Origin of the sequence: Escherichia albertii NBRC 107761 = DSM 17582 (assembly GCF_000759775.1) — a bacterium.
In the GTDB taxonomy this organism is placed as follows: Bacteria; Pseudomonadota; Gammaproteobacteria; order Enterobacterales; family Enterobacteriaceae; genus Escherichia; species Escherichia albertii.
The window spans coordinates 1-57,671 of record NZ_BBMY01000009.1 but is presented as its reverse complement, the minus strand read 5'-3'; the positions used below and the strand labels follow the sequence as shown (position 1 = coordinate 57,671).

Here is a 57,671-nt window from a genome sequence, read left to right as displayed (position 1 = left end):
ATCCCTGCGTTCACTTGGTTAATGGAGTTAAACATGGCTTATAAACATATTGGCGTGGCAATTTCCGGGAATGAAGAAGATGCCTTACTGGTGAACAAAGCTCTGGAGCTCGCCAGACATAATGACGCTCACCTGACGTTAATTCATATTGATGATGACTTAAGTGAGTTTTATCCGGGCATCTATTTCCCTGCGACAGAAGATATTCTTCAACTGTTGAAAGATAAGTCTGATAACAAACTGTATAAGCTGACTAAGAATATTCAGTGGCCGAAGACGAAACTGCGTATTGAGCGTGGGGAAATGCCGGAAACACTGCTGGATATCATGCAAAAAGAGCAGTGTGACCTCCTTGTTTGTGGTCATCACCACTCATTTATCAATCGCCTGATGCCTGCTTATCGCGGCGTTATCAACAAGTCGACGGCAGATTTGCTAATCGTGCCGTTTATCGACAAGTAACTGCTTACCAATAATGCTCCGCTGTCATGTGACCCGGTCGACGACGTAAATGCTTCGTCATCTGCCGGGTCTCTTTCAGCAGTTGCTGGGTGTCCCGCACCATCTGTGGATTACCGCACAGCATTACATGGCTGGTCTCTTTGTTCATCGGCAGGCCAACGGCATTTTCCAGTGCGCCGCTTTCAATCAACGTCGGTATCCGCCCGGTAAGCGACCCTTCTGCGGTTTCCCGACTGACTACCGTTTGAATACGTAGTTTCCCTTCATAACGTTTTTCCAGTTCCCGCATTAGCGGCAGATAGCTTAAGTCCGCGGCATAACGCGTAGCGTGAACCAGTACCAGATTTTTGAAGCGATCTAAATCTTTGCCCAGTTGCAGAATAGACAAATAGGGGCCAATCGCCGTCCCCGTCGCCAGCATCCACAGTGTTTCACTATTCGGCACTTCATCCAGTACAAAGAATCCTGCCGCTTCGCTAACAACGTGTACTTCGTCACCCGGTTTTAGCGCCGCCAGTCGTGGACTTAATTTGCCATCGGGAACGGTTACCAGGTAAAACTCCAGATCGGGATTGTCTGGCGAGTTAACATAGGAGTAGGCGCGCTGAATACGCTCGCCGTCAATATCAAGGCCAAGTTTGGTGAATTGCCCGGCAGTAAACGGATGCACGGGGGCGTGAACGGTGAGACTAAACAGGGCGTCGGTCCAGTTCTGCACTTTAGTAACTTTGCCTGTTACCCAATCAGCCATGTTTTTCTCCTGTTTTGATTGACTGACCTTATCTTCGTTCTCCGAACAAAAAAATTCCAGTCCCGAAGGACTGGAAGGCTCAATCGATCAAATCGGTCAGAGGATGTGCACCTGCATTTCCGGGTCTTTGCGATCCAGATAGTGAATCGACTGAATGCGGCGAATAGTGCGTGACTTACCGCGAATCAGCAGCGTCTCAGTGGTGGCGATATTGCCTTTACGGCTAATACCTTCCAGCAGATCACCCTTGGTGATGCCGGTTGCGGAGAAAATAACGTTATCGCTGCGCGCCATATCACCCAGACGCAGCACTTTACCGGCTTCGATACCCATTGCTGTACAACGCGCCAGCTCTCCCTCGCCAATACGGCGATTCTCTTCGTTGTCGCCTTTGACGTCATGACGCGCCAGCAGACGACCATTCATATCGCCATCTAACGCGCGGATCACTGCCGCGGAAACTACGCCTTCCGGCGCGCCGCCAATACCGTACAGCATATCTACTTCACTATCCGGCATACAGGTGAGAATTGAGGCGGCAACGTCACCATCAGGAATAGCAAACACACGCACGCCAAGTTGTTGCATTTGGGCGATTACCGCGTCATGACGTGGTTTCGCCAGAATCGTTACCGTCAGTTCGCTTAATGGTTTGCCGAGCGCTGTCGCAACGTTGCGCAGGTTATCTGCCAGCGGCAGATTCAGGTCAATGGCGCCTTTCGCTCCTGGCCCGACGATCAGCTTTTCCATATACATATCCGGCGCATTGAGGAAGCAGCCTTTATCCCCCACCGCCAGCACCGCCAGCGCATTTGCCTGGCCCATCGCCGTCATGCGCGTGCCTTCAATCGGATCAACGGCAATATCTACCGCATCGCCGTGGCCTGTCCCGACCTTTTCACCAATGTAGAGCATTGGCGCTTCGTCGATTTCACCTTCGCCAATGACGATAGTACCGTCAATGTTGACCTGGTTGAGCATAATACGCATGGCGTTAACCGCCGCGCCGTCAGCGGTGTTTTTATCGCCGCGTCCTAACCATTTGTAGCCGGCCAGCGCCGCAGATTCGGTGACGCGGGAAAATTCGATGGCAAGTTCTCGTCTCATAGCAAACTCTAAGCAGTAAGGAATGGCGCGAAGTGTAGCACAGGGGAAAGGAGGGATTATTGATGTGTGCGGGGTTGCCCCCGCACGGTTTCAGCGCCTGCATGATGCCGGATATGTATCCGCCTCGTAGGCCAGGTAAGACGCGTCAGCGTCGCATCAGGCGATCTGCATCAGGCAATCAGCTCTGGTGCCTGACATTACTCGTCGTGTTCTTCCCACGCCATCGCGCGTTTAACTGCTTTTTTCCAGCCAGCGTAACGGTAATTACGTTCGGTGGTTTCGATGCCAGGACGGAACTCGCGCTCAATCACCGCTTTCTCGTGCAGTTCGTCGAGATTCTGCCAGAAGCCGACGGCCAGACCCGCGAGGTATGCCGCACCTAATGCAGTCACTTCGCGGACTTCCGGGCGCTCTACGCGAGCGCCGAGGATATCGGACTGGAACTGCATCAGGAAGTTGTTCGCCACCGCGCCGCCATCTACGCGTAATGCGTGCAGACGAATGCCGGAGTCAGCCTGCATCGCTTCCAGCACGTCACGTGTCTGATAAGCGATAGATTCCAGCGTTGCACGAATAATGTGGTTAGAGTTCACCCCGCGAGTTAAACCGAAAATCGCCCCGCGCGCATACGGATCCCAATATGGCGCGCCCAGCCCGGTAAAGGCCGGAACCACATATACGCCGTTGGTATTTTGCACTTTAGTGGCAAAGTATTCGGAATCGTAGGCGTCATTGATCAGCTTCATTTCATCGCGCAGCCACTGAATGGATGCGCCCGCCATAAATACGGCGCCTTCCAGAGCATAATTTACTTCTCCGCCTGGGCCGCAAGCGATGGTCGTCAGCAGTCCGTTTTCCGATTTTACGGCCTTCTTGCCAGTGTTCATCAGCATAAAGCAGCCGGTGCCGTAGGTATTTTTTGCCATCCCTTCTTTAACGCACAATTGACCGAACAGCGCCGCTTGCTGATCGCCTGCGATCCCGGCGATCGGAATACGTGTGCCGCCTTTGCCGCCAATGTTGGTCTGACCATACACTTCGGAAGAACGACGCACTTCCGGCAGCATCTCGCGCGGGATATCCAGCGCATCAAGCATTTTGTCGTCCCAGTCCAGAGTATGGATGTTGAACAACATGGTACGAGACGCGTTGGTGTAATCGGTGACGTGAACGCGACCCTGGGTCATTTTCCAGATAAGCCAGGTATCAACTGTACCAAACAACAGTTCGCCACGACGCGCACGCTCGCGGGAACCCTCTACATGGTCGAGGATCCACTTCACTTTAGTGCCGGAAAAGTACGGGTCAACGACCAGGCCGGTGTTGTTACGAATGTACTCTTCCATGCCATCGCGTTTTAGATGCTCGCAGATGTCGGCAGTACGGCGACACTGCCAGACAATGGCGTTATAAATGGGCTTGCCGGTTTCTTTTTCCCAGACGATGGTGGTTTCACGCTGGTTGGTAATACCGATAGCCGCAATTTGATCGGAACTGATGTCTGCTTTCGCCAGCACCTCAACCAGCGTGGAGCTTTGGGTGGCCCAGATTTCCATTGGGTCGTGTTCTACCCAACCTGCTTTCGGGTAGATTTGCTCGAATTCGCGTTGCGACACGCTAATGATATTGGCATCGTGATCCATCACGACCGCGCGGGAACTGGTGGTGCCCTGGTCGAGCGCGACGATATATTTTTTTTCAGTCATGATTATTTGTCCCGTAGTCACATTACAGCGAAGCTTTTTGTTGTGAAGGTGTAGTGGTCTCTTTCTCTTCCACAACACAGGTATCGCACGGCAAATGGCGTCCAATCAGTTTGCGATAGGCAAATGCGCCTATAATTGCGCCAACGATGGGGCCGAAAAGCGGTACCAGGAAGTAAGGAATGTCTCTGCCGCCGGTAAAGGCGACGTTGCCCCAGCCAGCAAGCCAGGCAAAGGCTTTCGGACCGATGTCACGCGCTGGGTTCATGGCAAAGCCCGTCAATGGGCCCATAGATGCGCCAATGACTGCAATCAGCAAACCAATCAACAACGGAGCCAGAGGCCCACGCGGTACGCCGTTGCCATCGTCGGTTAACGCCAGGATCAGCCCCATCAGAATAGCGGTAATCACCATCTCAACTGCGAAAGCCTGCACAAAATTGATATGAGGATTAGGGTAAGTAGAGAAAGTACCTGCCAGATCAACACTTTCGACGCTTCCGCGCACAATGTGATGAGTCTGCTCGAAGTCGAGGAATAAATTGTAGTAAAGCCCGTAAACTAATGCCGCGGCGCAGAAAGCACCGGCAAATTGTGAAACGATAAAAGGGATAACCTTGCGCTTGTCGAAACAGGCAAATAGCCACAATGCGATGGTGACTGCTGGATTAAGATGTGCGCCGGAAACCCCTGCGGTTAGGTAGATGGCCATCGCCACCCCCAGTCCCCAAATGACACTGGTTTCCCACTGACCAAAAGTCGCCCCAGCGACTTTAAGTGCAGCTACGCAACCCACACCGAAAAAAATCAACAACCCGGTACCGAGGAATTCAGCAATGCACTGGCCTTTCAAGGTTGATGTTTGACTCATAATCGGATCCTGAAGAGTTAATGTTTGTTGTATGCGTGAAAGTCACGGACCCTCACGATGCTTGTAGGTTCGCTGTGAATTTATCGTTAACGAGCAAAAACGAGAAATATCGAACTTAAAATGTGTGTGCTTCGTCATAAAATGAGCGTTATCGCGCCATCTATTTCTTATGTTTGTACATGATGCACGCTTGTAAGATCATTTGTGTAACAAATATATTAACATTTGCAATTCGCGTGGGGTATGTAACCAGGAGAAGGACGAAAAGTGTAGCAAACCGTAATCTGCAAGGCGTGTCGCTGGACAGCGATGTCGCGGCTTCATACAATCGGAGCTAACTAAAGTGCGCTCGTATTTATTAAGGCGTCACCGATAATCGGGACGAGGATTTTTATCCATCAACGCCTTGCAATTCAGGAGAGGTATGACGATGTCATTAGAAGTGTTTGAGAAACTGGAAGCAAAAGTACAGCAGGCGATTGATACCATCACCCTGTTGCAGATGGAAATCGAAGAGCTGAAAGAAAAAAACAACTCATTGTCGCAAGAAGTTCAGAATGCCCAGCATCAGCGTGAGGAGCTGGAGCGTGAGAACAATCATCTGAAAGAACAGCAAAACGGCTGGCAGGAACGTCTGCAGGCTCTGCTGGGTCGCATGGAAGAGGTTTAATCTCTTTCACACTGAGGCGCCGCAAGGCGCCTTATTTTTTACTTCCGGGTATTTTGGGCAGACAGCATAATCTCCATTGCTTGCTGGCGATATTTCTCTGACGTGTCTGGCTCCATTAATGCAATGAGCCCCACAGCCCTGGGGGTATCTTCAAGATAAATGCTGATAGTTCTCTTCTGCTGACCATCAAAAGTTATTAGCACATCCTGATATTTGCAGGTGAAATGTTTGGCATTACAATCATGAAACTGGAAGGTTTTTTCATTGTATTGATCCTTGAGATTGTCTCTCTGCATATTCTTTAACTCTTCCAGCGAGTCATCGGCGCTACGCCCTGCGGGCAGGCGGAAAGCAGAGATAAAGACGCTATTATCTTCACTTCTTATATCAATGGTCTTATCAGTACTAATGGAAACCGTATTCCAGTGTCTGTTCGGGACAGTCACGGAAATTGCAGCATTCTGAAATGTATATTGCCACGGGGTGAACATACGAAACATATTGCCGATATTGGATAAAAGCAGCACTCCCAATACCCAGCAGCACCCGCGAGTAAAACTGGCGAAGTTACGCGTTTTTTTAGTGAATGCGCACAGGATCCCAGATACAAGCACCGGGAGTAATAGCGGCCCAAGAACGACTGAACCGATATACTCTCCAACCATGCCAGGATCTCCAGACAGTAGGTTGCTGTGCTGAAGATGACTAAGAAAAACAGTTATTATCCATAGTATTAATAAGATAACGTATCTCATATCAATCCCTTATTATATAATGTGCTCTCTACTACCGATAATTCATATCGATATTCCCGGAATAGTTAATTTACCATATAACTTAATTTCCGATGTTATATTGTTTTTTGGGGATTGGGTGTCGATAATTAATTTATATTGTTAGATGTGAAACATTGATGTTTAAAATGAATCGAACAAAGGAACATAATAGTTGTTATAAGTATTTAGTATATAAAAAAGGGGGAATTTAATTCCCCCTTTTAACGCATGGCAGAGAGTTATTCAATATCCAGCAGATCTTCGGAAAGAATAATTCCGGTATTGTCGGCATAGAGATGGTCGCCGGAGAAGAAAGTGACGCCGCCAAAGTTGACGCGGACATCGCTTTCGCCAACGCCTTCACCTGCGGCGCCGACCGGAATTGCGGCCATCGCCTGGATGCCGATGTCCAGCTCTTCCAGATCATCAACCTGACGTACCGCGCCGTAGATGACCATTCCTTCCCATTCATTTTGTACTGCCAGACGTGCCAGCTCAGCATCGACCAGTGCGCGACGAACAGAACCACCGCCATCGACGACGAGGACATGACCACGGCCATTCTGTTCGAGCAGATCGTACAGCAACCCGTTGTCCTCGAAACATTTTACCGTGATGATTTGTCCGCCAAACGACGCCCGTCCGCCAAAGTTGGAGAACAGCGGTTCCACGACGTTGACATCTTCCTGATAGATGTCACAAAGCTCGGAAGTATCGTATTTCATAGGCTTAACATTCAGTTGCTGCGAGAATTTTCAGTATATCGCGCTATGTGGGTTGTTGGCAAAATCATCAATTGTTAATTGATATTTGTCAGTTATGCTACCCACTGGCTTAAGAATATTCCCAAAACAAACAGCAAGTTAGTCAGTAACGCGCCTTTGACAGTGCGTTCCAGCATTGGGCGCATTGCCACCGGATTCATTTCACGCATCACATAGCGAGTTTGTTTCACCAGCAACGGCGCCGCCAGCAGGAACAGCCAACCCCACAGGCTATGCAGAGAAAAGAGATTAAACAGCGCCAGACAAACCAGAGAGCCCATCAACAGGCAGGCATGGTAACGTCGGGCGTTAATTTCACCTAAGCGTACTGCCAGCGTGTTTTTGCCGTTTTCACGGTCACTATTGATGTCGCGCAGGTTGTTAATGTTCAGTACTGCCGTGGCCAGCAGACCACAAGCCGTTGCCGGAAGGAAAAGCGCCGGAATCAGAGTATGGGCTTGTAAGTACCAGCTACCCATTACACTTAGCCAACCAAAAAATACCAGTACGGAAATATCACCTAAACCTATGTATCCGTAAGGACGATTGCCTACGGTATAGGTGATTGCGGCGATGATCGACAGTCCACCCAGAATCAGGAAGCCGACAAAATCGGTTAACGTGTGACATGCCACCACCACCAGCGCCAGCCCTGAGAGGCAGATCAGCGCCACGGTGATAATGAGCGCACGTTTCATTTGCTGTTGAGTAATGACGCCTTTTTGCATGCCGCGTAACGGCCCAATACGGTCAGGTTTGTCGCTGCCTTTAACGGCATCGCCGTAATCATTGGCGAGGTTAGAGAGAATTTGCAGCAATCCTGCGGTGATTAACGCCAGAAGAGCGACCAGCGGATCGAAGTGACCTTGCCACCATGCCAGTGTCGTCCCGACGATAATTGCAGCAAAGGCGAGAGGGAGGGTTTTAGGTCGTAAACTTTCCAGCCACGCCTGAGTTCGGCTAATTTGTTGTTCAGTCATATTACGCGCCAATAAAAATGGGGCCTTTCAGCCCCATCAAACAATGATGAAAATGATTGAACGCGATTATAGGATAAAACGGCTCAGATCTTCATCTGCCACCAACGCATCCAGATGTTTGCTCACATAATCTGCGTCAATAGTGATGGTTTGACCGCTTAAATCACTGGCGTCGTAGGAAATCTCTTCCATCAAACGCTCCAGAACGGTATGTAAACGACGTGCACCGATGTTTTCGGTGGATTCGTTCACCTGCCATGCGGCTTCGGCAATGCGCTTAATACCCGACTCAGTGAACTCGATGTTCACGCCTTCGGTCGCCATCAGCGCTTTGTACTGCACGGTGATGGACGCATTCGGCTCGGTCAGAATACGTTCGAAGTCGCTGGTGGTCAGTGCCTGCAATTCAACGCGGATCGGCAGACGACCTTGCAGTTCCGGGATCAGGTCAGACGGCTTCGCAATCTGGAATGCGCCAGAAGCGATAAACAGAATGTGGTCGGTTTTGACCATCCCGTGTTTGGTGGAAACGGTACAACCTTCTACCAGCGGTAGCAGGTCGCGCTGAACGCCTTCACGGGAAACATCCGGGCCGGAGGATTCGCCGCGCTTACAGATTTTGTCGATTTCGTCGATAAACACGATCCCGTGCTGCTCAACAGCGTCGATAGCATCTTGTTTCAGCTCTTCCGGGTTCACCAGTTTCGCTGCTTCTTCTTCAATCAGCAGCTTCATGGCGTCTTTGATTTTTAGCTTACGCGCTTTTTGCTTCTGACCGCCCAGGTTCTGGAACATGGACTGTAACTGGCTGGTCATCTCTTCCATTCCCGGAGGCGCCATAATTTCAACGCCCATCGGTGCGGCGGCAAGATCGATTTCGATTTCTTTGTCATCGAGCTGGCCTTCGCGCAGTTTTTTGCGGAATGCCTGACGGGCAGCGGAAGGTTCCTGCTGCTGTTCGGTCTGCCCCCAGTTATTTTTAGCTGGCGGGATCAGCACGTCGAGAATACGTTCTTCTGCCAGTTCTTCAGCGCGATAGCGGTTTTTCTCGATGGCTTGTACACGCACCATTTTCACTGCGGCGTCAGTCAGATCGCGGATAATAGAATCCACTTCCTTACCGACATAACCTACTTCGGTGAATTTGGTTGCTTCGACTTTGATGAATGGCGCATTAGCCAGTTTCGCCAGACGACGGGCGATTTCGGTTTTACCGACGCCGGTCGGGCCGATCATCAGGATATTTTTCGGGGTGACTTCATGGCGCAACTCTTCGTTGAGCTGCATGCGGCGCCAGCGGTTACGCAGTGCAATCGCCACAGAACGCTTGGCGTTGTCCTGGCCGATGATGTGCTTATCCAGTTCGCTGACGATTTCGCGTGGGGTCATTTCAGACATGGGAGATCCTTACGCTTTGTAGCTTAATTCTTCGATGGTGTGGAAATGGTTGGTATAGATGCAAATATCGCCTGCAATATCCAACGCCTTTTCAGCAATTTCACGAGCGCTAAGTTCTGTGTTTTCTAACAACGCACGCGCCGCAGCCTGGGCGTAAGGACCGCCGGAGCCGATAGCAATAAGATCGTTTTCTGGCTGCACTACGTCACCGTTACCGGTGATGATGAGCGAAGCGGTTTCGTCCGCGACCGCCAGTAATGCTTCAAGTTTGCGTAACATGCGATCGGTGCGCCAGTCTTTCGCCAGCTCAACGGCGGCTTTGACCAGATGGCCCTGATGCATTTCCAGCTTACGTTCAAACAGTTCGAACAACGTGAAGGCATCCGCCGTGCCGCCGGCAAAGCCTGCGATTACTTTATCGTTATACAGGCGGCGAACTTTTTTTACGTTGCCTTTCATTACGGTGTTACCCAGTGTGGCCTGACCATCACCGGCGATTACCACGTGGCCATTACGGCGTACGCTTACTATAGTTGTCACGAGCAGACCCCTTGGTTAGGAATACAGAATCCAAACCCCGCACAATAGTGCGGGGCATAATGAGAGTATAGATGGGGGAGATTTTGAGGGTTTCAACCCCCGGCGGCGAGCCGAATGCAGTTTGTATGACCCGCCATCTTCAAACGGTTGAGGGTGCTATCTGCGTTCTCTTTGCCTTTCACCGGGCCAATGACCACACGATTCCAGCCATTGTTGGTGGTAATTTTTGAATCAAAGCCTTCAAACGCTAGCTGAGCACGTACCGTCTCTGCCTGTTCTGCGCCTCTGAACGAACCGCACTGTACCATCCAGCGGCGTTCGTCTTTTTTCTCTGCCGTTGGTTTTGGCGCGTCCGCGGCGCGGGCAACAGGCGCAGCTTGCTGTTGTTTCGGCTGCGAGGCGGTGGTGTGCGCAGGCGTTTGCAGCAGATCTTGATACGGCTGCTGAGTGGAAGCCGGTTTAGATTGACGCGGTTGCGACTGTACCTGCGCGGTTTGCGATGTACGCGTCTGCTGCTGCCAGCTTTGCTCTGTCGTACGCGGCTGTTGGGCCAGACGTTGTTGTTCCGCAAACTGCTGCGTCTGACGCTGGCGTTGCAGCGTTTGCTGACGCTGTGCCGGCGTTTGTTCGTTCCACGGGACCTCAACCAACTGAGTCGGCTGCTGACGCATATCTGCCTGCATTTGCTCAAGAAGCTGGCGTTGTTCCGGGGTCAGTTGTTCCGGGTTTTTTACTTCTCCGCCTGCAGAAGGTTCCGTTGGCGCGCGTACACCAGGCTGGCGACTTTCCAGCTCTTTAATGTAGCGCCAGCGCTCTTCCGGCTTCGGCGGTAACCCGTTTCCGGTCACTTTCTGGCTTTGCAGCGTCTCGGACTCTTCTTTCTTGTGATGCGTAATGAAGTACAGACCACCGATAAAGGTCACAAGGACGGCGGCAGCAATAGCGACCATTGCGGGAGAAACCGCAGGCATGTTTCGTTGCTTTTTCCGTGAGGTGCTCTTTTTTCGCCGCGAAGGTGCCTGTTGGCTGCGGCGTACATAATCTCGTTGTGCCACTATCGTTTCGCTGTATTTATTCGTTCGTCAGCCCGCCATGTTACTTAAGCGGCGGGCCTTTGACCAGTCGCGTAGGCCTTAAAGGTTTACTTTAAGTTAACGCGCGTGTTGATCCCCGGATAATAAGTTCGCAGTCCATTAAACGTGATCCACTGCCGACTATTTGTCCTTGCATTTGATCAAGCAATAACAGCATAGCCTCCCGACCAATTTCATAACGTGGTTGCGCGATGGTTGTTAGCGGAGGATCGCTAAATTGCGTCAGGTCTATGTTATCGAAACCAATTATAGAAAGGTCTTCGGGGACTTTCAGCCCCTGACGCTTGGCCTGCGAAAGTGCGCCGAGTGCCATTACATCGCTATGACAGAAGACTGCGGTAGGCGGTTGTGGAAGGTCGAGTAATTGCTGCATAGCTTTGCTTCCGGCTTCGAAGGAGAAGTCACCCCGGGCAATATAATGCGGGTCAACCATAATGCCGCAACGCCGCAGCGCCTGAACGTAGCCTTGCAGGCGGTAATGACACAGCGGCATTTCTTCGGGACCAGCAATACAACCAATCCGTTTATGTCCCTGTTCATACAGATAATTTACTGCATTAAAAGCAGCGGTCAGATTGTCGATATGAACCGTAGGCAGTTCCAGCTCCGGTGCGAATTCGTTCGCCATCACCATCGGCGGCAGATTACGTTGTTCCTCAATGCTGGCATCAAACGGTAGCCTTGAACCCAGCAGCAACATGCCATCAATTTGCTTGGTGATGATCAAATCGATAAAGGTTTTTTCCTGCTGATTCTGATGGGCGCAGTCGCCAATCAGCACCAGATATCCATGGCTTGCCGCTGTGACTTCGATACCGCGAATAATTTCGCTAAAGAAGGGATCGCAGATATCCGGGACAATCACCAGAATGGTTCGGGATTCATTACGTTTGATGTTGCGCCCCATTGGCTGCGGAAAATAACCCACTTCCCGGGCCGCTTTTTCTACCCGATTACGGGTGGCCTGAGAGACTTTGTCGGGGTTCATTAACGCTCGGGAGACGGTGGCCGTTGAGACTTTTGCCTTCAGAGCAACATCTTTCATCGTCGCTGCAGTTTCCTGCTTCTTCGCTTTCACTCTCACTCCTCGCCTGGCATATCAGGCGCAGTACTTCCATGTTGCTTTCACATCGGCAACATTTTTAGCAGATAGCGCGTGAAAACGGTTACAGAATTTTCATGAAAAGTGTGATGAATATTAAATTTTTCGATCCGCCTCGCATCGTGAGCGATTTAACCCTCAATAGGATCGACATCCAGCACCCATTTCACTTTTCGTGAATCGGGTATTGTATTGATAAGCGCTAATGTGCCGTTGATGATGTGCTGCAAGCGCACGCGGGAAGGGTGCTGCAACAAGATTTGCCAGCGCCAGCGACCGCCTCGTTTAGGGGCCAGTGTCGGAACCGGACCGAGAACCCACAGTTTGTCATCCGCCAGCGGGCTGGAGAGGATCAGATTACGCAGTTGCTGCAAGAACAGCGGCGCGTGCTGATTGTTATGATCTTCCGCGCGTACAATCACATGGCTGGTCCACGGCGGTAGTTGCATCATCCGTCGCTCAGCAAGCGCCTGTTCAGCGAAAGCGTCGTAGCCTTTATACAGCAACGTTTGCAACAGAGGATGTTCAGGATGGTGTGTTTGCAGCACCACTTCACCCTGTTTACCCGCACGCCCGGCACGCCCGGCGACCTGAGTGTAAAGCTGGGCAAAACGTTCCGCCGAGCGGAAATCCGCAGAAAACAGCGCACCGTCCACGTCCAGTAATGCCACCAGCGTCACATCCGGGAAGTGGTGGCCTTTCGCCAACATTTGCGTGCCAATCAAAATCCGTGCACCACCGCGGTGTACTTCCGCCAGTTGCTGTTCCAGCGCGCCTTTGCGGCTGGTGGTGTCGCGGTCGATACGTGAAATGGGTACGCCAGGGAACAGTGGCGCTAACGTCTGTTCAAGTTGTTCGGTGCCCAGTCCCACCGGCACCAGATGCGTGGAGCCGCAGGAGGGGCACTGGCGCGGCACCGGACGCTGACTATCGCAATGATGACAGCGCAGATGCTGTTGTGCCTGATGCAACGTGTAGTAGTGATCGCAGCGCGGACATTCGGCAATCCAGCCACAATCATGGCACAGCAACGCAGGCGCAAAACCCCGACGATTAAGAAAAAGAATGACCTGATTGTCGGCTTGTAAATGTTGGCGCATACGGGTGATCAACGCCGGAGCCAGCCCCGCCTGTACCTTCTGACCTTTTAAATCCAGAACGTGTTGAATTGCCGGACGCGCATTCCCCGCCCGACGGGTCAGGCGCAGCAGACGGTATTTTTTCTGCTGTACATTACATAACGTTTCCAGTGCGGGCGTTGCGGAGCCAAGAATAATCGGGATTTGCTCGCTGTGCGCACGATACACCGCCAGGTCGCGGGCATGATAGCGCCAGCCTTCCTGTTGTTTGTAGGAACTGTCGTGCTCTTCATCGATAACAATCACGCCGAGATTTTTAAATGGCGTAAACAGCGCGGAGCGGGTGCCGATAACAATCGCCGCCTCGCCATTTTTCGCTTTCAGCCACGCCGAAAGGCGCTCGCTGTCGTTCAGGCCGGAATGCAGAACTTCTACTGGCGCATTAAACCGTTCACGAAAACGGGCGATAGTTTGCGGCGTCAGGCCGATTTCCGGCACCATCACCAGCGCCTGTTTGCCCTGAGCGAGCACATTTTCCAGGACGCTCAGATAAACCTCTGTTTTACCGGAGCCGGTAACGCCCGCCAGCAGCCAGGCAGAGAAGGTATCCGCCGTGCTATGGATGGCGCCAACGGCGGTGGCCTGTTCGGTATTCAATCGCAATCGCTCACCAGAAACGGCATAGTTTGTGCGCCAGTCGCTAAACTCTGGTGTTTCACTTGCTAAATCACACAGACCTTTTTTGCGCAGCGCCTGCAACGCGGCATCATTAAGTTCAAGTTCCGCAACCTGGTCGCGCCAGATTTTCCCTTGTCGCAATGCTGCCAGTGCCTGTTGCTGCTTTGGCGAGCGTTTCAGGCTGTTAATATCCACCGCCTGACCTTGTTCAGTAGCAAACCAGTACCACATCGGCGCGTTCGCCGCAGGCCGCCCCTGGCGCAATAAAATCGGCAAGGCATGAAACAATACATCGCCAATTGGATGATGATAGTAATCCGCAGCCCACATCAGTAATCGCCAGACGGAGTGAGTAAACACCGGTTCAACGTCCAGCACGTCTACCACCGCTTTCAGTTCATTGAGCGGCAACTCGCTGACATCGCTAACTGACACCACAATCCCGATGCGCGCCTGCTGTTTGCCAAACGGCACGCGTACGCGACACCCGGCTTTAACTGTCATGCCTTCTGGTAGCAGATAGTCAAAGGTACGAGGAAGCGGAACGGGCAAGGCAACGTGGGCAACGGGCATAGCATCATCCTGGCTTGAAATTCGGTGGAACAGTATACACATTGCCGCAGAGGAGTGCGGATCAGTTTGCATACGCTGGTTAATTTCTGTATGATTCGGCGCCTTTGATGCGAAATGATCGTGTCAAACTATACTTTAAACATCGCGTGGTGTCTGGCGTTAGGGCTGGAAGAGCGACGCGGCCTTAAACCGAGGTTTTCCCATGAAAAAAGATATTCACCCGAAATACGAAGAAATTACTGCAACCTGCTCTTGCGGTAATGTGATGAAAATCCGCTCCACCGTTGGTCATGACCTGAACCTCGACGTGTGCAGCAAGTGCCACCCGTTCTTCACTGGCAAACAGCGTGATGTTGCTACCGGTGGCCGTGTTGACCGCTTCAACAAGCGTTTCAACATCCCGGGCAGCAAATAAGACCGGATTTCCGAAAAAAGCGCCGTATGGCGCTTTTTTTGTGCCTGAAATTTCGTCATATCACCAGGAAAACAGCGGCCACTCTTTGGCGACTGTGGTGAGTTGTGGCGCATCGAAAACGGCCTGTGGCGAGACCACCGTTTCCTCAAGCGGAATATTTTTACCGTAGCGTTCTTTGAGTTTTGCCTGAACCTGCGGGTTGCTAAGGTTGAACTCTTTCAGCTTTTGCTGTTCGCCCACACGCATTCCCAGTGCATTCTGATAAACCTTCCACACCACTTCCGAACAGTACTGGCGATCGTCGCTCCACGAGAAACTGAAATCATAAGGTTTACCGAGATAACGTTTTGTCGTTTGCGCTAGTTTTTGCTGTTGTTCGGCATTTAGCCCGCCTTTAACGCGACGCACGATGTACTTGCTATCTTCACCGTGGGCGATCCACTGTTTCAGCGGGGTATATTTTACCGGGCCGACGGCTTCAAAGACGTAGGGCTGTTTGTTGCGTATCACCAGCATACCGGTGTGGCTGTAATCGGAATGGGTAGCCAGTTGGATCGCTTTACTTTGCGACGAGCGAGAAATTTGAAAGATGATGTCGCCGGTTTGCGGTTGCTAGGCAAGGGCTGGTGCGGAAACCAGCAGGCTGAGAATGAGTAGCCTGTATTTCATAGTTAAACGTCCATGTATAAAAAAGCGGTGGGTTAGAGCAGAGCCGCTGACAACGTGCTCGTTGTTTATGCCGGATGCGGCGTGAACGCCTTATCCGGGATACAAAATCAATAAATTCAACAGGTTTTGTAGGCCTGATAAGCGTAGCGCATCAGGCGATTTTGCCTTTGTCAGCAGATGCAGCGGCTGGTTAACCCCACGCCGCTCTTTTCAGCTTTAGTATTCCCACGTCTCCGGGTTAATCCCCATCTCACGCATGATCTCTTTTGCTGCTTCCGGGATTTCGTCGTTGCGCTCTTTACGCAGGTCGGCATCATCCGGCAGAGGTTGCCCGGTAAAGGCATGCAGAAACGCTTCACACAGCAGCTCGCTGTTGGTCGCGTGACGCAGGTTGTTCACCTGACGACGCGTGCGTTCATCGGTGAGGATTTTTAACACCTTCAGAGGAATGGAAACCGTAATTTTTTTGACTTGTTCACTCTTCTTGCCGTGCTCAGCGTATGGGCTGATATATTCGCCGCTCCATTCAGCCATGAGATACTTAATCCTCTTCGTCAATAAATTGAGACCAGACCACACAATTAATGTGGGTACTGACCATAAACCCGCATAGTTTACCGTACAGGCGCCACAGTGACATCGTGTAATGCACCTGTCGGCGTGATAATGCATATAATTTTAACGGCTATTTGGGATTTGCTCAATCTATACGCAAAGAAGTTTAGATGTCCAGATGTGTTGACGTCTATTTGCGCAGTGTTTACTCTGGTGGCTGACTTTTCACCGACAAAGCCCAGGGAACTTCATCACATGACGCGTAAACAGGCCACCATTGCAGTGCGTAGTGGGTTAAATGACGACGAGCAGTATGGTTGTGTTGTCCCGCCAATCCATCTTTCCAGCACCTATAACTTTACCGGATTTAATGAACCGCGCGTGCATGATTACTCGCGTCGCGGCAACCCGACGCGCGATGTGGTCCAGCGTGCGCTGGCAGAACTGGAAGGCGGAGCTGGCGCGGTGCTGACGAATACCGGCATGTCAGCCATTCACCTGGTGACCACTGTCTTTTTGAAGCCGGGCGATCTGCTGGTTGCGCCGCACGACTGCTATGGCGGCAGCTATCGCCTGTTTGACAGCCTGGCGAAGCGCGGGTGTTACCGTGTGTTGTTTGTTGATCAAAGTGATGAGCAGGCATTGCAGGCAGCACTGGCGGAAAAACCGAAACTGGTACTGGTAGAAAGCCCAAGTAATCCGTTGTTACGCGTCGTGGATATTGCGAAAATCTGTCATCTGGCAAGGGAAGTCGGGGCGGTGAGCGTGGTGGATAACACCTTCTTAAGCCCGGCATTACAAAATCCACTGGCATTGGGCGCCGATCTGGTGTTGCATTCATGCACTAAATATTTGAACGGTCACTCTGATGTAGTGGCTGGCGTGGTGATTGCCAAAGAGCCGGATGTGGTCGCCGAACTGGCTTGGTGGGCAAACAATATTGGCGTGACGGGCGGCGCGTTTGATAGCTATTTGCTGCTGCGTGGTCTACGAACGCTGGTGCCGCGTATGGAACTGGCCCAGCGTAATGCGCAGGCGATTGTGAACTATCTGCAAACCCAGTCGCTGGTGAAAAAACTGTATCATCCGTCGCTGCCGGAAAATCAGGGGCATGAAATTGCCGTGCGCCAGCAAAAAGGCTTTGGCGCAATGTTGAGTTTTGAACTGGATGGCGATGAGCAGACGCTGCGTCGTTTCCTGAGCGGGCTGTCGTTATTTACGCTGGCGGAATCATTAGGGGGAGTGGAAAGTTTAATCTCTCACGCCGCAACCATGACACATGCGGGCATGGCGCCAGAAGCGCGTGCTGCCGCCGGGATCTCCGAGACGCTACTGCGTATCTCCACCGGTATTGAAGATGGCGAAGATTTAATTGCCGACCTGGAAAATGGCTTCCGGGCTGCAAACAAGGGGTAAAAATGAGTGTGATTGCGCAGGCAGGGGCGAAAGGTCGTCAACTGCATAAATTTGGTGGCAGTAGTCTGGCTGATGTGAAGTGTTATTTACGCGTCGCGGGCATTATGGCGGAGTACTCTCAGCCCGACGATATGATGGTGGTTTCTGCCGCCGGTAGCACCACTAACCAGTTGATTAACTGGTTGAAACTCAGCCAGACCGATCGTCTCTCTGCGCATCAGGTTCAACAAACATTACGTCGTTATCAGTGCGATCTGATTAGCGGCCTGTTACCCGCCGAAGAAGCCGATAGCCTCATTAGCGCCTTTGTCAGCGATCTTGAGCGCCTGGCGGCGCTGCTCGACAGCGGTATCACTGACGCGGTATATGCAGAAGTGGTGGGGCACGGTGAAGTGTGGTCGGCGCGCCTGATGTCTGCGGTACTTAACCAACAAGGACTGCCTGCGACCTGGCTTGATGCCCGCGAATTTTTACGCGCTGAACGCGCCGCGCAACCACAGGTTGATGAAGGGCTTTCTTATCCGTTGCTGCAACAATTATTGGTGCAACATCCGGGCAAACGTCTGGTGGTGACCGGGTTTATCAGCCGCAACAATGCGGGGGAAACGGTGCTGCTGGGGCGCAACGGTTCCGACTATTCGGCAACGCAAATCGGTGCGCTGGCGGGCGTTTCCCGCGTAACCATCTGGAGCGATGTTGCCGGGGTATATAGTGCCGACCCGCGTAAAGTGAAAGATGCTTGCCTGCTGCCGTTGCTGCGTCTTGATGAAGCCAGCGAACTGGCGCGTCTGGCGGCCCCCGTTCTTCATGCCCGTACCTTACAGCCCGTTTCTGGCAGCGAAATCGATCTGCAACTGCGCTGTAGCTACACGCCGGATCAAGGCTCCACGCGCATTGAACGTGTGCTGGCCTCCGGTACTGGCGCGCGTATTGTTACCAGTCATGATGATGTCTGTTTGATTGAGTTTCAGGTGCCAGCCAGCCAGGATTTCAAACTGGCGCATAAAGAAATCGACCAGATCCTGAAACGCGCGCAGGTACGTCCACTGGCAGTGGGCGTACACAACGACCGCCAGTTGCTGCAATTTTGCTACACCTCAGAAGTCGCCGACAGTGCACTGAAAATCCTCGACGAAGCAGGATTACCTGGCGAACTGCGTTTGCGTCAGGGGCTGGCGTTGGTGGCGATGGTTGGGGCAGGGGTCACCCGTAATCCGCTGCATTGCCACCGTTTCTGGCAGCAACTGAAAGGTCAGCCGGTCGAATTTACCTGGCAGTCGGATGACGGTATCAGTCTGGTGGCGGTACTGCGCACCGGTCCGACCGCAAGTCTGATTCAGGGGCTACATCAGTCCGTCTTCCGCGCGGAAAAACGCATCGGTCTGGTGCTGTTCGGCAAAGGCAATATCGGTTCCCGCTGGCTGGAGCTGTTCGCTCGTGAACAGAGCACGCTCTCTGCGCGTACCGGATTTGAATTTGTGCTGGCAGGTGTGGTGGACAGCCGCCGTAGTCTGCTGAGCTATGAAGGACTGGACGCCAGCCGCGCGTTAGCCTTCTTCAATGATGAGGCTGTTGAGCAGGATGAAGAGTCACTGTTCCTGTGGATGTGTGCCCATCCGTATGATGATTTAGTGGTGCTGGATGTTACTGCCAGTCAGCAATTGGCAGATCAATACCTCGATTTCGCCAGCCACGGTTTCCACGTCATCAGTGCCAACAAGCTGGCGGGAGCGAGCGACAGCAACAAATATCGCCAGATCCACGACGCGTTCGAAAAAACCGGGCGTCACTGGTTGTATAACGCCACCGTCGGTGCAGGTTTACCGATCAACCACACCGTGCGCGATCTGATCGACAGTGGCGATACTATTTTGTCGATCAGCGGGATCTTCTCCGGCACGCTCTCCTGGCTGTTCCTGCAATTCGACGGCAGCGTACCGTTTACCGAACTGGTGGATCAGGCATGGCAGCAGGGCTTAACCGAGCCTGACCCGCGTGATGACCTTTCCGGCAAAGACGTGATGCGCAAGCTGGTGATTCTGGCGCGTGAAGCAGGTTACGATATCGAACCGGACCAGGTGCGCGTGGAGTCGCTTGTGCCAGCCCATTGCGAAGGCGGTAGCATCGATCACTTCTTTGAGAACGGCGATGAACTGAACGAGCAGATGGTGCAACGACTGGAAGCGGCCCGCGAAATGGGGCTGGTGCTGCGCTACGTGGCGCGTTTTGATGCCAACGGCAAAGCGCGTGTTGGTGTGGAAGCCGTGCGTGAAGACCATCCGCTGGCATCACTGCTGCCATGCGATAACGTCTTCGCCATCGAAAGCCGCTGGTATCGCGATAATCCGTTGGTGATCCGCGGACCTGGCGCAGGGCGCGACGTCACCGCCGGGGCGATTCAGTCGGATATTAATCGTCTGGCGCAGTTGCTTTAAAATCTTTAATAAGGAGTTAGCGGAAGTTAGCTCCTTATTTTATTTGTTTATTATGTTCCCATTTACAACCGAATTATCCGGCGATAAGACGTATAATTTCCGCCAATGTCGTTTATATAATCTAATTCATCTGTATGTTTGTTGTATCCTTTATAATACGTCGCTACCGGTAAGAAACCTAATGCAATATTGGCTCCCCCGCAGAGATTACATCCACCATCGCCACCTTTCAAAAGAGTATCTTTGTCATTAATGATTTCCTGAATATAGGGGTTGAACGCGATCTTCAATCCAAATTGATTCGGCCATTCTATATCCCAGGTTGTAGGTTCTTCTGATGTTATAAAAGGGATTTTCATTTTATAATCGAAGCTATTTCCCCAACGCCAGAGTGTTCTGGAGCCGCCTCCACATAAATATTCCCACTCATCTTCTCCAGGAAGATCAAAGCCTGATTTTTGTATTTCTTGAATCAACTCCTGATAACTGATTATTTCATAGATATGTACCAATAATCTTTCATCTTTATATTGTAATTTCAACGTGTCATTTAATTCGTGAATCCCAGGGTTAGTTTTCTTCATGTAATCAGATAGAAATTCTTGTAACATATGATTTTCTGTGATGCGAGAGTCAGTCAGAGAAACCTCTTTCCAGCTTAGTTTAGCGTGCACGTTTCTTTCAACGAGCATTGGAGAAATAATGACTTTTCTGACAGGTGTGCAAGAATCAGTGAGATAATTATTCAAATTTAATTTTTCTGGTTCGAACATCTCCTCAAATTCTTGTTTTGTTTGGTCATCCATATCATTAAGGCTGGCGTCCCAACCTAATATTGCTATATCTCCGGGGACAACAACAAACTCACTGCCATCTTTATACTTAAAAATACCCGTTTCAGTAGATTGCCCAAATGCGGAGAATGTCTCTATTCTGTCAAAAGTAAAGTCTGTTAGAGATGCCAGCTTTTGCAGTAATAAATTTTTCTTTTCATCTTTATTTAACTTATTGTACTGAGTTTGAGTATTAAGGTACATGGGTTATTCTTCCAGAAAATAGTTTGACGCTATCAAGCTATCATTATCCATATGAGAGTGACTATTGATATAATCTTAAAATCTCACGGTTTAACATACGTTGTGCCTATGAATAGGGGAGTAATTAGATAAATAATTATCTTAATAAAAGAACATATCCTGGCGTTTCTATTACGAGGGATTTTGGCCTGCATCCTGAATTTTTCTCATCTTCTCTGATTTTTCCTCACCATCATTGCCCATTTTTTGGTTGACGCTCCTCGGCTTTTCCTTCATCTTTACATCTGGACGTCTAAATGGATAGATGTTCGCAACACAACATATAACGACAAGCGATTGATGAGGTAAGGTATGAGCTTTTTTCACGCCAGCCAGCGGGATGCCCTGAATCAGAGCCTGGCAGAAGTCCAGGGACAGATTAACGTTTCGTTCGAGTTTTTCCCGCCGCGTACCAGTGAAATGGAGCAAACCCTGTGGAACTCCATCGATCGTCTTAGCAGTCTGAAGCCGAAGTTTGTATCGGTGACCTATGGCGCGAACTCCGGTGAACGTGACCGTACGCACAGTATTATTAAAGGTATTAAAGAGCGCACAGGTCTGGAAGCTGCGCCGCATCTCACCTGCATTGATGCGACGCCCGACGAGCTGCGCACCATCGCCCGTGACTACTGGAATAACGGCATTCGCCATATTGTGGCGCTGCGTGGCGACTTGCCGCCAGAAAGCGGTAAGCCAGAAATGTACGCCGCAGACCTGGTGACGCTGTTAAAAGAAGTGGCAGATTTCGATATCTCGGTGGCGGCGTATCCTGAAGTACATCCAGAGGCGAAAAGTGCTCAGGCGGATCTGCTCAATCTGAAGCGTAAAGTGGATGCCGGAGCTAACCGCGCTATCACCCAGTTCTTCTTTGATGTCGAGAGTTACCTGCGTTTTCGCGACCGTTGTGTCTCTGCGGGTATTGATGTGGAAATTATTCCGGGCATTTTGCCGGTTTCTAACTTTAAACAGGCGAAGAAGTTTGCCGATATGACCAACGTGCGCATTCCTGCGTGGATGGCGCAAATGTTTGATGGTCTGGATGACGACGCAGAAACCCGCAAGCTGGTGGGCGCGAATATTGCCATGGATATGGTGAAGATTTTAAGCCGTGAAGGAGTGAAAGATTTCCACTTCTATACGCTTAACCGTGCGGAAATGAGTTATGCGATTTGCCATACGCTGGGTGTGCGTCCGGGGGTATAGGTATTTTGGCTTTTGTAAAAATCACACTGCGATCACAAAATTTAAACAGAGCACAAATTAGCTCCTCGTATTGAGGACAGGAAATTCAAAATCATTGACCCGCTTTTCCTCCCGTTATCCTTGAAGGACAAGGGAGAATAAAGCGGGAAAATCCCTTTTTATAAAGCATTTGTCCGTATTCGGATATATTGCAAAAAACTTATTCACGATCAATTTGATCTACATCTCTTTAACTAATGGTATGTAAGATCCCAACTATCGCATCCGTGGATTAATTCAATTATAACTTCTCTCTAACGCTGTGTATCGTAACGGTAACACTGTAGAGGGGAGCACATTGATGAGTACGTCAGACGACATCCATAACACAACAGCCACTGGCAAATGCCCGTTCCATCAGGGCGGCCATGATCAGAGCGCAGGTGCGGGAACAACCACTCATGACTGGTGGCCAAAACAACTCCGTGTTGACCTGTTAAACCAACATTCAAACCGTTCTAACCCATTGGGCGAGGACTTTGACTACCGCAAAGAATTCAGCAAGTTAGATTACTATGGTCTGAAAAAAGATCTGAAAGCATTGCTGACAGAATCTCAACCGTGGTGGCCGGCAGACTGGGGCAGCTATGCGGGTCTGTTTATTCGTATGGCATGGCACGGCGCAGGTACTTACCGTTCCATCGACGGACGCGGCGGCGCCGGGCGTGGTCAGCAACGTTTTGCTCCGCTCAACTCCTGGCCTGATAACGTCAGCCTGGATAAAGCGCGTCGCCTGCTGTGGCCAATCAAACAGAAATATGGTCAGAAAATCTCCTGGGCCGACCTGTTTATCCTTGCGGGTAACGTCGCACTGGAAAACTCCGGTTTCCGTACCTTTGGTTTCGGTGCTGGTCGTGAAGATGTCTGGGAACCGGATCTCGATGTGAACTGGGGTGATGAAAAAACCTGGCTTGCTCACCGTAACCCGGAAGAACTGGCAAAACGCCCGTTAGCAGCAACTGAAATGGGGCTTATTTACGTCAACCCGGAAGGACCAAATGCCAGCGGCGAACCGCTTTCAGCGGCATCAGCTATTCGTGCAACCTTTGGCAACATGGGGATGGACGATGAAGAGACCGTGGCGCTGATCGCCGGTGGTCATACGCTGGGTAAAACTCACGGCGCAGGTCCGGCAACACACGTTGGCCCGGATCCAGAAGCTGCGCCGATTGAAAACCAGGGCTTAGGCTGGAAAAGTGATTTTGGCAGCGGCGTTGGCGCAGACGCCATCACCTCGGGTCTGGAAGTCGTCTGGACGCAAACGCCGACCCAGTGGAGCAACTATTTCTTCGAAAACTTGTTCAAGTATGAGTGGGTACAGACCCGCAGCCCGGCTGGCGCAATCCAGTTCGAAGCGGTAGACGCACCGGAAATCATCCCGGATCCGTTCGATCCGTCGAAGAAACGTAAACCGACAATGCTGGTAACCGACCTGACGCTGCGTTTTGATCCTGAGTTCGAGAAGATCTCTCGTCGCTTCCTTAATGATCCGCAAGCGTTTAACGAAGCCTTTGCCCGTGCGTGGTTCAAACTGACGCACAGAGATATGGGGCCGAAATCTCGTTACATCGGACCGGAAGTACCGAAAGAAGATCTGATCTGGCAGGATCCGCTGCCGCAGCCGACCTACAATCCGACCGAGCAAGACATTATCAATCTGAAATTCGCTATTGCGGATTCTGGTCTGTCGGTCAGTGAGCTGGTGTCGGTCGCCTGGGCGTCTGCTTCTACCTTCCGTGGTGGCGACAAACGCGGTGGCGCCAACGGTGCACGTCTGGCATTAGCGCCGCAGCGCGACTGGGATGTTAACGCCGCAGCGGTTCGTGCACTGCCAATTCTGGAGAAAATCCAGAAATCAACGAATACCGCTTCTCTGGCCGACGTTATCGTACTGGCAGGTGTGGTTGGCGTTGAGAAAGCGGCAAGTGCGGCAGGCGTCAGCATCCATGTGCCATTTACGCCGGGTCGTGTAGATGCACGCCAGGATCAAACTGATATTGAAATGTTTGAGTTGCTCAAACCTGTCGCTGATGGTTTCCGTAACTATCGTGCTGGTGCGAGTGAAGCTACAACAGAATCTTTGCTGATCGATAAAGCACAGCAACTGACGCTGACCGCGCCGGAAATGACCGCGCTGGTGGGCGGGATGCGCGTACTGGGCGCCAACTTCGATGGCAGCAAAAACGGCGTCTTCACTGACCGCGTGGGCGTATTGAGCAATGACTTCTTTGTGAACTTGCTGGATATGCGTTATGAGTGGAAAGCGACCGACGAATCGAAAGAGCTGTTCGAAGGCCGTGACCGTGAAACTGGCGAAGTGAAGTTCACTGCCAGCCGTGCGGATCTGGTCTTTGGTTCTAACTCCGTCCTGCGCGCTGTGGCAGAAGTTTACGCCAGCAGCGATGCCCACGAGAAGTTTGTGAAAGACTTCGTTGCGGCATGGGTGAAAGTGATGAACCTTGACCGTTTCGACCTGCTGTAATCTGATCTCCTTCAGCGACTGCTTGATGGCAGTCGCTGAAGTTTCTTTACCAGCGTATAGTGTCCGCAGGAAAACTACACACTGGATCTCTCATGTCTGCCGCAGGAAAGAGCAACCCACTGGCAATTAGTGGCCTGGTTGTGCTCACGCTTATCTGGAGTTATAGCTGGATTTTCATGAAGCAAGTCACCAGCTATATCGGTGCCTTTGACTTTACGGCCTTACGCTGCATTTTCGGCGCTCTCGTTCTATTCATCGTTCTTTTGTTACGTGGACGCGGAATGCGCCCAACACCATTTAAATACACCTTAGCCATTGCTCTGTTACAAACCTGTGGGATGGTTGGTCTGGCGCAATGGGCGCTGGTGAGCGGCGGAGCGGGGAAGGTGGCTATTCTTAGCTATACCATGCCGTTCTGGGTAGTGATTTTCGCGGCGTTGTTTCTCGGTGAACGACTGCGACGTGGGCAATATTTGGCGATTTTGATTGCTGCTGTTGGATTATTGCTGGTGTTACAACCGTGGCAACTTGATTTCTCTTCGATGAAAAGCGCTATCCTGGCGATCCTCTCCGGCGTCAGTTGGGGCGCGAGCGCCATTGTCGCGAAACGCCTTTACGCCCGCCATCCACGTGTGGATTTATTATCCTTAACCGCCTGGCAGATGCTTTATGCGGCACTGGTGATGAGCGTAGTGGCATTGATGGTGCCGCAACGTGAAATTGACTGGCAACCGACCGTATTCTGGGCGCTGGCTTACAGTGCGATTCTGGCGACGGCGCTGGCCTGGAGTTTATGGCTGTTTGTTTTGAAAAACTTACCTGCCAGTATCGCCAGCTTAAGTACGCTGGCGGTTCCCGTTTGCGGCGTGCTTTTTTCCTGGTGGCTGCTCGGCGAGAATCCCGGCACAGTTGAAGGCAGCGGTATTGTGCTGATTGTGTTGGCACTGGCGCTGGTGAGTCGGAAGAGAAAAGAATCCACCAACGTAAAAAGAATCTGAAGAGGCCATCCATTGGGTGCTATTGCTTAGCGAGCAAAATAGCGATAGTGCCCGACAATTCGCCAGCTAAACAGCACGTCTTCTTCTTGCGCGCCTGCACCAATGTTATGTATCACCAGCGGCGTGCCGTCACGGGCAAAACCATCTGAAATCACGCCAATGTGCGCCAGTCCGTTGTCTAATCGCCAGGAGACGATATCGCCTGGTTGATAGTCGCCGACATTTTTACTGATGGGGCGTGTTTTGTTGTGGCGGGTAAACCAGGTTTCCAGGTTAGGAACCCGACGGTGATCGATGTTGCTGTCCGGGCGCTTTAACTGCCACTTGTGCGGATAATCGGCAAAATTCTTTGCCATATCTTCATGAACCAGTTTCTGCAAATCCACCTTCTGGTTGCGTAGGGCGCGGATCACCACATCGGAACATACGCCGCGCTCCTGCGGGACATCACCGCCAGGATAGGTAAGCTGCACATATGTGGGGTCGTAAAATAGCGTGCTGCCAATTTGCTGTCTGGCACCGTCTGCGATGGCAAGGTTGGTGTTGGCCTGGATTTGTACCACCGCTGGTGGAACAGCGGGGGATTTTAAGGAGTGGCTGGTAAATGCCATCAGAAGGCTGACCAACGCCAGTGAAACTTTCATCTGTTTCGTCCGTGAAAATAATACTCACAGATTCGACCTTCCGGGCTAACGATTGTTCTGTAGATAAAATGTCCAGAAGCGGATAAAAAACTCCCGAACAACGTGGGCGTTTCAGATTACCTGGATAGGGTGCCAAATGCGGTGTGAACGCCTTATCTTGCCTACAAAAGCATGCAAATTCAATATATTGCAGAGATTACGTAGGCCTGATAAGCGTAGCGCATCAGGCAGTTTTGCGTTCAAACTCCCGGACAAGCCGGGAGTTTGGCGTAGGTTATTCCCACTCTTGCAGGAAACGTTGGCCGTACTGGTCAGCCACCAGCAATGCTGCATACACTTCATCTGGCGTTGCGCCGCCAGGCATGTTGTGGATAGTCTCACCTTCTGCGCATGCTGCTTCTGCCACAATCCGCATTTTCGCCGGGACGTTTTCTTTAATATCCAGTTGTGCCAGCGTAATAGGCAGGCCAACAGCGTGGCTAAGTGCAGCGACGGTTTCAATTTCTTCAACCGGCGCGTTTTCCAGAACCAGTTGCGTCAGCGTACCGAACGCCACTTTTTCACCGTGATAATAGTGATGTGCATCTGGAATTGCAGTCAGGCCATTGTGCACCGCGTGTGCCGCAGCCAGACCACCGCTTTCAAAGCCAACGCCGCTCAAATAGGTGTTGGCTTCAATCACGCGTTCCAGTGCAGGGGTTACCACATGCTGTTCGGCGGCGAGCATCGCTTTTTCGGCCTCTTCCAGCAGAGTGTTGTAGCATAGTTCAGCCAGTGCCAGCGCCGCCTGAGTACATTTACCGCCCGCCATGGTGGTTGCGCCGCTACGGGAACAGGCACGCGCTTCAAACCAGGTTGCCAGCGCGTCGCCAATACCCGCTGCTAACAGACGTGCAGGCGCGCCCGCGACGATTTTAGTATCGACAATAACCATATTCGGGTTGTTTGGCAGCATCAGATAGCGGTCAAACTCGCCTTCATCAGTGTAGATAACGGAAAGTGCGCTACAAGGCGCGTCGGTTGAAGCAATGGTCGGGGCAATGGCTACCGGAACGCCCATAAAGTGTGCCAGCGCTTTAGCGGTATCGAGGGTTTTACCGCCACCGATACCGAGAATGGCGCCACACTGAGCCGTTTCCGCGATGCCGCGCAGACGATCAATTTCATTTTGCGAACATTCGCCGCCAAACGGCGCGATTTCTACCGCCAGTCCGGCATCTTTAAAGCTTTTTTCAACGGTGAATTGAGCAAAACCTAACACGAATTTGTCACCCACCACTAACCAGCGTTCTGCCAGTGGTTTCAGGTATTCGCCCAGACGATTAATCACATCAGCGCCCTGGATATATTTACCTGGGGATTGAATAATGCGGTCCATAATTGCTCCTTTAAAGATGAGTTGTGCCAAATGCGGCATTCCAGTCGTGCTCGAACTTCTCTATCGCTGACTCTACCGCAGGGGGGTTGAGCATTTGTTGCGCTACATCTAAAGGCAGGGTGATGGATTCACATCCAGCCAGCAAACAATCCAGCGCCTGACGCGGCGTTTTAAAGCTAGCCGCCAGTACCATGCTTTCTGGCGCGTGCATTTCCAGTAATGCTTGCAGTTCTTGCACGGTGCGAATGCCGTCGCCGCCCTGAGCGTCTACGCGGTTAACATATGGAGCAACGTATTTGGCGCCTGCCAGCGCGGCCAGTAACCCCTGCGCGGCGCTATATACAGCGGTGCCAAGTGTAGTAATACCCTCTTTTTTCAGCATCTTAATGGCGGCCAGACCTTCGGAAGTCACCGGGATTTTTACCACAATACCCGGAATGGCGTCGCGCAGGCGCTTCGCTTCTTCCACCATGCCCTGTGCGTCGCGGCTCATGGTCTGAGCAAACAGAATGCCCTCATCACCGATCGCTTTTTGCAGGCGCGGCAGCACTTCCCAGATGGACTCCTTGCTGGCAGCGATAATGCTCGGGTTAGTTGTCATCCCGGCAATCGGGAATATACGTGCCAGACGTTCGACTTCTGCGACGTTAGCGGTGTCCAGATACAGTTCCATGATGTTTCCTTTTACAGTTCCAGTTCATGTTGCAGCAGGCTGGCGATAGCGTCGGCAGAGGCGGCGTTAACCAGCGCGTTACGGAATTCTTCGTGCATGATACGACGAGCGAGGCGCGAGAAAATGCGCATATGTTGATCGCCAGCGGCGTGTTTGTTCAGGGTTAACATAATGATGAATTGCGCTTCATCATCGCCCCAGCGCACTGGCGCTTGCAGACGTGCTACGCTGATGGTGGATTGCTCAATATGTTCCGATTTGCTGTGTGGAATGGCAAAACTAAAGCCCAGTCCGGTAGAGAAAACGGCCTCGCGCGCCCACAAGTCGGCTTCCAGTTTACGCGGATAGCGGCAGCGCCCTGCCAGCAGCAGGTTATCGGTCATGCCTTTGAGCACTTCTTCTTTGCTGCGCCAGTCGCTTTCCAGCGTGATGCACTCGGCAGTGACCAGCGGTGCGTCCTGTTGTGTCATGCGGAACTGCGCCAGCAGGTGTTCCACTTCCAGTGAAGTACGGCAGGCCATCGCCTGGTTGAGCAACTGGCGGCACTCGCTGCTATCAAGTTGCGCCATCCGCGCTTTCGCCGCCGGAATCGACGGCGCGCTCATGCTGAGTTCATCCAGACCTAAACCAATCAGCAGTGGCAGCACGGAACCCTTTGCTCCCAGTTCACCGCACAGGCCAATCCATTTGCCCTGGCGATGCACCGCCTGCACGGCGTAATCGAGCGCCCGTAAGAATGCTGGATTCAGGCTGTTGTAGTGACGAGTTACCTTAGCATTATCGCGATCTACTGCCAGCAGATATTGCGTCAGGTCGTTACTGCCGATACTAAAGAAATCAATCTCTTCACAGCACTGATCGATGATGAACATTACCGATGGCACTTCCAGCATGATGCCAAGAGGGATCTTCTCATCAAACGGAATGTGTTCATTGCGCAGCTGCTGTTTGGCTTCCGCCAGTTTCTCTTTCACCCATAAGATCTCTTCCATTGAGGAGATCATCGGGATCATGATCTTTAAGCTGCCGTGGGCAGATGCTCGCAGGATCGACCGTAATTGTGTGGTGAACAGCGACGCATATTCTTCATAAATACGTACTGCGCGATAACCGAGGAACGGGTTCGCTTCCGCAGGAATATTTAGATAATCAACAGGTTTGTCACCGCCAATGTCCATAGTGCGGACAATAATGCTGCGACCGTTGGCGGATTCCAGCGCCTGACAAAAAATGTTGTACAGCTCGCTCTCGCCAGGAGCGCTGGCGCGATCCATATAGAGCATTTCAGTACGGAACAAACCGACGCCTTCCGCACCATTGCCGAATGCGGCCTGCGCTTCCACGGAGTGAGCGATGTTCGCGGCAATTTCAATGCGGATACCGTCAGCGGTACGGGCTTGCTGGGTTAGCCAGACACGCTGTTGCTTACGCAGGGCGTCCTGCACGCGGGCTTCTTGCTGATAATAACGGGCTACCGCGTCTGTCGGTTCGACTACAATCGCCCCGGCGTTGCCGTCGATATAAATCGTTTGATGTTGCCACGGAGTAAGCGTGTCGATATCCACGCCAACCAGCGTCGGAATATTGAACGAACGGGCAAGGATCACTGTGTGTGAGGTAGTGCCGCCGCTTTTCAGCAACAGACCTTTCAGATGATTTTTATCCAGTTCGAGGAACTGGCTGGGAGTCAGCTCATCCGCCATACAAATGGCGGGTTGCGTCAGTTTTCCGGGGGCAGGGAAGCGTTGTTCGCCATAAATTTGCTGGAGTAACTGGAAGCAGACGTCGCGTACATCCAGTGCACGCTCTTGCAGGTAGCTGCTGCTGGAACGGGCAAACTCGTCACAAAAGTGATTCGCGCTGGCGATAATTGCTTCGGCACAGCTTAATCCGGCGCTGACGCCAGCCAGTAAGTGCTGACGTAAAGAGGTATCGCTCGCTAATGATCGGTGAGCTTCCAGAATCGCGCTGGTAGCACCGTCGCTATCCAGCAGACGGAACTCAATATTTTTCAGTACCAGTGTCAGGCCGTTTTCCAGCGCGGATTGCTCGGCGTCAACGCCTTCGGCAGCGGGAAGATTACCCAGCGCGTTGAGATCTAAAGAAGAGATCGGCGTCAGAATGCCGCCTGCACTGCCACTGCACACGGAGCGAGCGCGAATAATTCGCGGCTTCAGGTTAGTCAGTGAAATCGGTAGCGGCTCCAGCTCGTCAGATTTTACTTCCGCCAGCGGTGCATCGCAGTGGGGAAATTCATCGCGCAACCATTGGCTTAAACGCTGGTGTGCTGTTTGTTCGTCTGCCCCGGAAATCAGTAACTGACAGCTATCGCCCATCAGAGTATCGGTACCAATCAGCGCCAGAGCGCTTTTGGCGTTACCCTTGCGGTCAGTGCGTAGGTTGTGCCACTCAATCTGTGATGAAAAAGTATTACACAGCGTTTCAACGTGGCTTGCCGGGCGTGCATGTACGCCATTTGGCAGCTCACAAGTAAATTCCACAATCAGGGCCATTGCCTCTCTCCCATTACGCTTTTCTGCTTACAGGATAAGAGCGCTCGGCGACGGCCTGCCATGTGACAAATCTGCCAAAAACTGGACAAATGTAATGTAACCGTCAAAGTGAGACACGCCTCACAAGACGCGACGCCTCGTTTGAATTCCGAGTTAACGCAAGTTATGAGGCTGATCGCATTTTTGTACTGATATTACAAAAGTCCAGTAAATGGCCTTTTTATCCACTGTTTGCCCTGCTTGCGATTGCCTATTGTTTCTCCCATCAAAAATATGGACATGGGCTTTCGCAAGCCCGGGAGCAGCTTATGAATGAGTTGGTACAGATCCTGAAAAATACCCGTCAGCACTTAATGACGGGCGTTTCACACATGATTCCTTTCGTGGTATCGGGCGGTATTTTGCTGGCGGTTTCCGTCATGCTGTATGGCAAAGGCGCGGTACCGGATGCCGTAGCCGATCCGAATCTGAAAAAATTGTTTGATATTGGCGTGGCTGGTTTGACGCTGATGGTGCCTTTCCTTGCGGCTTACATCGGTTATTCCATTGCAGAGCGCTCTGCGCTGGCCCCGTGCGCCATCGGCGCCTGGGTGGGTAACAGCTTTGGCGCAGGCTTCTTCGGTGCGCTAATTGCCGGGATTATCGGCGGCATCGTCGTGCATTACCTGAAGAAAATTCCGGTGCATAAAGTTCTGCGCTCGGTGATGCCCATCTTCATTATTCCCATTGTCGGCACACTGATTACCGCAGGCGTCATGATGTGGGGGCTTGGCGAGCCGGTAGGGGCATTGACCAGCAGCCTGACCCAGTGGCTACAGGGGATGCAGCAAGGCAGCGTGGTGATGTTGGCGGTGATCATGGGCCTGATGCTGGCCTTCGATATGGGCGGCCCGGTCAACAAAGTGGCCTATGCGTTCATGCTGATTTGCGTCGCTCAGGGTGTTTATACCGTGGTGGCCATTGCTGCTGTAGGGATTTGTGTTCCGCCGCTGGGCATGGGGCTGGCGACGTTGATTGGGCGCAAAAATTTCTCTTCTGAAGAGCGTGAAGCAGGTAAAGCGGCGCTGGTGATGGGCTGTGTTGGCGTCACCGAAGGGGCGATACCTTTTGCTGCTGCCGATCCGTTGCGTGTTATTCCTTCCATCATGATCGGTTCTGTGTGTGGAGCGGTTACCGCAGCGCTGGTGGGGGCGCAGTGTTATGCCGGTTGGGGGGGCCTGATTGTGTTGCCAGTGGTTGAAGGCAAGCTGGGTTACATCGCGGCTGTCGCAGTTGGCGCCGTTGTAACCGCGGTTTGCGTAAACGTGCTGAAAAGTCTGGCGCGTAAAAATGGGTCTTCAATTGATGAAAAAGAAGACGACCTGGATCTGGATTTTGAAATTAATTAATTGAGGAACGAGCCATGACGAAAATTATTGCAGTAACCGCGTGTCCTTCCGGTGTTGCCCATACTTATATGGCGGCGGAAGCGCTGGAAAGCGCCGCGAAAGCCAAAGGCTGGGAAGTGAAAGTAGAAACTCAGGGGTCGATTGGTCTGGAAAATGAGCTGACTGCGGAAGACGTGGCGAGCGCCGATATGGTGATTCTGACTAAGGATATCGGCATTAAGTTTGAAGAGCGTTTTGCCGGAAAAACCATCGTGCGCGTCAACATCAGCGACGCAGTAAAACGCGCTGACGCCATCATGAGCAAAATTGAAGCTCACCTGGCACAAACCGCTTAAGTTCTTATCCCGCCCGTAAGGGCGGGTTCGCTTTCCTGGAGGAGTTCTTCATGACGAATCGTATCTCTCGCCTTAAAACTGCGCTGTTTGCCAATACCCGTGAAATCTCACTGGAGCGGGCGCTGCTTTATACTGCCAGCCATCGGCAAACCGAAGGCGAACCGGTGATATTGCGCCGGGCGAAAGCAACAGCGTATATCCTTGAACACGTTGAAATTTCGATTCGTGATGAAGAACTGATTGCCGGTAACCGCACGGTGAAACCGCGCGCCGGGATTATGTCGCCGGAAATGGACCCTTACTGGCTGCTCAAAGAGCTGGACCAGTTCCCGACGCGCCCGCAGGACCGTTTCGCTATTAGCGAAGAAGATAAACGTACCTACCGCGAAGAGTTGTTCCCGTACTGGGAAAAACGCTCGATGAAAGATTTCATCAACGGTCAGATGACGGATGAAGTAAAAGCCGCGACCAGCACGCAGATTTTCAGCATCAACCAGACGGATAAAGGCCAGGGGCACATCATTATTGATTACCCGCGCTTGCTGAATCACGGGCTGGGTGAGCTGGTGGCACAGATGCAGCAACATTGCCAGCAACAGCCGGAGAATCACTTTTATCAGGCGGCGCTGTTATTGCTCAAAGCCTCGCAGAAACACATTTTGCGTTACGCCGGGCTGGCGGAAACGCTGGCGGCAAACTGCCCGGATGCTCAGCGTCGCGAAGAGTTACTGACCATTGCGGAGATCTCCCGCCATAACGCCGAACATAAGCCGCAGACCTTCTGGCAGGCGTGCCAGTTATTCTGGTACATGAACATCATTTTGCAATACGAATCTAACGCCAGCTCGCTGTCGTTGGGGCGCTTCGACCAGTATATGTTGCCGTTCTATCAGGCATCATTAACCCAGGGCGAAGATCCGGCGTTCCTGAAAGAACTGCTCGAATCTTTATGGGTGAAATGCAACGACATCGTGCTGTTGCGCTCCACCAGCAGCGCGCGTTATTTCGCAGGATTCCCGACCGGCTATACCGCACTGCTCGGCGGTTTAACCGAGAACGGACGTAGCGCGGTGAACGTGCTTTCGTTCCTTTGCCTCGATGCCTATCAGAGCGTGCAATTACCGCAACCGAACCTCGGCGTGCGCACTAATGCTTTGATAGACACACCGTTCCTGATGAAAACCGCAGAAACCATTCGCCTCGGCACCGGTATTCCGCAAATCTTCAACGATGAAGTGGTGGTGCCCGCGTTCCTCAACCGTGGCGTTTCGCTGGAAGATGCGCGCGACTATTCCGTAGTGGGTTGCGTGGAATTATCTATTCCCGGCAGAACCTACGGTTTGCACGATATTGCGATGTTTAACTTGCTGAAAGTGATGGAAATCTGCCTGCATGAAAATGAAGGCAATGCTGCGCTGACTTATGAAGATTTGCTGGAGCAGATTCGTACCAAGATTAGTCACTACATTACCCTGATGGTTGAGGGCAGCAATATTTGCGATATCGGTCACAGTGACTGGGCGCCGGTGCCGCTGCTCTCGTCGTTTATCAGCGATTGCCTGGAAAAAGGCCGTGATATTACCGACGGTGGCGCGCGTTATAACTTCTCCGGCGTACAGGGGATCGGTATCGCTAACCTGAGTGATTCTCTCCATGCGTTGAAAGGGATGGTTTTTGAACAACAGCGTTTAAGTTTTGACGAGTTGTTGTCGGTATTAAAAGCCAACTTCGCCACGCCAGAGGGCGAAAAAATCCGTGCTCGCTTAATTAACCGCTTCGAGAAATACGGTAACGATATCGATGAGGTGGATAACATCAGCGCCGAGCTGTTGCGCCATTACTGCAAAGAAGTGGAAAAATATCAGAACCCGCGTGGTGGTTACTTCACGCCGGGGTCGTATACCGTTTCTGCTCACGTCCCGTTGGGAGCGGTGGTTGGCGCGACACCAGACGGGCGTTTTGCCGGGGAGCAACTGGCAGACGGTGGTTTGTCACCCATGCTGGGCCAGGACGCACAAGGGCCAACGGCAGTACTGAAGTCAGTCAGTAAACTGGATAACACGCTGCTTTCTAACGGGACGTTGCTGAACGTGAAATTCACTCCGGCAACCCTGGAAGGTGAAGCGGGATTACGCAAACTGGCCGACTTCTTACGGGCATTTACCCAGCTTAAGTTGCAACATATTCAATTTAACGTGGTGAATGCCGACACGTTGCGGGAAGCGCAGCAACGCCCGCAAGATTATGCCGGGCTGGTGGTGAGAGTTGCCGGATACAGCGCCTTCTTTGTCGAATTGTCAAAGGAGATCCAGGATGACATCATCCGCCGGACAGCGCATCAGTTGTAATGTTGTGGAAACGCGCCGCGATGACGTGGCGCGTATTTTCAACATTCAGCGCTATTCGCTGAATGACGGCGAAGGCATCCGCACGGTGGTCTTTTTTAAAGGCTGCCCGCATCTTTGTCCGTGGTGTGCTAACCCAGAATCGATCTCCGGCAAAATCCAGACGGTGCGCAGAGAGTCGAAATGTCTGCATTGCGCGAAATGTTTGCGTGATGCGGATGAATGCCCTTCTGGAGCATTTGAGCGGATTGGTCGTGATATCAGTCTTGATGCGCTGGAGAGGGAAGTGATGAAAGATGACATTTTCTTTCGCACCTCCGGCGGCGGCGTCACGCTTTCTGGCGGCGAAGTGTTAATGCAGGCGGAGTTTGCCACCCGTTTTTTGCAACGACTGCGGCTATGGGGTGTGTCATGCGCCATCGAAACTGCCGGAGACGCGCCAGCCAGCAAGCTGTTACCGCTGGCGAAATTGTGCGATGAAGTGTTATTTGATTTAAAGATTATGGACCCAAACCAGGCGCGGCAGGTAGTGAAGATGAACCTGCCACGCGTGCTGGAGAACCTGCGTTTGCTGGTGAGCGAAGGCGTCAACGTAATTCCTCGTTTGCCGCTGATTCCCGGTTACACACTCACTAAAGAAAATATGCAGCAAGCGCTGGATGTGTTGATTCCGCTGAATATCAGGCAGATCCACCTGTTGCCGTTTCACCAGTACGGCGAGCCGAAATACCGCCTGCTGGGGAAAACATGGTCGATGAAAGAGGTTGCTGCGCCGTCGTCAGCCGATGTGGCAACGATGCGTGAAATGGCAGAACGGGCCGGGTTTCAGGTTACCGTGGGAGGTTAAAAATGGCATACCTGGTAGCAGTAACCGCCTGCGTGAGCGGCGTGGCGCATACTTATATGGCGGCAGAACGGCTGGAAAAGTTGTGCCAGCAAGAAAAGTGGGGCGTCAGCATCGAAACGCAGGGCGCGCTGGGAACTGAAAATCGTTTATCGGAAGAAGATATTCGTCGGGCTGATGTGGCGCTGCTGATTACCGATATCGAGCTTTCTGGTGCGGAGCGATTCGAGCATTGTCGCTATGTGCAATGCGGTATTAGTGCGTTTTTACGGGAACCACAGCGAGTAATGAGCGCAGTGCGCAAAGTGCTTTCTGCACCGCAACAAACCCATCTTATTCTGGAGTAGTTGGTTTTTCTGTCAGTTGGCTGTGGTATTGCCGACGATACTCCGACGGTGAGCGTTCGGTATTTTTGCGAAACAGACGGCAAAAGTAGTTGCTGTCGACAAACCCGCAGGCGTGCGCCACTTCTTTTACCTTCAGGTCATAGCCTTTCAATAACGTTTTTGCATGTTCCAGCCGCGTGTGGTTCAGATATTCGTTAAAGCCAATAGCGCCTGTTTTTTGAAACAGGTGAGAGAGATAGTTTGGTGAAATGTAGAACGCCTGCGCGACAGATTCACGAGTCAGCGCGGAGGCATAACGTTCGTCGATATAATCGCGGATAGCCTCGAACAGCGCCTGGCTACGCGAAGCGGTCTGGATTTGGCTGCCGAGTAAGTCGCGGCAGTGGCTAAGCAGACTGGTGACGATAAGTCTGGCCGTTTGCTGTTCCTGCGGCTGCATTTGCATTTCATTGAGTGTTTGCAGCAAGAATGAACCAATACGTGGGCCGCGTCGGGCGACGTGCTGTTTCGCCAGGTTTTGAGATTGCTTGCCATTCCATTGCACGACGCTGAAGCCGAGTTGCTGTTTGCCAAACAGCACGCTAAAAGTCGTGGTGGGTGTTTGCCATTGCGGGAAATTCCAGCCGCCAGCGGGGACGTACAGTACATCGCCCGGAACTAACGCCGCACCCGCGCCGGTATCGACAAATTCACCCTCCAGCACAATTTCCAGTCGTGGGAAATCAACCTGATACGCAAGATCGGGGACCGGACCATTAGTGCTGGCAAAGTAAATCTGACGGAGCGGCAGCGGGCCGTTTATCAGGCGGGAGAGCAAATAGCTGACGTCGTGATACATGTTATTCCCTTCGATATGCAGACGGGAAAACAGTAACTGGCATTAGGAAAAAAGGCCACCTGAAAAGCGTGGCCTGATGGGAGTTCGATGTAAACATTGCGGCAGTTGTATTGCCGGATGCGGCGTAAACGCCTAATCCGGCTTACCGCCGCGATCTGTCGACCGGGTAAGACGCGTCAAGCGTCGCATCCGGCAAAGAGCACCTGGCTGATAATTACTGATTACCCACCTGATCGCCATACGGCAGAGTATCGTAATCGATCAGCGCATTTTTCTTATACGGGTTACCAATCCAGCGAGTGGTTTCTTTGAACTGCGGGTTCACCACTGAACGGGTTGGGTCGTAACCGTCGTAAGATAAACCAGCCAAATCTGACCAGGTGTGGATCAGTTCTGCCAGGCTGTATTTACGATTAACATCCTGCGAGAAATCACGCGGATGAGTCGCCTGCCATTTGTCCGACGTCCACAGCAGGAACGGAATGGTGTACATGTGGCGTGTCGGGTTGTCTTCGTTGCGCCCCTGAGTTTTGTGCGGAGGCGTGTCGTAAACCTCTTCACCGTGGTCAGAGAAATAAACCAGGAAACCGTTCGGGTCGGTCGCTTTAAAGTCTTTAATCAGGCTGGCAACCACGTGATCGTTGTACAGGTTAGCGTTGTCGTAATCGTTATACGACTCCAGCTCTTCCGCGTTCAATCCCGGCGGGACATGATCGGTATTGCCATCAAACTTGCCCTGATCTTCCGGGTAACGGTACTTGTACTTGATATGTGTGCCCAGCAGATGAACGATGATCAGTTTCTTCGGCGCAGGGTCCTTCAGCACTTCCTGGAATGGCTTCAGTACGTTGGTGTCGTATTCACGGGCACTCTGCGTGCGTTGTTGATTCATGTAGTACTGCTTGTCGGTCTGGCGCGAAAATACCGTCAGCATGGTGTTGCGGGCGGTCATCGTTTGCTGGTTGGTGATCCAGAAGGTTTTATAACCTGCCTGTTTCATCATGTTCATCAGCGACGGTTGTGTCAGATACAGATCCGGGTTCTTTTCGTTGGCGAAAGTCAGCGCCTGTTGCAGGATTTCAATGGTGTACGGACGTGAAGTGACCACGTTATTAAACACAGTCAGATTCGGATCGGTTTTATGCAGCATATCCAGTTCCGGCGTGGTTTCACGCGGATAACCGTACAGACTCATACGCCCACGCTGGGTAGATTCACCAATCACCAGTACTAAAGTACGCGGCGCATCGCCGGAATTATCTTTAAAGTTTGCCAGTGGCGGTAATGCATCGTTTTCGTTAAGCAACCGGGTCAGTGAAGAGAGTTGCTGACGATATTGATAATAGCCGGAAATAAACTGCCACGGAGCCGCAGGTTCCATGCGTGAAGCCAGGTTATTTAGCGTTTTCGCGAAAGGTTTATGGTTGATGACGGAATTGACCACCATCGGATGCAAAATCAAACCGTACAGCAGTGCAAACGACACCAGATAGCGCCACGGAGATGGAATATAGACCGGGCGCAGGCGTGTCCACAGAAGAACAGCTACCGCTGTATAGGCCAGCGCGATAAGCACAATCTTCAGGCTGAAATACTGGCTTAAATACTCACTGGCTTCGTTGGTGTTGGTTTCAAACATCACGAACAGAACGCTTTGCGAGAACTCCTGACCATATATGACGTAGTAGCACAACGCGGCCAGTGAGGCCGCCCAGAGCACCACGCCGACTACTGCCGCGATAATTTTAATCCTCCTTGGGAAGAGGAATACCGGGATCAACCACAGCGAACTAAACAACAGCGAGTCGCGAACGCCGTTGGTACCGCTGTAGCCGCTGATGTAAATAATGGCCTGTAGCAGGGTGGAGAAAAACCAAAAATAGAGCAGTGCCCAACCCAGGGCTTTCCAGCTAAAAAGGGGTTTAGCCTGGACTTCTGTGGAATGCATAGTAAAAACCTGTCTCGAAAAAAATAGCGCTGAATGTAACGACAAAACCTTAAAGATATCTGAAGGGATATCCGGGATTTGAATAAAATGCAGACAGAAATATATTGAAAACGAGGGTATTAGAACAGCAGTATTTCAGAAAACCCTCGCACAAAAGCACGAGGGTTTTCAGGAGAGGAGGATTAACCGGTATTACGCATACCTGCCGCGATCCCGGCAATAGTGACCATTAACGCTTGTTCAACGCGAGGATCTGGTTCGTGGCCTTCTTTTTCCGCCTGACGGGAACGGTGCAACAATTCTGCTTGCAGTACGTTTAGCGGGTCGGTGTAAATATTTCGTAGCTGAATAGACTCGGCAATCCACGGTAGATCCGCCATCAGATGGGAGTCATTGGCAATCGCCAGCACGACTTTGATGTCTTCTTCTTGTAGATTGCGTAACTCTTTACCCAGCGACCAAAGCTCTTTTGCGACCAGCCGCTGATCGTAGTATTCCGCCAGCCACAGATCCGCTTTGGCGAAAACCATCTCCAGCATTCCAAGGCGCGTTGAGAAGAAAGGCCAGTCGCGACACATGGTTTCCAGCTCGTTCTGTTTGCCATCTTCCACCACTTTTTGCAGCGCCGTACCTGCGCCCAGCCAGGCTGGCAGCATCAGGCGGTTTTGCGTCCAGGCAAAAATCCACGGAATGGCGCGCAATGATTCGACACCGCCGGTCGGGCGACGTTTCGCCGGACGTGATCCCAACGGCAGTTTGCCGAGTTCCTGCTCTGGCGTGGCAGAGCGGAAGTAAGGTACAAAATCTTTGTTTTCACGCACGTAGCCGCGGTAGACATCGCAAGAGATGACAGACAGTTCATCCATAATGCGACGCCAGCTCTCTTTCGGCTCCGGTGGCGGCAGCAGGTTGGCTTCCAGAATCGCCCCGGTATACAGCGAAAGGCTGCTAACAGTGATTTCTGGCAGACCGTACTTGAAGCGGATCATCTCGCCCTGTTCGGTCACACGCAGGCCGCCTTTCAGGCTTCCCGGCGGTTGCGACAGCAGTGCCGCATGGGCCGGTGCGCCGCCGCGACCAATGGAACCGCCGCGGCCGTGGAACAGCGTCAGTTCAATGCCCGCTTTTTCGCAGGTTTTGATTAACGCATCTTGTGCCTGATATTGCGCCCAGGATGCCGCCATCACGCCCGCATCTTTTGCTGAGTCGGAATAGCCAATCATCACCATCTGTTTGCCCTGAATCAGGCCGCGATACCAGTCGATATTCAGCAACTGGGTCATGACATCGTTAGCGTTGTTCAGGTCATCCAGGGTTTCAAAAAGCGGTGCGACTGGCATCGCAAATCCAATACCTGCTTCTTTCAGTAACAGGTGGACGGCCAGTACGTCGGACGGCGTTTTCGCCATTGAGATCACATAGGCGGCAATCGAACCTTGTGGCGCTTCGGCAATGACCTGACAGGTATCAAGCACTTCACGTGTTTCGGCGCTTGGCTGCCAGTTGCGCGGCAGCAATGGACGTTTAGAGTTCAGTTCACGGATCAGGAATGCTTGTTTGTCGGCTTCTGACCAGCTTTCGTAATCGCCAATGCCGAGGTAGCGGGTCAGCTCGCCCAATGCTTCGGTATGACGGGTGCTCTCCTGGCGGATATCAATACGTACCAGCGGTACGCCGAAACATTTCACACGACGCAGGGTATCGAGCAGATCGCCGTTGGCGATAATTCCCATGCCACATGCCTGAAGTGACTGATAACAAGCGTAGAGCGGCTCCCAAAGTTCTTCGTTTTGCGTCAGCAGACCTTCTGGCTTCGGCAGTTCTTCGCCTTTCAGACGTGCTTCCAGCCAGGCCTGTGTCGCCATCAGACGGGAGCGCAGGTTTTTCATCAGATAGCGATACGGTTCTGCGGCGCCTTCTTCGCCGACCAGCGCCAGCAGTTCAGGCGTCGCGTCAACCATCGACAGTTCAGAAACCAGAACCTGAATATCTTTCAGGAACAGATCGGTCGCTTTCCAGCGGCTGAGCAACAAAACGTGTCGGGTGATATCCGCGGTAACGTTCGGGTTACCGTCACGGTCGCCGCCCATCCACGAAGTAAAACGGACCGGAACAAATTCCACTGGCAGTTTGTAGCCGAGATTCTCTTCCAGTTGTTCGTTCAGTTCGCGCAGATAATTCGGCACGCCTTGCCACAGGCTGTTTTCCACCACGGCAAAGCCCCATTTGGCTTCATCTACCGGGCTTGGGCGCTGTTTACGGATTTCATCGGTATGCCAGGACTGAGCGATCAACTGACGCAGGCGGCGCATCAGTTGGTTTCGCTCGTAGTCAGCGATGTCTTTGTTATCGAGCTGTTTCAAACAAGTGTTCACTTCCACCATTTTGTGGATCAGCGTACGACGGGTAATTTCGGTCGGGTGCGCGGTCAGAACCAGTTCCAGCGACAGCGATTCCACCGCTTTTTTGATCGTAGCAGCGTCAAGGTCTGGCTGGTTTTTCAGTTTACGCAGGGTGCGGGCAATGACTTCCGGGTTGCTGGCAGCCTCGCCTTTCGGCGAAATGCTATGATATTGCTCAGCGGTGTTGGCCAGATTCAGAAACTGACTAAACGCACGTGCAACGGGCAGCAGCTCGTCGTTCGACAAATTTTGTAAGGTGGTGAGTAACTCCTGGCGGTTAGCATCATTGCCAGCGCGTGAAGATTTGGACAACTTACGGATAGTTTCTACGCGTTCAAGAATGTGTTCGCCCAACGCATCCTTGATGGTTTCTCCCAGCACTTTGCCGAGCATACTGACATTACTACGCAATGCGGAATATTGTTCGTTCATATGACCCCAGACACCCCATCTTATCGTTTGATAGCCCTGTATCCTTCACGTCGCACTGGCGCGAATATGCTCGGGCTTTGCTTTTCGTCGTCTTTTATAAAGCCACGTAAACGCGGTGACGTCAAATGCTGCGAAATCGCTTCAGCAAACGAATAAATAGCCGGAATTTACGCCATTAAATTCACAACGAATAAAATAAGCGTAACTTATGGAAATGTTAAAAAATCGCCATACATAACACCAAAGGTGTAGGTCAGATAAGTTTGGGCATCATTTGAGTCACTGTAGGCCGGATAAGATGCGCAAGCATCGCATCCGACATGATTTGTAGCACCGGAGCTTCGCAACAGTGCCGGATGCGGCGTGACCGCCTTATCCGGTCTGCGTTCGGGCATCATTTGAGTCACTGTAGGTCGGATAAGATGCGCAAGCATCGCATCCGACATGATTTGTAGCGCCGGAGCTTCGCAACAGTGCCGGATGCGGCGTGACCGCCTTATCCGGCCCGAGTTTTAATGCCAGCAGAAATGATGAATTACCTGAGTGATCAGCTCACGGGTGGGCTTGATAAAACGTGTTTCCAGATATTCATCAGGCTGATGAGCTTGATTGATTGAGCCGGGGCCTAATACCAGCGTCGGGCATAACGTCTGAATAAAAGGCGCTTCGGTACAATAGTTCACCACTTCGGTCTGCGCGCCGAGCAATTTCTCAACCACTTCAACCAGTTGATGGTTCGGCGGGCATTCATAGCCAGGGATTGGCGGATGTAACTCTTCGACCGTCAGACGACCCGGCCAGCGTTCGCTCACTGGCGCCAGCGCGTCGTTGAGTAATCCATTCAGCTCATTGAGTGTCATGCCCGGCAGCGGACGAATATCCATATGTAACTCACAGCAGGCACAGATACGGTTAGACGCGTCGCCACCATGAATATGCCCGAGGTTGAGTGTGGGATATGGCACGGTAAACGCTTCGTAGTGATAGCGTTCTTTCAGATTATCGCGCAATTGCAAAATATGACCGATGGCGTCGTGCATCAGTTCGATAGCATTAACTCCGCGCGACGGATCGCTGGAGTGCCCAGACTGGCCCATGATTCGGATGGCATTGGAGATGTGACCTTTATGTGCGCGTACCGGTTGTAGCGATGTTGGTTCGCCAATGATGGCGCAGTCAGGACGCAGGGCGGTGGTTTCGGCAAAATAGCGCGCCCCAGCCATGCTGGTTTCTTCATCGGCGGTTGCCAGAATATAGAGCGGTTTTTTCAGTTTTGTGACGTCGACATCGCGTAATGCATCAAGGATAAACGCAAAGAACCCTTTCATATCGGCGGTGCCTAAGCCGTAAAGTTTGCCCTCATGCTCTGTCAGCGTAAACGGATCGCGCGTCCAGCGCCCATCATCAAACGGCACGGTATCGGTATGGCCTGCCAACAGTAAGCCGCCAGCGCCCTGCCCGCAACTGGCCAGCATATTAAACTTATTGCGCGTCTCTGGCACGGGCTGGACTTCCACATTGAAGCCCAAATCTTTAAACCAACCCGCCAGCAGAGTGATTAAATCTGCATTGCTTTGATCGAGCGCCTCTTCCGTAGCGCTTATTGAAGGTGTGGCAATCAGGGCGCGGTAAATCTCGATAAATGGCGGTAATTTGTTTTTCATTGTTGACACACCTCTGGTCATGATAGTATCAATATTCATGCAGTAATTATGAATAAAAATACACTAACGTTGAGCGTAATAAAACCCACCAGCCGTAAGGTGAATGTTTTACGTTTAACCAGGCAACCAGACATAAGAAGGTGAATAGCCCCGATGTTGAATACGCTGATTGTGGGTGCCAGCGGTTACGCTGGCGCAGAGTTAGTGGCCTATGTAAATCGCCATCCGCATATGAACATAACCGCTTTGACGGTTTCTGCGCAAAGCAATGATGCGGGAAAGTTAATCTCCGATTTGCATCCGCAGCTCAAAGGCATCGTTGATCTGCCGTTGCAGCCGATGTCGGATATCAGCGAGTTTAGTCCAGGGGTGGACGTGGTGTTTCTCGCCACCGCCCATGAAGTTAGCCACGATTTAGCACCGCAATTTCTTGAAGCTGGCTGTGTGGTGTTCGACCTTTCCGGCGCGTTTCGTGTTAACGATGTCGCCTTCTACGAAAAATATTACGGCTTTACCCATCAATACCCGGAACTGTTGGAACAAGCAGCTTATGGTCTGGCGGAGTGGTGCGGAAATAAATTAAAAGACGCAAATTTGATCGCGGTGCCGGGTTGTTATCCCACAGCGGCACAGTTGGCGCTGAAACCGTTGATTGACGCCGATCTCCTCGACCTCACTCAGTGGCCGGTCATCAACGCCACCAGCGGTGTGAGCGGGGCAGGACGTAAGGCGTCGATTTCAAACAGCTTTTGTGAAGTCAGCCTGCAACCTTACGGTGTCTTTACCCATCGCCATCAGCCTGAGATTGCCACACACCTCGGCGCCGACGTGATTTTCACTCCACATTTGGGCAATTTCCCGCGCGGTATTCTCGAAACCATTACCTGTCGCCTGAAGCCTGGCGTAAACCAGGCGCAAGTGGCGCAAGCGTTGCAGCAGGCGTATGCCCATAAACCGTTGGTACGGTTGTATGACAAAGGCGTTCCGGCGCTGAAAAACGTCATCGGGCTGCCGTTCTGCGATATCGGGTTTGCCGTTCAGGGTGAGCATCTGATTATCGTGGCGACCGAAGATAATTTATTAAAAGGTGCGGCGGCACAGGCTATCCAGTGCGCCAACATTCGTTTCGGCTATGCGGAAACGCAGTCTCTTATTTAAGGATACAAAGATGAATCCATTAATTATCAAACTGGGCGGCGTACTGCTGGATAGCGAAGAAGCGCTGGAACGTCTGTTTAGTGCACTGGTGAATTATCGTAAGTCACATCAGCGTCCGCTGGTCATTGTCCACGGCGGCGGCTGCGTGGTGGATGAGCTGATGAAAGGGTTGAATCTGCCGGTGAAAAAGAAAAATGGCCTGCGGGTGACGCCTGCGGATCAGATAGACATTATCACCGGGGCGCTGGCGGGAACGGCAAATAAAACCCTGCTGGCGTGGGCGAAGAAACACCAGATTGCTGCCGTAGGCTTGTTTCTCGGTGACGGTGACAGCGTAAAAGTGACCCAGCTTGATGAAGAGTTAGGCCATGTTGGACTGGCGCAGCCAGGTTCACCTAAGCTCATCAACACATTGCTGGAAAACGGTTATCTGCCGGTGGTCAGCTCCATTGGCGTAACAGACGAAGGGCAACTGATGAACGTCAATGCTGACCAGGCGGCGACGGCGCTGGCGGCAACGCTGGGCGCGGATCTGATTTTGCTCTCTGACGTCAGCGGCATTCTCGACGGCAAAGGGCAACGCATTGCCGAAATGACGGCAGAGAAAGCGGAGCAACTGATTGAGCAGGGCATTATTACGGATGGCATGATTGTGAAAGTGAACGCGGCGCTGGATGCTGCGCGTACGCTGGGCCGTCCGGTGGATATCGCCTCCTGGCGTCATGCGGATCAGCTTCCGGCACTGTTTAACGGTATGCCAATGGGCACGCGGATTTTAGCTTAAGTTTTGTTAGCCGGAGGCGTTGCTATCCGGTATTGCATTCAAAAGAAGGAAACAGAGTTATGGCACTTTGGGGCGGACGTTTTACCCAGGCAGCAGATCAACGGTTCAAACAATTCAATGACTCACTGAGTTTTGATTATCGTCTGGCGGAGCAGGATATTGTTGGCTCTGTGGCCTGGTCCAAAGCGTTGGTAACGGTCGGTGTGTTAACCGCAGAAGAGCAAGCGCAGCTGGAAGAAGCATTGAACGTGCTGCTGGAGGAAGTTCGTGCCAGGCCACAACAAATTCTCGAAAGCGATGCTGAAGATATTCATAGCTGGGTGGAAGGCAAACTAATCGACAAAGTGGGTCAGTTAGGCAAAAAGCTGCATACCGGGCGTAGCCGTAATGACCAGGTGGCGACTGACCTGAAACTGTGGTGCAAAGATACCGTTAGCGAATTGCTGACGGCTAACCGCCAGTTGCAATTGGCGCTGGTGGAAACGGCGGAAAACAATCAGGATGCGGTAATGCCGGGTTATACGCATCTACAACGCGCTCAGCCGGTGACGTTCGCGCACTGGTGCCTGGCTTATGTTGAGATGCTGGCGCGTGATGAAAGCCGTTTGCAGGATGCGCTCAAGCGTCTGGATGTCAGCCCGTTAGGCTGTGGTGCGCTGGCGGGAACGGCTTATGAAATCGACCGTGAACAGTTGGCAGGTTGGCTGGGGTTTGCCTCGGCGACCCGTAACAGTCTCGATAGCGTTTCTGACCGCGACCACGTGCTGGAGCTGCTTTCTGCGGCCGCTATCGGTATGGTGCATCTGTCGCGTTTCGCTGAAGATCTGATTTTCTTTAACACCGGTGAGGCCGGTTTTGTGGAGCTTTCTGACCGTGTGACTTCCGGTTCGTCATTAATGCCGCAGAAGAAAAACCCGGATGCGCTGGAGTTGATTCGTGGTAAATGCGGGCGTGTGCAGGGGGCGTTAACCGGCATGATGATGACGCTGAAAGGTTTACCGCTGGCCTATAACAAAGATATGCAGGAAGACAAAGAGGGTTTATTCGATGCGCTCGATACCTGGCTGGATTGCTTGCATATGGCGGCACTGGTGCTGGACGGCATTCAGGTGAAGCGTCCGCGTTGCCAGGAAGCCGCACAACAGGGTTACGCTAATGCCACTGAGCTGGCTGATTATCTGGTCGCAAAAGGCGTGCCGTTCCGCGAAGCGCACCATATCGTGGGTGAGGCAGTAGTGGAAGCTATTCGTCAGGGTAAACCACTGGAAGAGCTGTCGCTGGCCGAGTTGCAGAAATTCAGTCCGGTGATTGGCGAAGATGTCTATCCGATTCTGTCGCTGCAATCGTGCCTCGATAAACGTGCAGCAAAAGGCGGCGTCTCACCGCAGCAGGTGGCGCAGGCGATTGCTTTCGCGCAGGCGCGGTTGGGGTAAGCACATTTCTTTATGCAAACGTGGGCTGTTTTTTGAGTAAAAAAATGCGGATCCTGGGATCCGCAAAAGTTCACGTTGGCTTTAGTTATTCGAGTTGAGAAACTCTCGAAACGGGCAGTGACTTCAAGGGTTAAAAAAGGTGCCGCTCCGTTTCTGTGCTCTATTATTAGACAGAAAGCTTGATAGGGATAATCGTTCGTTGCTATGCTTCCTATCGCCGCTAACTATCGTGGCGATGGAGGATGGATAATGAATATTCGTGATCTTGAGTACCTGGTGGCATTGGCCGAACACCGCCATTTTCGCCGTGCGGCAGATTCCTGCCACGTCAGCCAGCCAACCCTGAGTGGGCAAATTCGCAAGCTGGAAGATGAGCTGGGCGTAATGTTGCTGGAGCGGACGAGCCGCAAAGTGTTGTTCACCCAGGCGGGAATGCTGTTGGTGGATCAGGCGCGCACCGTGTTGCGCGAGGTGAAAGTCCTCAAAGAGATGGCAAGTCAGCAGGGCGAGACCATGTCCGGCCCGTTGCATATTGGTTTGATCCCCACAGTTGGACCTTACTTGTTGCCGCATATTATTCCGATGCTGCACCAGACCTTCCCGAAACTGGAAATGTATCTCCATGAAGCGCAGACTCACCAGTTACTGGCACAACTGGACAGTGGCAAACTCGATTGCGTGATCCTTGCGTTGGTGAAAGAGAGCGAAGCCTTTATTGAAGTGCCGTTGTTTGATGAACCCATGCTGCTGGCAGTCTATGAAGATCACCCGTGGGCTAATCGCGAATGTGTGCCGATGGCCGATCTGGCAGGGGAAAAACTGTTAATGCTGGAAGATGGTCACTGTTTGCGTGATCAGGCGATGGGCTTTTGTTTTGAAGCGGGGGCGGATGAAGATACGCATTTTCGTGCCACCAGCCTGGAGACGTTGCGTAACATGGTGGCGGCGGGTAGCGGTATTACTTTGTTACCGGCGCTGGCTGTGCCGCCAGAGCGTAAACGCGATGGCGTTGTCTATCTTCCATGCATTAAGCCGGAACCCCGTCGTACTATTGGTCTGGTTTATCGTCCTGGTTCGCCGCTACGCAGCCGCTATGAGCAGCTGGCAGAGGCTATCCACACAAGGATGGATGGCCTCTGCGATAAAATGTTAAAAGAGGCGGTTTAAGCCATTTAACGCGGCTACCCGATAGGCTTCCGCCATCGTCGGGTAGTTAAAGGTGGTGTTAACGAAGTACTCAATGGTGTTGCCGCCACCTTTCTGTTCCATAATTGCTTGACCGATATGAATAATTTCGGCTGCGCGCTCACCAAAGCAGTGGATACCCAGAATTTCTTTCGTTTCCCGATGGAACAAAATTTTCAGCGTACCCACGTTCATTCCGACGATTTGCGCACGTGCCAGATGTTTAAACTGGGCGCGCCCCACTTCATACGGCACTTTCATCGCAGTGAGTTGTTGTTCGGTTTTGCCCACGGAGCTGATTTCCGGGATGGTGTAGATACCCGTCGGGATATCTTCAATCAGGTGCGCGGTGGCTTCGCCTTTCACCAACGCCTGTGCGGCGATGCGTCCCTGGTCGTAGGCCGCTGAAGCCAGACTTGGATAACCAATCACGTCGCCTACTGCGTAAACGTGCGGCTGTGCAGTTTGATACATGCTGTTGACTTTGAGTTGTCCACGGCTGTCAGTTTGCAGACCGATGTTTTGCAATGCCAGCGAATCGGTGTTCCCGGTGCGACCGTTGGCATAGAGCAGGCAGTCTGCTTTCAGTTTTTTACCTGACTTCAGGTGCATGATCACGCCGTCATCGCAGCCTTCAATCTTCTCATACTCTTCGTTGTGACGAATCACTACGCCACTGTTCCAGAAGTGATAGGAGAGAGAATCAGACATCTCTTGATCAAGGAATGCCAGCAGGCGATCGCGAGTGTTGATCAGATCCACTTTCACATCCATACCACGGAAGATCGACGCATATTCGCAGCCGATTACTCCAGCGCCATAGATAAGCACGTGGCGCGGTTCGTGATGCATGCTAAGAATTGAGTCGCTGTCGTAAATGCGTGGGTGAGTGAAATCGACATCCGTTGGATGATAAGGACGTGAACCGCAGGCAATAACAAATTTTTCAGCGGTCAGCGTTTCGGCCGTGCCGTCCGGGCAGTCCAGCGCCAGCGTGTGTTCGTCAACAAAGCGGGCGCTCCCCTGCAATATTTCACAGTGATTACGTTCGTAAAATCCCTGACGCATGCGCGTTTGTTGATTAATCACGTTATCAGCATGATTGAGAATATCGGCAAAAGAAGAACGGAGTAGTCGCGAATGGTCGCTGTAAAGTGGGTTTTGATTGAATTCAATGATACGGCTGACGGCGTGGCGGAGGGCTTTTGATGGGATGGTGCCCCAGTGGGTACAGCCGCCGCCAACGTTTTGATAACGTTCAATAACCGCGACGCGCGCTCCTTGTTTAACCAGACCCATTGCAGCGCCTTCGCCGCCGGGGCCGGAACCTATTACTATGGCATCGTAATCGTAGGAATGTGGCATGGTAGGGCTTACCTGTTCTTATACATAAAAGCAACAGAATGGTAACATTTTATCGCGGGTAAGCCAATTGATCCCCGTCATTTATCTGGCTATATCATGAGCTGCCCTGGCTTTGTCTTCCCCCTTCTTATTTTATTTATTCACTATTAATCGCTTTTTCTTATAGCTGATAGTTTTATCTTGCCGAAGCGTGCTTTTTTGTTATTGTCTTTTTGAAATCTCATTATAAAACAAATATATAAATATTTTATATTGATGAGTTATTTGTATTTATACCATCAATAAAATCCGTTAATTAGCCTGTTTATAAGTGAATAAAGGAATAGCCGATGATCGAACACTATATTCGTGGGTTTGAGGAAGAACTTCGCGAGATCCGCCATCAGATCCACGAAAACCCGGAGCTGGGATTACAAGAATTTAAAACCAGTACGTTGGTAGCGGAAAAGCTACGCCAGTGGGGCTATGAGGTAGTGCAAGGGCTGGCGACGACTGGCGTGGTGGCCACATTAAAGGTGGGTAACGGAGAGAAAAGTATTGGTCTGCGCGCTGATATGGATGCGTTGCCAATTTATGAAAATAGCGACAAACCCTGGGCCAGTAAACAGCCGGGTTTAATGCATGCCTGCGGGCATGACGGTCACACCACAATATTATTGGGAGCCGCGCGTTATCTTGCTGAAACTCGCCGTTTTAACGGTACGTTGCGTCTCATCTTCCAGCCAGCGGAAGAGATGATCAATGGCGGTGAGATTATGGTTAAAGAGGGCCTTTTCGACCGTTTCCCCTGCGATGTCATTTTCGGCATGCATAACATGCCGGGTTTGCCGGTCGGCAAGTTTTTCTTCCAGCCTGGGGCGCTGATGGCGTCAATGGATCAGTTCCATATTACGGTTCGTGGTTGTGGCGGACACGGTGCGATCCCGCACAAAGCCATCGATCCAGTGCTGGTTGCCGCACATATCACCACCGCATTACAAAGCATTGTGTCGCGCAATGTCGATCCGCTGGAAGCGGCGGTAATTACCGTCGGCAGCATTGTTGCGGGTGAGGCGGCTAACGTCATTCCTGACAGTGCTGAGATGAAAATCAGTGTCCGCTCTCTTAGCCGCGATACCCGACAACTTCTTCTGACCCGTATTCCTGCTCTGGCGCAAGCTCAGGCCGTCAGCTTTGGCGCTACGGCTGAGGTTACGCATGTTAACGGTACACCGGTATTAGTAAATGACGAGGAGATGGCGCGCTTCGCCTGGCAGGTGGCGTGCAAAACATTTGGTGAAGATCGGGCTGAGTTTGGCATCAAGCCCCTGATGGGCAGTGAAGATTTCTCTTTCATGCTGGAAGCCCAACCCAAAGGCGCTTTTTTGCTGTTCGGTAATGGCGATGTCGGGGAAGGTTCCTGCATGGTGCATAACCCCGGTTACGACTTTAACGATGCAAGCCTGGTCCCGGCAAGCAGCTACTGGGGCGCACTGGTTGAAGCCTAGCTGCAATAAATAAAACAACACACAACAACACTTTTTGGCAAGGAACATGGAATGACGGCGATCGTAAATGAAACCGTGAGTGTGAAGAAAAAGCCCAGCGGCAGGCGGGTGATCTTTGCCTCGGCGTTTGGCAATGCGCTCGAATTTTTTGATTTTGGCGTTTACAACTTTTTTGTGGTCTACATTAGCGCGCTGTTTTTCCCTCCCAGCGCGGATAAAAACGTCGCACTATTACTGGCATTCGCCACCTTCGGGGTGAGCTTTTTTATGCGTCCGCTTGGTGGAGTTATTGTCGGAGCATGGGCAGATCGATTCGGCCGCAAACCCGCGATGGTGTTTACCATTGCCCTGATGAGCCTGGGGACGCTGATGATTGGTATCGCGCCGACATATGCAACGGCGGGCTATTGGGGAACGGCGACACTGGTGCTGGCGCGCCTGATTCAGGGGGTTGCGGCGGGTGGTGAAGTCGGAGCCTCAATGTCTTTGCTGGTAGAGTCAGCTCCGGCAAATCGTCGTGGTTTTTACAGTAGTTGGTCGCTGGCGACTCAAGGTCTGGCAACAACCTTTGGCGGTGTCGTTGCTTTAGGTTTAAGCGCATGGTTGCCGTTCGTCACAGGTTCAGAAACCGTAATGGCGGAATGGGGCTGGCGTGTGCCGTTTTTTATTGGTGTGCTATTAGCGCCCATCGTTTGCTGGCTGCGCCTGAGTCTGGAAAACGATGGGCCTGCACCTGCGCACAATAAAAAAGTCGTTGCCAACGAAAGCGCCTTCTCTTTACTTATGCAACATAAAGCAACCCTTGCCAACGGCGTTTTACTCGCTATTGGTAGCACGGTCGCAACCTATATCTCCCTCTTTTATTACGGCACCTGGGCGGCGAAGTATCTGGCGATGCCTCAACATTATTCTCATGCAGCGATGTTACTGGCGGGCGTTGTTACGTTTGTGGGCGCGCTGCTGGTGGGGATGCTGTGTGATTCAGTCGGACGTAAAAAGCTGATTTTTATCTCGCGTGTGATGGTGTTGATCTGTAGCTGGCCTTCGTTCTGGTTGTTGGTGAATTACCCAAGCCCAGGCATGTTGTTGACGGTGGTTTTCGTGATGGTCAGCTTTACCACGTTGGGCGGCGTACCTGTGATGCTGCTGATCTCTGAGCTGTTGCCCAAACGTATTCGCGCTCTGGGATTTGCCCTGGTCTATAGCATAGGTGTGGCAATCTTCGGCGGTTTTGCACAATATTTTGCGACACAATCCATTGTGTTACTGGATAGCCTGACGGCTCCGGCGTGGTATCTGGGCGGGGGAACGTTGTTATCGATGTTGGCGTTGTTGTTCGTGAAAGAACCGGCTAAAGAGCTGCAATAATTCTGTCTGGTTGCGTTACTGTTCATTCACAACACGGGATGAATCCAGTATGTTCATTCTTCTGGTATAGTGCCAGCGGTACTTTTGGCAAGGATTCAGACATCGTGATGGGCGTAAGAGCGCAACAAAAAGAAAAAACCCGACGTTCGCTGGTGGAAGCCGCATTTAGCCAGTTAAGCGCTGAACGTAGTTTCGCCAGTTTGAGTTTGCGTGAAGTGGCGCGTGAAGCGGGCATCGCTCCCACCTCTTTTTATCGGCATTTCCGCGACGTAGATGAACTTGGTCTGACAATGGTTGATGAAAGCGGCTTAATGCTGCGTCAGCTAATGCGCCAGGCTCGTCAGCGTATTGCTAAAGGCGGGAGTGTGATCCGTACCTCGGTCTCCACATTTATGGAGTTCATTGGTAATAATCCGAATGCCTTCCGGTTATTATTGCGGGAACGCTCCGGTACCTCCGCTGCATTTCGTGCCGCCGTCGCGCGTGAAATTCAGCACTTCATTGCGGAACTTGCGGACTATCTGGAACTCGAAAACCATATGCCTCGTGCGTTTACTGAAGCGCAGGCTGAAGCCATGGTGACGATTGTCTTCAGTGCAGGCGCCGAGGCGTTGGATGTCGGCATTGAACAACGTCGGCAATTAGAAGAGCGACTGGTACTGCAACTGCGAATGATTTCGAAAGGGGCTTATTACTGGTATCGCCGTGAACAAGATAAAACCGCAATTATTCCGGGAAATGTGAAGGACGAGTAATGAAACAAGCAAATCAAGACAGAGGTACGCTGCTGCTGGCACTGATTGCTGGCTTATCGATTAATGGTACTTTTGCAGCGCTATTTAGCTCCATTGTGCCATTTTCTGTATTCCCTGTTATTTCCCTGGTACTGACAGTTTACTGCCTGCATCAACGTTACCTTAATCGCACTATGCCTGTCGGTTTACCGGGACTGGCCGCAGCCTGCTTTATTCTCGGTGTACTGCTGTACAGCACTGTGGTTCGAGCGGAATACCCGGATATCGGTTCTAACTTCTTCCCGGCCGTGCTGTCCGTCATTATGGTGTTCTGGATTGGCGCTAAGATGCGTAACCGTAAACAGGACGTTGCTGAGTAATCGGTATCATGCCGGATGCGATGCTGGCGCATCTTATCCGGCCTGGGTTTTACTTCGCAGTCAGTAACACACCGCACTCCATATGGTGTGTATAAGGGAACTGATCAAACAGAGCCAGACGTTCAATTTTGTGCGTCTGGCTTAATGTTTCCAGATTCTTACATAGTGTTTCCGGGTTGCAGGAGATATACAGAATACGCGGATACGCCTGCACCATTTTCTCGGTTTCACTGTCCAGACCGCTGCGCGGCGGGTCGACAAAAATGGTTTCGCACTGATAACTCTTTAAGTCGATTCCCTGTAAACGGTTAAATTCGCGTACGCCATTCATCGCCTGGGTAAACTCTTCCGCTGCCATACGAATTATTTGTACGTTATCAATATGGTTAGCAGCAATGTTGTATTGCGCCGCGGCGACTGACGGCTTGGCGATTTCGGTGGCGAGTACCCGATCAAAATTACGCGCCAGCGCTAACGAAAAGTTACCGTTGCCGCAGTACAGCTCCAGTAAATCGCCCTTTGATCCTTTGGTGACGTCCAGCGCCCATTCCAGCATCTGAATATTCATCGCCGCGTTCGGCTGGGTGAAGCTATTCTCCACCTGACGGTAGATCATCTCTTTGCCTGCTACAGGCAGACGTTCGTCGATGTAATCTTGATCCAGCTCGATTTTGGTTTTCGTTGCCCGACCAATCAGATGTACATTCAGATTCTGCGCGCGCAGCGCATCACGCAGAGCTTCCGCCTGCTGACGCCACTCATCGTCCAGCTTTTTATGATACAGCAGGGAAACCACTGCCTGGTTACTTAGCGTGGTGAGGTAATCAATCTGGAACAGCTTGTTGCGCAGAACGGGATTATTACGCACGCCCGCAATCATTGCCGTCATTAACTGGTTGATAAGTTCACTGGCGGCAGGAAAGCTCTCTACGCGGATGCGGCTTTTGGTTTGCTGATCGAAAATGATGTGGTACAGGTCATCGCCATCGTGCCAGATGCGGAACTCTGCACGCATCCGGTAATGACTGACCGGCGAGCGGAACACTTCCGGAACCAGGTCAGAAAACGGTGCCATCATACTTTGCAAACGCACCACTTTTTCGGCTAACTGCGCTTCATACTGTTCTGTTGGAAGGTGTTCGGGGGTCATGATGTATCCTGAAAAATTAAAGTACGCGACGATTGTAGGGATTGCTCATCAGATGTCCAGATCTTGATGAATTCCTATTTGTGAGCTACGTCTGGACAGCAACTTGTTACAACCTGTAGCATCCACTCGCCGGTCCTGTGAGTTAATAGGGAATCCAGTGCAAATCTGGAGCTGACGCGCAGCGGTAAGGAAAGGTGCGATGATTGCGTAATGCTGACACTGCCATCCGGTGGGAAGTCATCATCTCTTTTGTATCCTGTGGATACCCCTCCAAGCCCGAAGACCTGCCGGCCAACGTCGCATCTGGTTCTCATCATCGCGTACTATCGGTGAAACCTGCGGCATCCTTCTTCTATTGTGGATGCTTTACAATGATTAAAAAAGCTTCGCTGCTGACGGCGTTCTCCGTCACGGCATTTTCTGCTTGGGCACAGGACACCAGCCCGGATACTCTCGTCGTTACTGCTAACCGTTTTGAACAGCCTCGTAGCACTGTGCTGGCGCCAACGACTGTTGTGACGCGCCAGGATATTGACCGCTGGCAATCGACTTCGGTCAACGATGTGCTGCGTCGTCTTCCGGGCGTGGATATCACTCAAAATGGCGGGTCAGGTCAACTCTCTTCTATTTTTATTCGTGGTACTAATGCCAGTCATGTATTGGTGTTAATTGATGGTGTACGCCTGAATTTGGCGGGGGTGAGTGGTTCTGCTGATCTTAGCCAATTCCCTATTGCGCTGGTGCAACGTGTCGAATATATCCGCGGGCCGCGATCCGCCGTTTATGGTTCTGATGCGATAGGCGGGGTAGTGAATATCATCACGACGCGCGATGAACCGGGAACGGAAATATCAGCGGGATGGGGAAGTAATAGTTATCAGAATTACGATGTCTCTACACAGCAACAACTGGGGGATAAAACACGGGTAACTCTGTTGGGTGATTACGCCTATACCCATGGCTTTGATGTTGTTGCTTATGGCAATACCGGAATGCAAGCGCAGCCAGATAAAGATGGTTTCTTAAGCAAAACGCTTTACGGCGCGCTGGAACATAACTTTACCGATGTCTGGAGCGGTTTTGTGCGCGGCTATGGCTATGATAATCGTACCAATTATGACGCGTATTATTCTCTCGGCTCGCCGCTTCTCGATACTCGTAAACTCTATAGCCAAAGTTGGGACGCCGGGCTGCGCTATAACAGCGAACTGATTAAATCACAACTGATTACCAGTTACAGCCATAGCAAAGATTACAACTATGATCCTCATTATGGTCGTTATGATTCGTCGGCGACGCTGGATGAGATGAAGCAGTACACCATCCAATGGGCAAACAACGTTACCGTTGGGCACGGTAATATTGGTGCGGGTGTTGACTGGCAGAAGCAGACCACGACGCCGGGCACGGGGTATGTTGACGAGGGTTATGATCAGCGTAATACCGGTATCTATCTGACCGGGCTGCAACAAGTCGGCGATTTTACGTTTGAAGGCGCAGCACGCAGCGACGATAACTCTCAGTTTGGTCGTCATGGCACCTGGCAAGCCAGCGCCGGTTGGGAGTTCATCGAAGGATATCGTTTTATCGCCTCTTATGGCACGTCTTACAAGGCTCCTAATCTTGGGCAACTGTATGGCTTCTACGGTAATCCGAATCTGAATCCTGAGAAAAGCAAACAATGGGAAGGTGCGTTTGAAGGCTTAACCGCTGGGGTGAACTGGCGTATTTCTGGGTATCGTAACGATGTCAGTGATTTGATCGATTATGACGATCACACCCTGAAATATTACAACGAAGGGAAAGCGCGGATTAAAGGTGTCGAGGCGACTGCCAATTTTGATACCGGACCACTGACGCATACTGTGAGTTATGATTATGTTGATGCGCGCAATGCGATTACTGACACGCCGTTGTTACGCCGTGCTAAACAGCAGGTGAAATACCAGCTCGACTGGCAGTTGTATGACTTCGACTGGGGGATTACTTATCAGTATTTAGGCACTCGCTATGATAAGGATTACTCATCTTATCCTTATCAAACCGTTAAAATGGGCGGTGTGAGCTTGTGGGATCTTGCGGTTGCGTATCCGGTCACCTCTCACCTGACAGTTCGTGGTAAAATAGCCAACCTGTTCGACAAAGATTACGAGACAGTCTATGGCTACCAAACTGCAGGACGGGAATACACCTTGTCTGGCAGCTACACCTTCTGAACCACGTCCCACCGTGCTGGTGTTTGACTCCGGCGTCGGTGGGTTGTCGGTCTATGAAGAGATCCGCCGCCTCTTACCGGATCTCCATTACATTTATGCTTTCGATAACGTCGCTTTCCCGTATGGCGAAAAGAGCGAAGAGTTTGTTGTTGAGCGCGTGGTGGAAATTGTCACTGCGGTGCAAGAGCATTATCCCCTTGCGCTGGCGGTGGTGGCTTGCAATACAGCCAGTACCGTTTCGCTTCCTGCATTACGCGAAAAGTTCGCTTTCCCGGTTGTCGGTGTTGTGCCGGCAATTAAACCCGCTGCGCGTCTGACTGCTAATGGCATTGTTGGATTGCTGGCAACCCGCGGTACGGTGAAGCGTTCTTATACCCACGAGCTGATCGCCCGTTTCGCCAATGAATGCCAGATAGAAATGCTGGGATCGGCGGAAATGGTTGAATTAGCTGAAGCGAAGCTGCATGGCGAAGACATTTCTCTGGATGCGCTAAAACGTATCTTGCGCCCGTGGTTAAGAATGAAAGAACCGCCAGACACCGTTGTTCTGGGCTGTACCCACTTTCCTCTATTACAAGAAGAGCTATTGCAAGTGCTGCCAGAGGGAACCAGACTGGTGGACTCTGGCGCAGCGATTGCTCGCCGAACGGCCTGGTTGTTAGAGCATGAAGCCCCGGAGGCAAAATCTGCCGACGCTAACATTGCCTTTTGCATGGCAATGACGCCAGAAGCTGAACAATTATTGCCTGTTTTACAGCGCTATGGCTTCAAAACGCTCGAAAAACTGGCAATCCCGGACTGATTTGGTTGAATGTTGCGCACTC

48 protein-coding genes, 1 pseudogene and 1 riboswitch (1 of these 50 running past the window's edge) are annotated in these 57,671 nt (G+C 51.8%); of the genes and pseudogenes, 24 read left to right on the top strand and 25 right to left on the bottom strand.

Features of this window, described 5'->3' with window-relative positions; all coding sequences use genetic code 11:
• A protein-coding gene (locus tag EA14781_RS03000) for a DUF406 domain-containing protein (RefSeq protein WP_000655995.1) crosses the window boundary here: on the top strand, positions 1-22 show its 3' portion. Its footprint begins 278 nt before the window's first position; 22 of the gene's 300 nt are visible here — the last part of the coding sequence; the start codon falls outside the window, past its left edge; the stop codon is at positions 20-22.
• 11 nt (positions 23-33) lie between these two features.
• Positions 34-462, top strand: a complete 429-nt coding sequence (gene uspD / locus EA14781_RS02995; protein WP_000323550.1) for a universal stress protein UspD — start codon at positions 34-36, stop codon at positions 460-462.
• A gap of 4 nt (positions 463-466) precedes the next feature.
• On the opposite strand, the gene fpr is transcribed toward uspD, so the two are convergent.
• From fpr to glpF, 4 genes are all read right to left on the bottom strand, one after another.
• Positions 467-1,213 carry a ferredoxin--NADP(+) reductase gene (fpr, locus tag EA14781_RS02990; RefSeq protein ID WP_000796309.1) on the bottom strand — a complete coding sequence of 249 codons (747 nt, stop codon included), beginning with the start codon at positions 1,211-1,213 and terminating at the stop codon, positions 467-469.
• Between the two features lie 96 nt (positions 1,214-1,309).
• Positions 1,310-2,320, bottom strand: coding sequence for a class II fructose-bisphosphatase (gene glpX / locus EA14781_RS02985; RefSeq protein WP_001250631.1), 1,011 nt, complete (start codon positions 2,318-2,320; stop codon positions 1,310-1,312).
• 197 nt (positions 2,321-2,517) lie between these two features.
• The gene (gene glpK / locus EA14781_RS02980; RefSeq protein WP_000136774.1) at positions 2,518-4,026 is read right to left on the bottom strand and encodes a glycerol kinase GlpK; all 1,509 of its coding nucleotides are present in this window, start codon (positions 4,024-4,026) and stop codon (positions 2,518-2,520) included.
• A 22-nt stretch (positions 4,027-4,048) separates the two neighbouring features.
• Entirely contained in the window at positions 4,049-4,894 is an 846-nt protein-coding gene (gene glpF / locus EA14781_RS02975; RefSeq protein ID WP_000084289.1) for a glycerol uptake facilitator protein GlpF, read from the bottom strand.
• Between the two features lie 424 nt (positions 4,895-5,318).
• Here glpF and zapB point away from each other — a divergent pair, with 424 nt between their 5' ends.
• A complete protein-coding gene (gene zapB / locus EA14781_RS02970) occupies positions 5,319-5,564 on the top strand; it encodes a septal ring assembly protein ZapB (protein WP_001296623.1) in 246 nt (81 codons plus the stop codon).
• A 38-nt stretch (positions 5,565-5,602) separates the two neighbouring features.
• On the opposite strand, the gene EA14781_RS24095 is transcribed toward zapB, so the two are convergent.
• The 8 genes from EA14781_RS24095 to priA form a co-directional block, all read right to left on the bottom strand.
• A complete protein-coding gene (locus EA14781_RS24095) occupies positions 5,603-6,229 on the bottom strand; it encodes a hypothetical protein (RefSeq protein WP_002460629.1) in 627 nt (208 codons plus the stop codon).
• 350 nt (positions 6,230-6,579) lie between these two features.
• Positions 6,580-7,065, bottom strand: coding sequence for a ribonuclease E activity regulator RraA (gene rraA, locus EA14781_RS02960; protein ID WP_000872904.1), 486 nt, complete (start codon positions 7,063-7,065; stop codon positions 6,580-6,582).
• A 92-nt stretch (positions 7,066-7,157) separates the two neighbouring features.
• Entirely contained in the window at positions 7,158-8,084 is a 927-nt protein-coding gene (menA, locus tag EA14781_RS02955) for a 1,4-dihydroxy-2-naphthoate polyprenyltransferase (protein WP_010342312.1), read from the bottom strand.
• Positions 8,085-8,150: 66 nt separating this feature from the next.
• Entirely contained in the window at positions 8,151-9,482 is a 1,332-nt protein-coding gene (gene hslU / locus EA14781_RS02950; protein ID WP_001293346.1) for an ATP-dependent protease ATPase subunit HslU, read from the bottom strand.
• 9 nt (positions 9,483-9,491) lie between these two features.
• Complete coding sequence (gene hslV / locus EA14781_RS02945) at positions 9,492-10,022, bottom strand: ATP-dependent protease subunit HslV (protein ID WP_000208242.1); 531 nt, start codon at positions 10,020-10,022, stop codon at positions 9,492-9,494.
• 92 nt (positions 10,023-10,114) lie between these two features.
• The gene (ftsN, locus tag EA14781_RS02940; protein ID WP_000068855.1) at positions 10,115-11,077 is read right to left on the bottom strand and encodes a cell division protein FtsN; all 963 of its coding nucleotides are present in this window, start codon (positions 11,075-11,077) and stop codon (positions 10,115-10,117) included.
• A gap of 91 nt (positions 11,078-11,168) precedes the next feature.
• The gene (gene cytR, locus EA14781_RS02935; protein WP_000644889.1) at positions 11,169-12,194 is read right to left on the bottom strand and encodes a DNA-binding transcriptional regulator CytR; all 1,026 of its coding nucleotides are present in this window, start codon (positions 12,192-12,194) and stop codon (positions 11,169-11,171) included.
• 155 nt (positions 12,195-12,349) lie between these two features.
• Complete coding sequence (gene priA, locus EA14781_RS02930; protein ID WP_002460635.1) at positions 12,350-14,548, bottom strand: primosomal protein N'; 2,199 nt, start codon at positions 14,546-14,548, stop codon at positions 12,350-12,352.
• A 202-nt stretch (positions 14,549-14,750) separates the two neighbouring features.
• Here priA and rpmE point away from each other — a divergent pair, with 202 nt between their 5' ends.
• Positions 14,751-14,963, top strand: coding sequence for a 50S ribosomal protein L31 (gene rpmE, locus EA14781_RS02925; RefSeq protein ID WP_000710772.1), 213 nt, complete (start codon positions 14,751-14,753; stop codon positions 14,961-14,963).
• A 60-nt stretch (positions 14,964-15,023) separates the two neighbouring features.
• On the opposite strand, the pseudogene EA14781_RS02920 reads toward rpmE, so the two are convergent.
• Together EA14781_RS02920 and metJ are read right to left on the bottom strand one after the other, a co-directional pair.
• Positions 15,024-15,632: pseudogene (locus EA14781_RS02920) on the bottom strand (YiiX family permuted papain-like enzyme).
• Between the two features lie 216 nt (positions 15,633-15,848).
• Positions 15,849-16,166: a met regulon transcriptional regulator MetJ gene (gene metJ, locus EA14781_RS02915; RefSeq protein ID WP_000852809.1), complete on the bottom strand. Its 318-nt coding sequence runs from the start codon at positions 16,164-16,166 to the stop codon at positions 15,849-15,851.
• Between the two features lie 276 nt (positions 16,167-16,442).
• Here metJ and metB point away from each other — a divergent pair, with 276 nt between their 5' ends.
• Both metB and metL read left to right on the top strand, forming a co-directional pair.
• Entirely contained in the window at positions 16,443-17,603 is a 1,161-nt protein-coding gene (gene metB / locus EA14781_RS02910) for a cystathionine gamma-synthase (RefSeq protein ID WP_002460642.1), read from the top strand.
• 2 nt (positions 17,604-17,605) lie between these two features.
• Complete coding sequence (metL, locus tag EA14781_RS02905; protein ID WP_000110799.1) at positions 17,606-20,038, top strand: bifunctional aspartate kinase/homoserine dehydrogenase II; 2,433 nt, start codon at positions 17,606-17,608, stop codon at positions 20,036-20,038.
• A 62-nt stretch (positions 20,039-20,100) separates the two neighbouring features.
• On the opposite strand, the gene EA14781_RS02900 is transcribed toward metL, so the two are convergent.
• The gene (locus EA14781_RS02900) at positions 20,101-21,075 is read right to left on the bottom strand and encodes a hypothetical protein (protein ID WP_000281211.1); all 975 of its coding nucleotides are present in this window, start codon (positions 21,073-21,075) and stop codon (positions 20,101-20,103) included.
• A gap of 351 nt (positions 21,076-21,426) precedes the next feature.
• On the opposite strand from EA14781_RS02900, the gene metF reads away from it, so the two are divergent.
• The 3 genes from metF (at position 21,427) to yijE (ending at position 25,836) form a co-directional block, all read left to right on the top strand.
• The gene (gene metF, locus EA14781_RS02895; protein ID WP_000007528.1) at positions 21,427-22,317 is read left to right on the top strand and encodes a methylenetetrahydrofolate reductase; all 891 of its coding nucleotides are present in this window, start codon (positions 21,427-21,429) and stop codon (positions 22,315-22,317) included.
• Between the two features lie 340 nt (positions 22,318-22,657).
• The gene (katG, locus tag EA14781_RS02890; protein WP_002460646.1) at positions 22,658-24,838 is read left to right on the top strand and encodes a catalase/peroxidase HPI; all 2,181 of its coding nucleotides are present in this window, start codon (positions 22,658-22,660) and stop codon (positions 24,836-24,838) included.
• Positions 24,839-24,930: 92 nt separating this feature from the next.
• Positions 24,931-25,836 (top strand): cystine transporter YijE, encoded by a 906-nt coding sequence (gene yijE / locus EA14781_RS02885; RefSeq protein WP_001271253.1) that lies wholly within the window; start codon positions 24,931-24,933, stop codon positions 25,834-25,836.
• Between the two features lie 26 nt (positions 25,837-25,862).
• Here yijE and EA14781_RS02880 read toward each other — a convergent pair whose 3' ends face one another.
• From EA14781_RS02880 to ptsP, 4 genes are all read right to left on the bottom strand, one after another.
• Positions 25,863-26,480, bottom strand: a complete 618-nt coding sequence (locus EA14781_RS02880; RefSeq protein WP_000868778.1) for a DUF1287 domain-containing protein — start codon at positions 26,478-26,480, stop codon at positions 25,863-25,865.
• 274 nt (positions 26,481-26,754) lie between these two features.
• Entirely contained in the window at positions 26,755-27,858 is a 1,104-nt protein-coding gene (gldA, locus tag EA14781_RS02875; RefSeq protein ID WP_000373981.1) for a bifunctional L-1,2-propanediol dehydrogenase/glycerol dehydrogenase, read from the bottom strand.
• A gap of 10 nt (positions 27,859-27,868) precedes the next feature.
• A complete protein-coding gene (gene fsa / locus EA14781_RS02870; protein WP_000424827.1) occupies positions 27,869-28,531 on the bottom strand; it encodes a fructose-6-phosphate aldolase in 663 nt (220 codons plus the stop codon).
• A gap of 11 nt (positions 28,532-28,542) precedes the next feature.
• A complete protein-coding gene (gene ptsP / locus EA14781_RS02865) occupies positions 28,543-31,044 on the bottom strand; it encodes a phosphoenolpyruvate--protein phosphotransferase (RefSeq protein ID WP_001185171.1) in 2,502 nt (833 codons plus the stop codon).
• 308 nt (positions 31,045-31,352) lie between these two features.
• Here ptsP and EA14781_RS02860 point away from each other — a divergent pair, with 308 nt between their 5' ends.
• The 5 genes from EA14781_RS02860 to EA14781_RS02840 are packed head-to-tail and all read left to right on the top strand — an operon-like array spanning position 31,353 to position 36,303.
• A complete protein-coding gene (locus EA14781_RS02860) occupies positions 31,353-32,432 on the top strand; it encodes a PTS fructose transporter subunit EIIC (RefSeq protein ID WP_001004474.1) in 1,080 nt (359 codons plus the stop codon).
• A gap of 14 nt (positions 32,433-32,446) precedes the next feature.
• A complete protein-coding gene (locus EA14781_RS02855; RefSeq protein WP_000161265.1) occupies positions 32,447-32,767 on the top strand; it encodes a PTS fructose-like transporter subunit IIB in 321 nt (106 codons plus the stop codon).
• A 50-nt stretch (positions 32,768-32,817) separates the two neighbouring features.
• Positions 32,818-35,115: a formate C-acetyltransferase gene (locus EA14781_RS02850; protein WP_000184848.1), complete on the top strand. Its 2,298-nt coding sequence runs from the start codon at positions 32,818-32,820 to the stop codon at positions 35,113-35,115.
• Entirely contained in the window at positions 35,081-35,959 is an 879-nt protein-coding gene (locus EA14781_RS02845) for a [formate-C-acetyltransferase]-activating enzyme (RefSeq protein ID WP_000204118.1), read from the top strand. Before EA14781_RS02850 ends, EA14781_RS02845 begins: the two co-directional genes overlap by 35 nt.
• A gap of 2 nt (positions 35,960-35,961) precedes the next feature.
• On the top strand, positions 35,962-36,303 hold the full coding sequence (locus tag EA14781_RS02840; protein WP_000323856.1) for a PTS fructose-like transporter subunit IIB: 342 nt from the start codon (positions 35,962-35,964) through the stop codon (positions 36,301-36,303).
• Here the strand turns inward: EA14781_RS02840 and EA14781_RS02835 are convergent.
• From EA14781_RS02835 to argE, 4 genes are all read right to left on the bottom strand, one after another.
• Entirely contained in the window at positions 36,290-37,141 is an 852-nt protein-coding gene (locus EA14781_RS02835) for an AraC family transcriptional regulator (protein ID WP_000274604.1), read from the bottom strand. The two genes, EA14781_RS02840 and EA14781_RS02835, sit on opposite strands and share 14 nt — an antisense overlap.
• Positions 37,142-37,355: 214 nt before the next feature.
• Positions 37,356-39,089, bottom strand: a complete 1,734-nt coding sequence (locus EA14781_RS02830; RefSeq protein ID WP_000556324.1) for a phosphoethanolamine transferase CptA — start codon at positions 39,087-39,089, stop codon at positions 37,356-37,358.
• Between the two features lie 182 nt (positions 39,090-39,271).
• Positions 39,272-41,923, bottom strand: a complete 2,652-nt coding sequence (ppc, locus tag EA14781_RS02825) for a phosphoenolpyruvate carboxylase (RefSeq protein ID WP_001005557.1) — start codon at positions 41,921-41,923, stop codon at positions 39,272-39,274.
• A gap of 512 nt (positions 41,924-42,435) precedes the next feature.
• On the bottom strand, positions 42,436-43,587 hold the full coding sequence (argE, locus tag EA14781_RS02820) for an acetylornithine deacetylase (protein ID WP_002460659.1): 1,152 nt from the start codon (positions 43,585-43,587) through the stop codon (positions 42,436-42,438).
• Positions 43,588-43,740: 153 nt separating this feature from the next.
• Between argE and argC the strand changes: the two genes are divergently transcribed.
• From argC to oxyR, 4 genes are all read left to right on the top strand, one after another.
• On the top strand, positions 43,741-44,745 hold the full coding sequence (argC, locus tag EA14781_RS02815) for an N-acetyl-gamma-glutamyl-phosphate reductase (protein ID WP_000935324.1): 1,005 nt from the start codon (positions 43,741-43,743) through the stop codon (positions 44,743-44,745).
• 10 nt (positions 44,746-44,755) lie between these two features.
• On the top strand, positions 44,756-45,529 hold the full coding sequence (argB, locus tag EA14781_RS02810; protein ID WP_002460662.1) for an acetylglutamate kinase: 774 nt from the start codon (positions 44,756-44,758) through the stop codon (positions 45,527-45,529).
• A gap of 59 nt (positions 45,530-45,588) precedes the next feature.
• Positions 45,589-46,962 carry an argininosuccinate lyase gene (gene argH / locus EA14781_RS02805; RefSeq protein WP_001240117.1) on the top strand — a complete coding sequence of 458 codons (1,374 nt, stop codon included), beginning with the start codon at positions 45,589-45,591 and terminating at the stop codon, positions 46,960-46,962.
• A 249-nt stretch (positions 46,963-47,211) separates the two neighbouring features.
• Complete coding sequence (oxyR, locus tag EA14781_RS02800) at positions 47,212-48,129, top strand: DNA-binding transcriptional regulator OxyR (RefSeq protein WP_001025944.1); 918 nt, start codon at positions 47,212-47,214, stop codon at positions 48,127-48,129.
• Here the strand turns inward: oxyR and sthA are convergent.
• The gene (gene sthA, locus EA14781_RS02795; protein ID WP_001120825.1) at positions 48,112-49,512 is read right to left on the bottom strand and encodes a Si-specific NAD(P)(+) transhydrogenase; all 1,401 of its coding nucleotides are present in this window, start codon (positions 49,510-49,512) and stop codon (positions 48,112-48,114) included. The two genes, oxyR and sthA, sit on opposite strands and share 18 nt — an antisense overlap.
• A 329-nt stretch (positions 49,513-49,841) precedes the next feature.
• Between sthA and EA14781_RS02790 the strand changes: the two genes are divergently transcribed.
• The 4 genes from EA14781_RS02790 to EA14781_RS02775 all read left to right on the top strand — a co-directional run bounded on the left by EA14781_RS02790 (position 49,842) and on the right by EA14781_RS02775 (position 53,481).
• Positions 49,842-50,999: a M20 aminoacylase family protein gene (locus EA14781_RS02790; protein WP_000569580.1), complete on the top strand. Its 1,158-nt coding sequence runs from the start codon at positions 49,842-49,844 to the stop codon at positions 50,997-50,999.
• 51 nt (positions 51,000-51,050) lie between these two features.
• Positions 51,051-52,367 carry a citrate-proton symporter gene (locus tag EA14781_RS02785; protein ID WP_000125457.1) on the top strand — a complete coding sequence of 439 codons (1,317 nt, stop codon included), beginning with the start codon at positions 51,051-51,053 and terminating at the stop codon, positions 52,365-52,367.
• 104 nt (positions 52,368-52,471) lie between these two features.
• Positions 52,472-53,122, top strand: coding sequence for an HTH-type transcriptional repressor FabR (fabR, locus tag EA14781_RS02780; protein ID WP_002460670.1), 651 nt, complete (start codon positions 52,472-52,474; stop codon positions 53,120-53,122).
• Positions 53,122-53,481 carry a YijD family membrane protein gene (locus EA14781_RS02775; RefSeq protein ID WP_000806406.1) on the top strand — a complete coding sequence of 120 codons (360 nt, stop codon included), beginning with the start codon at positions 53,122-53,124 and terminating at the stop codon, positions 53,479-53,481. Before fabR ends, EA14781_RS02775 begins: the two co-directional genes overlap by 1 nt.
• Positions 53,482-53,530: 49 nt before the next feature.
• Here EA14781_RS02775 and trmA read toward each other — a convergent pair whose 3' ends face one another.
• Positions 53,531-54,631: a tRNA (uridine(54)-C5)-methyltransferase TrmA gene (trmA, locus tag EA14781_RS02770; RefSeq protein WP_000187037.1), complete on the bottom strand. Its 1,101-nt coding sequence runs from the start codon at positions 54,629-54,631 to the stop codon at positions 53,531-53,533.
• Positions 54,632-54,744: 113 nt separating this feature from the next.
• A riboswitch (cobalamin riboswitch) is annotated at positions 54,745-54,937 on the top strand.
• Positions 54,938-55,002: 65 nt separating this feature from the next.
• Between trmA and btuB the strand changes: the two genes are divergently transcribed.
• Both btuB and murI read left to right on the top strand, forming a co-directional pair.
• Positions 55,003-56,847: a TonB-dependent vitamin B12 receptor BtuB gene (gene btuB, locus EA14781_RS02765; protein WP_002460673.1), complete on the top strand. Its 1,845-nt coding sequence runs from the start codon at positions 55,003-55,005 to the stop codon at positions 56,845-56,847.
• Positions 56,792-57,649, top strand: a complete 858-nt coding sequence (murI, locus tag EA14781_RS02760; protein ID WP_071585954.1) for a glutamate racemase — start codon at positions 56,792-56,794, stop codon at positions 57,647-57,649. Before btuB ends, murI begins: the two co-directional genes overlap by 56 nt.
• Positions 57,650-57,671: the final 22 nt, after the last annotated feature.

Bases quoted from the DNA above. Each gene is read 5' to 3' on its own strand.
- EA14781_RS02790 (WP_000569580.1), top strand. From the start codon at position 49,842: ATGATCGAACACTATATTCGTGGGTTTGAGGAAGAACTTCGCGAGATC.
- trmA (WP_000187037.1), bottom strand. From the start codon at position 54,631: ATGACCCCCGAACACCTTCCAACAGAACAGTATGAAGCGCAGTTAGCC.
- uspD (WP_000323550.1), top strand. From the start codon at position 34: ATGGCTTATAAACATATTGGCGTGGCAATTTCCGGGAATGAAGAAGAT.
- menA (WP_010342312.1), bottom strand. From the start codon at position 8,084: ATGACTGAACAACAAATTAGCCGAACTCAGGCGTGGCTGGAAAGTTTA.
- EA14781_RS02775 (WP_000806406.1), top strand. From the start codon at position 53,122: ATGAAACAAGCAAATCAAGACAGAGGTACGCTGCTGCTGGCACTGATT.
- EA14781_RS02855 (WP_000161265.1), top strand. From the start codon at position 32,447: ATGACGAAAATTATTGCAGTAACCGCGTGTCCTTCCGGTGTTGCCCAT.
- zapB (WP_001296623.1), top strand. From the start codon at position 5,319: ATGACGATGTCATTAGAAGTGTTTGAGAAACTGGAAGCAAAAGTACAG.
- EA14781_RS24095 (WP_002460629.1), bottom strand. From the start codon at position 6,229: ATGGTTGGAGAGTATATCGGTTCAGTCGTTCTTGGGCCGCTATTACTC.
- glpX (WP_001250631.1), bottom strand. From the start codon at position 2,320: ATGAGACGAGAACTTGCCATCGAATTTTCCCGCGTCACCGAATCTGCG.
- EA14781_RS02830 (WP_000556324.1), bottom strand. From the start codon at position 39,089: ATGCATTCCACAGAAGTCCAGGCTAAACCCCTTTTTAGCTGGAAAGCC.
- rpmE (WP_000710772.1), top strand. From the start codon at position 14,751: ATGAAAAAAGATATTCACCCGAAATACGAAGAAATTACTGCAACCTGC.
- EA14781_RS02840 (WP_000323856.1), top strand. From the start codon at position 35,962: ATGGCATACCTGGTAGCAGTAACCGCCTGCGTGAGCGGCGTGGCGCAT.
- yijE (WP_001271253.1), top strand. From the start codon at position 24,931: ATGTCTGCCGCAGGAAAGAGCAACCCACTGGCAATTAGTGGCCTGGTT.
- priA (WP_002460635.1), bottom strand. From the start codon at position 14,548: ATGCCCGTTGCCCACGTTGCCTTGCCCGTTCCGCTTCCTCGTACCTTT.
- argC (WP_000935324.1), top strand. From the start codon at position 43,741: ATGTTGAATACGCTGATTGTGGGTGCCAGCGGTTACGCTGGCGCAGAG.
- argB (WP_002460662.1), top strand. From the start codon at position 44,756: ATGAATCCATTAATTATCAAACTGGGCGGCGTACTGCTGGATAGCGAA.
- ptsP (WP_001185171.1), bottom strand. From the start codon at position 31,044: ATGGCCCTGATTGTGGAATTTACTTGTGAGCTGCCAAATGGCGTACAT.
- EA14781_RS02850 (WP_000184848.1), top strand. From the start codon at position 32,818: ATGACGAATCGTATCTCTCGCCTTAAAACTGCGCTGTTTGCCAATACC.
- glpK (WP_000136774.1), bottom strand. From the start codon at position 4,026: ATGACTGAAAAAAAATATATCGTCGCGCTCGACCAGGGCACCACCAGT.
- metB (WP_002460642.1), top strand. From the start codon at position 16,443: ATGACGCGTAAACAGGCCACCATTGCAGTGCGTAGTGGGTTAAATGAC.
- murI (WP_071585954.1), top strand. From the start codon at position 56,792: ATGGCTACCAAACTGCAGGACGGGAATACACCTTGTCTGGCAGCTACA.
- sthA (WP_001120825.1), bottom strand. From the start codon at position 49,512: ATGCCACATTCCTACGATTACGATGCCATAGTAATAGGTTCCGGCCCC.
- fsa (WP_000424827.1), bottom strand. From the start codon at position 28,531: ATGGAACTGTATCTGGACACCGCTAACGTCGCAGAAGTCGAACGTCTG.
- metF (WP_000007528.1), top strand. From the start codon at position 21,427: ATGAGCTTTTTTCACGCCAGCCAGCGGGATGCCCTGAATCAGAGCCTG.
- EA14781_RS02785 (WP_000125457.1), top strand. From the start codon at position 51,051: ATGACGGCGATCGTAAATGAAACCGTGAGTGTGAAGAAAAAGCCCAGC.
- oxyR (WP_001025944.1), top strand. From the start codon at position 47,212: ATGAATATTCGTGATCTTGAGTACCTGGTGGCATTGGCCGAACACCGC.
- fpr (WP_000796309.1), bottom strand. From the start codon at position 1,213: ATGGCTGATTGGGTAACAGGCAAAGTTACTAAAGTGCAGAACTGGACC.
- katG (WP_002460646.1), top strand. From the start codon at position 22,658: ATGAGTACGTCAGACGACATCCATAACACAACAGCCACTGGCAAATGC.
- EA14781_RS02880 (WP_000868778.1), bottom strand. From the start codon at position 26,480: ATGAAAGTTTCACTGGCGTTGGTCAGCCTTCTGATGGCATTTACCAGC.
- metJ (WP_000852809.1), bottom strand. From the start codon at position 16,166: ATGGCTGAATGGAGCGGCGAATATATCAGCCCATACGCTGAGCACGGC.
- argH (WP_001240117.1), top strand. From the start codon at position 45,589: ATGGCACTTTGGGGCGGACGTTTTACCCAGGCAGCAGATCAACGGTTC.
- hslU (WP_001293346.1), bottom strand. From the start codon at position 9,482: ATGTCTGAAATGACCCCACGCGAAATCGTCAGCGAACTGGATAAGCAC.
- metL (WP_000110799.1), top strand. From the start codon at position 17,606: ATGAGTGTGATTGCGCAGGCAGGGGCGAAAGGTCGTCAACTGCATAAA.
- gldA (WP_000373981.1), bottom strand. From the start codon at position 27,858: ATGGACCGCATTATTCAATCCCCAGGTAAATATATCCAGGGCGCTGAT.
- EA14781_RS02845 (WP_000204118.1), top strand. From the start codon at position 35,081: ATGACATCATCCGCCGGACAGCGCATCAGTTGTAATGTTGTGGAAACG.
- argE (WP_002460659.1), bottom strand. From the start codon at position 43,587: ATGAAAAACAAATTACCGCCATTTATCGAGATTTACCGCGCCCTGATT.
- EA14781_RS02900 (WP_000281211.1), bottom strand. From the start codon at position 21,075: ATGTACCTTAATACTCAAACTCAGTACAATAAGTTAAATAAAGATGAA.
- EA14781_RS02835 (WP_000274604.1), bottom strand. From the start codon at position 37,141: ATGTATCACGACGTCAGCTATTTGCTCTCCCGCCTGATAAACGGCCCG.
- ppc (WP_001005557.1), bottom strand. From the start codon at position 41,923: ATGAACGAACAATATTCCGCATTGCGTAGTAATGTCAGTATGCTCGGC.
- btuB (WP_002460673.1), top strand. From the start codon at position 55,003: ATGATTAAAAAAGCTTCGCTGCTGACGGCGTTCTCCGTCACGGCATTT.
- EA14781_RS02860 (WP_001004474.1), top strand. From the start codon at position 31,353: ATGAATGAGTTGGTACAGATCCTGAAAAATACCCGTCAGCACTTAATG.
- rraA (WP_000872904.1), bottom strand. From the start codon at position 7,065: ATGAAATACGATACTTCCGAGCTTTGTGACATCTATCAGGAAGATGTC.
- glpF (WP_000084289.1), bottom strand. From the start codon at position 4,894: ATGAGTCAAACATCAACCTTGAAAGGCCAGTGCATTGCTGAATTCCTC.